Origin of the sequence: Tindallia californiensis (assembly GCF_900107405.1) — a bacterium.
Classification (GTDB): domain Bacteria; phylum Bacillota; class Clostridia; order Peptostreptococcales; family Tindalliaceae; genus Tindallia; species Tindallia californiensis.
Genome location: NZ_FNPV01000005.1, coordinates 173,014 through 230,684 on the forward strand (window position 1 = coordinate 173,014; position 57,671 = coordinate 230,684).

The window sequence follows — 57,671 nt, forward strand, 5'->3', positions numbered from 1 at the left end:
AATTCTGAAGTGCCTAGTAAAGAAAATGTTTTTGCTTCATTTATCCTAACAGGAACTATTGACCCTACACAAGATGGTGGTCCTTCGAAATTAACTAGCTTATGCGTATCTGTTCTCCCAGTAAGCCTGTTAGGATTGTTCTTGCTCACACCTTCTACCAATACAGGTACTACCTTACCCACAAGATGCATATTTTTTTTATAACCAATTTCGTTGATAAGTTTAACTAGTCTGTTAAAGCGTTCCATTTTTATATTATCTGGAATCTGATTTTCCATAGTAGCTGCCGGTGTTCCTGTCCGGATAGAGTAGAGAAAAGTAAAAGCAGAATCATATTCTACTTGCCGAACCAACTCTAAAGTATCATCAAAATCTTTTTCTGTTTCTCCAGGAAACCCAACGATAATGTCAGTACTAATTGCAATGTTGGGAGTTTTTGATTTTAACATGTTTATTTTTTTAAGATAATCTTCTCTTGAATACTTTCTGTTCATTTTACTCAATATTGCATTACTTCCCGCCTGAACTGGTAAATGAATATGTGGCGATACTTTATCTAGTGTAGCGATTGTATCCATTAACTTTTCAGAAAAGTCAGCAGGGTGAGATGTCATAAAGCGTATCCGTTCTATACCTGGAATATCATTGATAACTTTAAGCAAATCTGAAAAATCAATAGGTTTCTGAAGTGTTTTTCCATAGGAATTTACATTTTGTCCAAGCAACGTTATTTCTAAAGTGCCATTTTGGGCAAGTTTCTGTACTTCGTCGTATATTTTATCAGGCTCTCGACTTCTTTCTCTCCCTCGGGTATAAGGTACAATACAATAGGAACAGAAATTATTGCAGCCATACATAATATTGACAAAGGCTTTTGCTGAATATTTTCTTTCTACGGGTAAATTTTCAGGGATGTCATTTTCTTGATCCCAAACTTCTACTAATAGGCCTTCCATTTGATATGAATTATTTAATAGTTCTGGAAAACGATGAAGATTATGTGTTCCAAAGACAATGTCTACAAACGGATATGATTTTTTGATTTTTTCTACAACATGTTTTTGCTGCATCATGCATCCACAAATAGCTAAAATTAAATTAGGGTTCTTCTGTTTCATTCTTTTAAGTTCGCCCAAATTGCCATATACTTTAAGTTCTGCATTTTCTCTAACGCAACAAGTATTGATAATTATTATATCAGACTCCGCTTTCTTTTCGGTTTCTACATAACCTAAGCTTTGAAGCATAGCGGATAGTTTTTCTGAGTCATGAAAATTCATTTGACAGCCAAAGGTTTGTACATTATAGTACATTTGTTTATTAAGATTCTTATTCATTTAAACGCACCTTTCTATAAACAGGATCCTAGCTTCCGATAGAGTTTTAAATCCATCAAAAGGTTAGAATGCATCATCCAGGAACATTCTCCGCTTATAGATGAAGGGAGTAAGCGAGGAAAGTCATTGGATAAATATCATTATTAATTGTACCTTATTTTATGGATTAAGGAAAGGTTTGTGAAAAAGAGATTCAAGCTTGATAAGTTGAAAGCTAAAAAGAAAACAATAAAGAAAGCTAGCATAAAAAACGATATATCAAAAAGGCAAAATGCACTCGATAGTAAGATATCGGTGCACTTTGGTTATTTTTTTTGATAAAAAAACGTTTTTAATGGGCTTAATTTATATTGATTTGGCATAATTATTTGTTCTGTACTTCCAACAAACAGGACACCTTGAGACTTTAATGCATCATGAAATTTGTGATACATCTTACTTTTTGTTTCTTCAGTAAAGTAAATCATAACATTTCTGCAGATAATTAGGTCACATTGATCAGGATACTTATCTTCTAGTAAGTTGTGTTTTTTAAATCGCACTCTTTCTTTTACTTCGTTCTTTATTTGATAAAAATCACCGTTTTGAATAAAGAAATTTTTAACCGTATCAGCAGATAGATTTTTAGTAGCTTTGCTATTATACATACCTATATCTGCTTTTTCTAACGCGCCTGAATCAATATCCGTTGCAATAATTTCCACTTCTTTAAGTGGTAAAAACTTTGTCATTAGCATAACCAACGTGTATGGCTCTTCACCAGTAGAGCAGGCAGCACTCCATATCTTAGGTTTTTTAGTGTTGCTTAGAATTTGAGGAATAATTTCTTTTTCCAATACATCCCACTGTTGCGGATTGCGTCGAAACTCCGAAACATTAATCGTAAGATAATTAATAAATTCATCAAACAACTCTTTACTATTTTTCAATTCAGTAAAGTAAGCTTCATAAGAATCAAATCGATTTCTTGAAATTAATGATTCAATCCTTCTTTTCATTTGTCTTTCCTTATAACTAGAAAGGTCAATGCCGGTAAACTGATATATTTTTAATTTGAAAGATTCATACCCTTCCATAGGCTTCTTCCTTTTCTTTTTATTCAAATACAACCAGACCTATGGAGTGCAACTTTTGCCAAGTTTGTCTGGTTGTAATCTGTTATTAAAATACTATTAAGTATTAATCATTCGGACTATTTATTATATTTTATTCCATACCTTCTTTTGCTTCTTCTATATCTTCCGCATTAGGATCAACATTATTAACAGCTGACATACTCAAGCTCATTCGTTGTTCATCCGTATTAATATCAAGAATTTTAACCATTACTCTTTGGCCCTTTTGTAGAATATCAGAAGGTTTTGCAATGTGTTCTTCGCTAATTTGTGAAATATGAACCAATCCATCCAAACCAGGCTCAATTTCTATAAATGCTCCAAAATCTACAAGTCGAACTACTTCTCCTTCAAGAATTTGTCCAATTTCATATTTTTCACCAGCTATTTTCCAAGGTTCAGGTTGAGTAGATTTTAAACTTAGAGAAATTCTTTCTGTAGATTCTTCAAATTCTAAAACTTCCACTGTGACATCTTCACCTATCTTCAATACATCTGATGGGTGCTTAACTCTACCCCAAGAAAGTTCGGAAATATGAATCAATCCATCTATTCCTCCAATGTCAACAAAAGCACCGAAATTAGTGATTTGCTTTACCTGACCTTTTACTACCTGCCCTTTGCTAAGTGTTTTCAATAGTTCTTTCTTTTTTTGATCTTTTTCATCTTGAAGAACAGCTTTTCTTGATAATATCACTTTGCTTCGACGACGCTCCATTTCTAAAATTTCTGCATTCACCTTTTCACCAACAAATACGCTTAAATCATCAACATATCGATCAGATAGCTGACTTGCCGGTATAAAACATTTTACATTTTTATAATAAGCAATCATTCCGCCACGCACAACTTCTTTCAGTGTGACCGGAACCTTCTGATTATTCTCCATTGCATCGGCTAATTCAACCCATTCATTCATTGCATCTACTTTTCTTTTAGATAATAAAACATTACCTTCTCCATCATCTACTTGCTGCACATAAACTTCTATTTCATCTCCTGCATTAAAATACGCAGGTAAATCTGCAGCTAAATCAGAGGTAAATTCTTCACGAGGGATAATACCATCAGATTTATATCCCAAGTTTACGATGATTTCATTTCGAGTAACATCAATAATTTGACCTTTTACAATGTCTCCGCTATGTAGTCTCACCATTGACTTTTCAATTTCTTCCATCATTTCATTCATCTCATTCGATTGCTCGTTATTGTTGCTCATTTCAAAACCTCCCATGTGAATAATTTCAAAATTGCTTCATTGTTTCATAATATAATATAAATGAATACTTTGCACTACTTACACCTATTTTATTTATTCTACAAAAAAGACAAAACTCCTTCTTTATATTAAAAATAATTACTGTAATGCACTTAATCTATTAGCATTGCATAAAATCACAAATTTTCCTTTATTTTTTCAACAACTTCATTTATTGACATTTCTGTTGTATCGATAAAAATAGCATCTTTAGCTGGGGTTAAAGGATCTAATTCGCGATTCTCATCTTCGTAATCTCGGTGCTCAATAGATTTTTTTATATCCTCTAAAGTAAGGTTAAAAGAAGGGTCTTCTTTTAGTTCTTGGTATCGTCTGTGTGCTCTTTCTTCAACAGAAGCAGTTAAAAAAATTTTCAAGTCAGCTGTCGGAAGGACTCTAGTACCAATGTCTCTACCATCCATAACAATATCATTGTTTGATGCGATTTCTTGTTGTATGTCGAGTAACGTCATCCTAACGTCTTTAATAGCTGATACTTTAGAAACATTATTGGTAACTTCAGGTGATCTTATTTTATGTGTCACCACCTCATTATCAAGTAATATATCACCTTTTTCAAATCTGATATTGGTACTGGTGAGTAATTCTACTAACTCTTTATGTGCTGTAACTTCAATATGATTAATGAGTAATTTATAAGTAATCGCACGATACATTGCACCTGTATCAATATATAAAAAATTTAGATCTTTAGCCAGTTTTTTCGCTATAGTACTTTTTCCAGCGCCAGCTGGACCGTCAATGGCAATTTGAGTTGTTTTTCTATAAGTATGCTCTATTTTTTGCATCACTTCCTGAATAATATAATTAGGAGTTGAAGCACCAGCTGTTACGCCGATTAAGGAATGCTTTGATAAATTGTATTGATTCAAATCTGAAGACTGTTCTATCGCATATGTATCTTCAGGAAGAATGCGTTTACACAACTCAACAAGTTTTTGTGTGTTTGAACTATGCCTTCCTCCAATTACAATCATAGCATCAACTTGTTGAGACAGTTCTAAAGCTGCATCTTGTCGATCTTGAGTAGCTAAGCATATGGTGTTAAAAACCTTCATATTTTCATGGCGTTTTTTTAATGCTGAAACAATTTTTTCAAATAAAGGAATGGGCATTGTAGTTTGAGAAACGACACATAATGGTTTATCTGTTGCGATTTTTTCTATTTCATCTAAGCTTTGTATGACATAACCTTCATGGTCACACCACCCATTTATGCCTACCACTTCTGGGTGTAAAGCGCTTCCTATAATGACAATATTGTAATTATTTTTATGATATTGATCAACAATTTTTTGAATTCTTTTAACAAATGGACAAGTAGTATCTACAAGGTGAAGGGATTTTTTTTTTATATCTTTGTATATTTGCTTCGGTACTCCATGAGATCTTATAATAACAGAGCCGTTTTCTATTTCGTCTATCGTCTCTGAAATAACTAACCCACGACTTTGCAAATCATCTACAACTTGCTTATTGTGAATTAATGGCCCTAAAGCAAAAATATTTGCCTTTAGTTCTTTTGATTTTTCCATTTCTTCAATCGCTTTTTCAATCGCTTTTTGCACACCAAAACAGAAGCCTGAATGCTCCGCTAAAACCAATCTCAATTTTATTCATCTCCTGGTTAAACGTCATTGATTTTTTACTATACAATTATATCGCAACAATCATGAAACTACAAGGTTCAATTAAAAACGCGGTGGTTACACCGCGTTTCATTTCGCTAAAATATCTTTAATAATCACCATCATATATTTTATACTTTTCCCAAATCGTTTCAAGTTTATTAAAGTGTTCCTTAATATCACTTTTTTCTCTCATTCCAATAGCTACTATTAATGCATTTAATAAACTCAAAGGCGCAACTAATGAATCTACAAAGGAAGCCATATTGCTCTTTGCTGTTAAATACTCATCCGCCATATTTGCAATAGGTGAAATCTCACTATCGGTTATAGCGACAATTTTCGCACCTTGTTCCTTTGCATATCTTGTAACTTCAATACTTCTACTAGAATACCTTGGAAAACTAAGGCCAATAAGCAGATCTTTATCTGAAATTCTGAGCATTTGCTCATATATGTCGCTAATTCCATGTCCTACTAAAACGACATTACCTAAAATTAAACCTAGATAAAATCCTAAAAAATCTGCTAAAGATTTGGAACTACGTAATCCAAGCACATAGATACGTTCTGCATTTAATATCATATCAATGACCGTTTCTATTTTTGCTGCATTAATCATCTCAATAGTATGACGCATGTTATCCATATCAGATTTCATAATTCTTTCAACTATTTCCAAGTCTGTGGAATATTCTTTACCCATATCAACACGTTGCACTGTTGTAAGCTTTGTTTTAATAATATCCTGTAAGGCTCGTTGTAATTGGGGATATCCTTCAAAACCAAGATTATTTGCAAACCGAACAACCGTTGACTCACTAACACTTGTTTCCATCCCTAATTTTGAAGCAGTCATAAACGCCGCTTTTTCATAATTTTCAATAATAAACTGTGCAATTCTCTTTTGACCTTTGCTGAGTTTAGGGAATTGTTTTTGTATATTAAGAATTAAATCATTTCTCTCATCCATGAAAAAAACCTCCAACACTAGCTGTCTAATTTACTAAGTTATAACCCGCTAACAAAGCTTTTTTATTTAACTCTCCTGTACCTTTAGGAACTCTTTTTAGGACAGCTGTCTCCAGTGATTCTTTCGAGATAACATGTGTTAATTGTTGTATAACTGCCATCGCAATTATATTGGCTACCATTCCTTTTTTAAGATCATCTAAGGCCGTTTTAAGAATAGGCACTTTCACTATCTTGAAATTTTCATAAGTTGTAGGATTTATTTCGATTTTATCATCCACGATCAACAATCCATTCATTTTAAGTTCAGAGAGATATTTATCACACGCTTTTTGCGTCAGCGCTAGAAATACATCAGCATGCTGAACTTTTGGATAATCTATATGACCATCACTAATAATTACTTCTGCCTTGCTAGCACCTCCTCGTGCCTCCGGGCCATAAGATTGTGCTTGAACAGCATTTTTATTATCTAATATTGCAGCTTCAGCAAGAATAATTCCACCAAGAATTAATCCTTGTCCCCCTGAACCACCTAATCGGATTTCCGTTTGTTTACTCATTCTCGGATCGCTCCTTTTGAACTTTTTCTACCATTTTCATGTATTCAGAAACATATTCGGGTTTTTCTTCATGATGAAATTCACCAACTATAAATTTGCCAATCTTTTTATCTGCTGGCAACTTGTCGGCTGCTTTTATTTCTAACGCATTATCTTTATAGTAATTCATTAAGTCAACGGCTGAGCCTTTCTTATTCTTCCGACCATAATATGTCGGACACCCGCTAATAGCTTCAATCATTGAAAATCCTTTGTTTTCTACACCCTTTTGAATATATTTGATCAGTTGGTTTGCGTGATAGGCCGTTGATCTAGCAACATACGATGATCCAGCACCTACGGCAAGTTTGCAAATATCAAAGTCCGGGTCTACCGTTCCATAAGGTGCTGTGGTTCCCATTTCATGAAGAGGTGTAGCCGGTGAGTATTGACCACCTGTCATGCCATAAATCTTATTATTAAATACAATCGTTGTTATATCAATGTTTCTTCTAGCAGCATGAATGAAATGATTGCCGCCAATAGCCGTACAGTCACCGTCACCAGTAATAACAATTACGGTTAAGTCAGGATTAGCAAGTTTCACGCCTGTTGCAAAAGCTAAGGCTCGTCCATGAGTGGTATGAAGAGTGTTGAAATCCATATACCCCGGCGCTCTGGAAGAACATCCTATGCCTGATACGATGCACACTTTCTTTTTATCAAGGTTAAGATTATCAATCGCAATCGCAACACCTCTCATTATTACTCCATGTCCACACCCCGGACACCATATATGAGGTAATCGATCACTACGAAAATATTCTTTAATGACAGGGCTTCCTAAACTCATAACTAGTAGGCCTCCTTTACTTTCTTAATAATTTCATCTGGTGAAATTGGTTCACCATTAACCTTTCCATAGTGGAATACCTTACAGTCCGGTTCTTTAACACGATGTACAGGGATCACGTATTGTCCTAAATTCATTTCAACAACCAAAACTTTTTTTGATTTTTGAGACAGTTCATTAACTCGTTTTTCTGGGAAAGGCCATAACGTTATTGGTCTAAATAATCCAACCTTCATTCCTTGTTCACGACATTCCTTTACCGCTTTAGCAGCAGCTCGTGCAACTCCACCATAAGCAACTATCAACAATTCAGCATCCTGAGTTTCTACCTCTTCATAAGTTATAATATCATTTACATTATTTTCGATCTTTTGCATTAAATGATTTAATAGATTTTCTGCAACGTCAGTATCCGTTTTAGGAAAACCGTATTCATCATATACGAGCCCTGTGACATGATACGAAAATCCATCACCAAAGGATGCCATTCGAGGAACAATTTCATCATCTTTCACCGCATATGCCTTATAGTTTTTGTCATTCGGATTAGGTTTTAGCCGATTGAAAACCTGATATTCATCAGGCGTTGGTATTTCGATCCGTTCTCTTAAATGACCTATAATTTCATCCATTAAAAGAAAAACAGGCGTTCTATACTTTTCTGATAAATTAAATGCCCTGATGGTTAAATCATATGCTTCCCTTACAGAGTTTGGCGTTAATGAAATAGTAGGATGATCACCATGAGTTCCCCATTTTGCCTGCATAACGTCGCCCTGAGATGGAGCTGTAGGCAAACCTGTACTTGGACCTGCCCTCATAACATCAACTACAACGCATGGAATTTGAGCCATAGCGGCATATCCAATATTTTCTTGTTTTAGAGAAAAACCTGGTCCACTTGTCGCTGTCATAGACTTAAGGCCAGCTAATGAAGCACCAATAATTGCTGCCATTCCAGCTATTTCATCTTCCATTTGAATAAATTTCCCACCTACTAATGGTAATTTTTCTGAGCAAATTTCTGCAATTTCTGTTGATGGCGTTATGGGGTATCCAGCATAAAACTCTAAGCCAGCAGCAAGAGCCCCTTCAACACAAGCTTCATTTCCTTGCATTAATTTTACTTCCTTTTTATTCATTGTGATCCTCCTCCAAATAAATTGCGAAATCAGGACATCGCAATTCACATAATCCACATCGTGTACATTTGTCATAATCAATAACCTTTACTTTTTCGTCTTCAAGCTTAAGGACTTTTACAGGACAAAACGCTACACATATTCCACATCCTTTGCACCATTCATAAATGGTTTTCAAACTTTTTCTTTTCTTTTGATCACTCACCGTTCCAACCCCTTTTTGCTATAAATTTATTAAATTGAAAATTTCTTAATATTAAATATATTACATTCTCATCATAACAAAAGCCGGAAAGAAATGCAATTAAAATTTCATTTCTTTCCGGCTTTTGTTAATATATGAATGATTCGTTTCATTTAGCTATCACCACTACTTGTGTAATCGTTAATTTATAACAACTTTGTAAAATAATACTCTTATGATTGTACAATGAAATACCAATAAATAACACACTATGTTTTTAATACAGGCCGTACTATTAACATTTCTTTTTTTCATATTCTAAGCATTTAACTTTATCTATTAAATCATAAGAAGTTAAATCAAAATGAAGTGGTGTTATTGATACGTAATTATCAGAAACTGCTATAATATCACTTTTTTCATCTTGGATTAAATCTTCCGGTTCGCCATTCATCCAATAATACCAATTTCCTCTTGGGTCTTTTCTTCGAATAAAGTTGTTTCGATATTTCCTCACTCCTAGTCTAGTGATTTTAGTTCCTTTCACTTCTTTTTCATCGCAAACTGGATAATTGATATTAAAAGTTATAGGAGAAATCTTTGAGCAGTCTAAAATCCTACTTGCTATTTTCGAAACAAACAACGCAGCGTAATCGTATGATTTAAACTGGCTTTTCGACATAGATATTGCAATGGATGGAAACCCCATCATGGAGCCTTCTAAAGCACCAGAAACAGTTCCTGAATAAATAACATCCGTTCCAAGATTCGGGCCATTATTTATACCTGAAATAATAATGTCTGGTAAGTTATCTGAAAGCAGTACTTCAATCGCTAATTTTATGCAATCAGCGGGAGTTCCATTAACAGCATAGGCATTTACTTTATCGTCAACGAAATATGAATGCTTAACAGTGATCGGAGAATGAATGGTTATAGCATGTCCAATAGCACTTTTTTCATTATCCGGAGCAACTACAGTCACTTCACCAATTGACTTCATCGACTTTGCTAACGCTTTAATTCCAGGTGAATGAATACCATCGTCATTTGTAATTAATATATGCATTTTTTTCGCTCCTATAATTATTTATAGTGTCGTGTCGCTTAGTTGCTTAATGCATCACAGAGTCATTGTAGGAATAATAAAAGCCGGTATGAGTACCAGCTTTTATTAAATCTTATATTAAACAGGATGTGTTTTATCTTCTTCATTATACAAATCCGATTCGATGCGATACCTTTTTGTCCATCTTTCTTTGAAAAACTTCATTGCAATTTGTGGGAAAAGAGCATAAGAAAGCACGTCTTCTTCTTGTTCTATATATTCCTTCATTTCATTACGAATACTTTCTAATTGTGGTGGAATATCGTCAGCAGGTCTATGAGTAATAACTTTCTCATCCCCTATAATTTTTTTAATAATAGAAGGATCCATTTCTTTTGCAGGCTGACCATAAAGACCTTTCACATAATCTTTCACTTCTTTAGGAACCATTTTATAGCGCTCTCCAGCTAATACATTGAATAACGCTTGAGTTCCAACTATTTGGCTTGTTGGTGTAACAAGTGGCGGATAACCTAAATCTTCACGCACACGAGGTACTTCTTTCATGACATCGTCCATTTTATCCAGTTTGTTTTGTTCTTTTAGCTGAGAAATAAAATTAGACATCATGCCACCGGGAATTTGGTTAATTAATGTTCGAGTATCAATACTAAGGACTTTCTCATTAATCAAACCATCTGCAAAATATTTATCTTTAAGAGGTCTGAAGTACGAAGCTATTTCATCCAGTTCAACTAAGCTCATACCTGTATCATACTCAGTTCCTTGTAAAGCTGAAACAATAGGCTCTGCTGCTGGTTGAGACGTACCTAGTGCCATTGGAGAAATAGCCGTATCAACAACATCCGCTCCTGCTTCTATCGCTTTTAAGTAGGTCATAGAAGCCAGTCCACATGTATAGTGTGTATGCACTTGAACTGGCAAATCGAAGTTTGTTTTTAACGCTTTTACTAAATCGTAGGCTGCATATGGTTCCAAAATTCCAGACATATCTTTTATGCAAAGTGAATCAGCACCAATTTCTTTCATTCTTTTAGCTCGTTCTAGATAGTAATCAGTGTTATGCACAGGGCTTATCGTATACGAAATACAGCATTGAGCATGTCCTTTTTCTCGATTGATAGCTCTTACTGCCGTCTCTAGATTCCGAACGTCGTTGACAGCATCAAACACCCTAATAATATCAATGCCATTACCAATAGCTCTTTTTACAAACTCTTCAACAACATCATCAGCATAATGTTTATAACCGAGGATATTTTGTCCTCTCAAAAGCATTTGAAGCTTCGTTTTTTTTATGTGTTTACGAATAATTCTCAATCTTTCCCAAGGATCTTCGTTAAGATAGCGAAGACAGCTATCAAAAGTAGCACCGCCCCACATCTCTAACGAATGATAACCAGCATTATCCATTTTTTCAGCAATAGGTAACATTACATCTGTGGACATACGTGTAGCCATTAATGATTGATGTGCATCTCGATAAGTAGTGTCTGTAAATTTCACTCCCATTTGCCATGCCTCCTTTTAGTAAATAACGTCGTTGTTATTGCAATTAATCTTGCAATAATTGCAGGGTATTGTTAAAAAAGCAAACAACATCCTCCGTTAGTAGTATAGACTATAATTCTTAAAATTTCAAGCATAATAAATACTGTAAATACTGCCTTTCTTATTTTAAAATATTATGCCTATATAAAAACCGTTTAGTTTGTTAAAAAAAATGCAAAGAAATGAAAGAAAGCATGCATTCATTTCTTGTTATAAGCATTCAATTAGAATTAGAACAGGCGAAGGTTTAACTGTATTCCATTTTCGAGTAACATGTATATTAAATTTCTCGGGTGCTAATGTTTTGATATAGCGAAATATATTACTTTGTTCGTGCTTTCCACCTTCATGTCCACTGTATACAGTAAGGCTAATAATTCCACCTGGCACAATAAGTCCATCCGTTAACATCATCAATGCTTTCTTTAGCTCGTTCCAACTTGTAGTAATTTGATGGTTTTCACCAGGTAAATAGCCTAAATTAAATACAGCTACATGTACCGGTTCTTTTATATATTGTGCTATATTAGCATGGCTATCATGAATTAACTGATAATTCGGCTTATCATTATTAAAAAATGTTTTGATTCTATTTTCAGTATTTTCTAACGCGAGTGCTTGAATATCAAAGGCTGTAAGGTATCCACCAGGATTAATTGAACGTAAGAGAAACAAAGTATCCAGACCGTTACCCGCCGTAGCATCAATGGCGCAAAACCCCGGTCTTAGAAATTGTTTAAGGATTATATGGTTCAGGCCTGTAATACGTAGCGGGCTTTTATTTATATCCTTATGTGCTTGATACAATGTTTGATACCCTCCCTCTGCATCCTGTTGTATATATTATATCGCTATTAATAAAATAATAGGTTTCATTCAGTTTATGTGAAGGGTGTATCGAAAACAAAGAATATAATTCATGATTCCTTTGTATGATTTCGAAATAATCTTTTAGCGGAAACTTGTTTTTAATAAATGACTCGCGGCAAACAATCCATTGGATTCCTCTTTTATAACATGAGTTTATTGCAGCTCTGACTAAACCATCTTTAAAATCATAATCATGATCTGTTACTAAATAATCAAAAGTTGAAAAGGTATGTTCATAATTTGTTGTTGATAAAAAACCTTTGATTCTTTTGTCTTCCAAAAGAATCAAAATAGGACTGTTTTCATCAATAGAAAAATCCTTTGATACATTATTGCAAGTTAAGTAACATAAAAAGGCATCATAGTCAGAAGGTGTCAGTTCTTTTATTGAAATCATTTACAGCCCCACTTCTTTCTTCAGTTGTGACTTCTCTTCCAACGTCAACATTCTATATTCTCCTATCTTTAAATTACCTAGGTTCAAGGAACCAATAGCTATACGTTCCAAATATATTACATGATGTCCAGCAGCCTGACACATTTTTCTAACTTGTCGGTTTCGTCCTTCTCTAATACAAATTTCTAACAACGTTCTATTCTTGCCCGAGTAATACTTAACGATAGTAACTTTAGATTTTCGAGTTTTTTTACCATCGATCACAATGCCATGACGCAATAGGTTTAATTCTTCTTGGGTTACATTGCCTTGTACCAGTACACGATATACTTTTTCAATATCATGCCGAGGGTGAGTTAATCGCTGTGCAAGTTCGCCATCATTTGTCAATACAAGCAATCCCGTAGTATTATAATCCAGTCTCCCAACAGGATAAATTCTTTCTTTAACTTTAACAATATCTAGAACTGATAATCTATTAAATTGATCTTTCGAAGTCGTTACGACGGCTTTTGGTTTATTAAGCATATAATACACTTTTGATTCAGAACACTTGATGACTTCCCCTTTATAACTAACTTGGTCTGTTTCTGGATCTATTTTACAACCTAATTCGTTTACAGGAACTCCATTTACAGAAACATCACCATTCAAAATATAGCGTTCACAAATTCTTCTTGAACCAATTCCACATTGAGCTAAATATTTTTGTAATCTCAAGATATCAGCTCCTTTACTAGGGATAGATACGATTTAATGTTCTAGCAAATGGAATAGTTTGCCTAATATGATCTATTCCGCAAACCCATGCTACCGTTCGTTCTAAACCCATGCCAAATCCTGAATGTGGCACAGAACCATATTTTCGTAATTCTATATACCATTGATAAGGATCTTCCGGTAAATTTTCTTCTTTCATTTTTTTCAGTAATAAATCCAGATCGTGAATTCGCTGCGATCCACCAATTATTTCTCCATAACCCTCGGGGGCTATAAGATCAGCTCCTAAAATAACATTTGGATTTTCTGGGCATGGTTCCATATAGAAGGGTTTCATTTTTGCAGGAAAATGTGTAATAAAAACTGGTTTTTCATACTTTGAGGCAATATGAGATTCATGAGGAGCACCGAAATCATCACCCCATTCAAATTCAAAATCTGCTTTTTGCAACATTTCAACAGCGTCTGTGTATGTGATTCGAGGAAAAGGCGGTTTGATTTTTTCCAGCAAAGCTGTATCTCTCTCTAACTCAGCTAGTTCTTGTCGGCGATTAGAAAGAACCGATTGCACAATATGAGCTATTAAGTTTTCTTGAATTACTAGATTTTCTTCAAAAGTAACATATGCCATTTCAGGTTCTACCATCCAAAATTCATTAAGATGTTTTCTGGTTTTTGATTTTTCTGCTCGAAAGGTTGGACCAAAGCTATAAACTTTTCCAAAAGCCATTGCTGCTGCTTCGGCATATAACTGTCCCGTTTGAGATAAGTATGCATCTTCTCCAAAATAGTCAATGCCAAACAAATCTGTAGTTCCTTCGCAACTTGTTGGGGTTATAACAGGCGGCTCGATTAATACAAAGCCATTGTCATGGAAATAATTGCGGATAGATAGATTAATTTCATCCCGGATACGTAAGATTGCATTTTGTTTCGGGGTTCTCATCCACAGATGTCTATAGTCCATCAGAAAATCAGTCCCATGCTCTTTAAGTGAGATCGGATATCCTTCATCCGCCTGCGAAACCATAGTGACTTCTTTAACTAGTAATTCAAATCCTAGCTTGGAGCGATCATCCTTTTGAACCATACCAGAAACTATAATAGATGATTCTTGGTTTAATTCTTTACAAAGATTAAAAACTTCATTATCAACCTCTTTTTTTATAACAACACCTTGAATGAATCCACTACCATCTCGTACTTGGAGAAATACTATTTTCCCACTTGATCGTTTATTATAAAGCCAGCCGCGAATCAAAACCTCTTCACCTTCGAACCTGCTAATCTTCTCTATCGACACATAATTATTCATAAGATTATCCCTCCGTTAGTATATTATACTTTTAAATTTGAAACTTCATATTCTATATTTGAGTATTTTTTTAGGATTGGATCCACGTATTCATTGATAAATGTTTTCACTTGTTCTGGAGCCCGGCCTATATATTTTTTAGAATCTAAAAGATCTTCTATTTCAGCTTTCGATAAATCAAAAATTGGATCTTCTAAAATCCGGTTGAGCAAATCATTTTCACCACCATCTTCTTTTATTATTCTAGATGCTTCCATAGAATGCTGTCTGATCTTTTCATGCAGTTCTTGGCGATCTCCGCCATTTTGTACAGCACGCATTATTATATTTTCAGTTATCATAAAAGGTAATTCTTTTTGAATATTTCGATCGATTATTTTATCATAAACAACTAGTCCATCAAAAACATTTAATGATATGTCTAATATAGCATCTATCGCTAAAAAGGCTTCAGGGATAGTGAGCCTTTTGTTAGCAGAGTCGTCCAGTGTTCGTTCAAACCATTGTGCAGATTGTGTCATAGCGGTATTCTGATTCAAATTTATCACAAAACGAGCAAGTGACGCTATTCGTTCACTTCGCATTGGATTTCTTTTATAAGCCATGGCAGATGAACCTACTTGATTTTTTTCAAATGGCTCTTCAATTTCTTTTAAGTGCTGTAACAAACGGATATCATTGGATATTTTATGCAGTGACTGAGCAATTCCACTTAGAGAGCTGATCACTTCGTAGTCTATTTTCCGACTATATGTCTGACCAGTCACAGGTATTCTTAAAGAAAAACCCATGCGTTTTGAAACTTTTTTATCTAAAGATTCCACTTTTTCATGATTATTATTAAACAAATCTAAAAAACTAGCTTGCGTACCAGTTGTTCCTTTTACACCTCTAAACTTAATTCTTTCAAGCTGATGTTCGATATTTTCAAAGTCCATCAACAGATCATTCAACCAAAGACTAGATCTCTTGCCAACTGTTGTCAGCTGTGCAGGTTGAAAATGTGTGTAACCTAATGTGGGAATATGGGCATGTTTTAATGAAAAATCGGATAATAGTTTCATCACCATAATTAACTTGTTTCGAGTTAACGTTAAAGCCTCTTTCATTTGAATTAAATCAGTATTGTCACCAACATATGCACTAGTTGCACCAAGATGAATGATTGGTCGAGCTTTAGGACACTGTATACCGTATGCAAACACATGAGCCATAACATCATGACGAATTTCTTGTTCTTTTTTCCTAACTACAGAGTAATCGATATGATCAACATAATCTTTCATCTCATTAATTTGATCAGCTGAAATATTTAGACCTAACTCCTTTTGAGATTCAGCAAGAGCAATCCACAATTTTCGCCATGTAGTATATTTGAAATCACTTGAGAAAATATATAACATTTCTTTGCTTGAATATCTTTCAATAAGTGGATTTTGATAAATTTCTGTATCTTTATTCATATAATCTCCTTTCGAATCAAAGCAACTATTATTTTTTAGTAATCATTTTACTTACTGATGAAATAGACACTGAGCAATGTCCAATCGAGTTGTTTCTTATTCCACTTTCTGGCGGTGCATGAAAATCAGACCCACCGGTTATAAATAACCCATGTTTTTGAGCAATAGATGTGTATTTCTGAATATCCGCTTTAGAATGTGATGGATAATATACCTCTATACCTTCAAAGGGATATTTCATAAGATATGACACTAACTCATCAGATTTAATAAGACCGGGATGTGCTAATACGGGAATACCATTAGCCATACGGATCAAGTTAATGGCTTCATCTGGAGTTAATTTAAATCTTGGATAATATCCGGGTGATCCTCGACTTAAGTATTTCTGAAAGGCTTCATCAATTGTACTAACAACTTTCATTTCCTTAAGAGCTCGTGCTAGATGTAATCTTCCCGGATTTTTTATTTTCTCAAGATTTTCAATAATATCCTTATTGAATTCTATACCTATATTTTGCAGTTTACTAATCATTTGATTTAAACGATTGATCCTAGCATCATTTATGATAGCTATTTTTTTTCTAAACGTCTCATCCTTTAAGTTTATATGATAGCCAAGTATATGAATTTCTATGTTTCTATGTTCTGTGCTTAGTTCTATTCCTGGAACAAAAACAAAGTTATTTATTTTTTTTGCTTCAAACTCAGCTTCAGAAAGTCCTGCTAGCGTGTCGTGATCAGTTAATGCTATGCCTGACAAACCATGTTTTGCAGCATATTGAATTAAAGATCTTGGAGATAAAGTGCCATCAGATGCACTTGAATGAGTATGTAAATCAATTTTAAGATTCAAATCAAGCGCCAAATTAATATGCATCAACCTTCTTTCAAATATCGATATTACTATTATAGTTTAGGCCGTATCTGCAGTCAAATAAAGAAGCAAAATATTACAAAAAAGTCTGCACTTGTTTCAAGGTGCAGACCAGAAAATATGATTTGAATATTCGTTACCGAGGTTCAATAATTAACTTTATCGCAGTTCTTTCTTCTCCTTCTATTTGAATGTCCGCAAAAGCTGGAATGCATATAAGATCAAGCCCACTTGGTGCAACAAATCCTCTGGCAATAGCTACAGCCTTAACAGCTTGATTCAGCGCTCCGGCTCCAATGGCTTGCATTTCTGCCGATCCTTTTTCGCGTAATACCCCCGCTAGTGCACCTGCAACAGAGTTTGGATTTGACTTTGAAGATACTTTTAATACTTCCATTTTTTACGTTGCCCCCTTTAAATAGTTTGCTGGAAATTGTTATTAGAAATATTAAGATAGAATGGTTCTAATACATTATTCGAGGAAAATAAGGTTTTTCCTTCTTTTTGATCTAATTATTTTATATATTAACAACATTATTTTTGACAAAATAAAAACAGCTTTCCTTAATAAGAAGAAAAGCTGCTCTATTTTTAGAATGTTTTATTTAGCATATTCAATCGCCCGAGTTTCTCGTATAACATTAATTTTAATTTGGCCAGGATATTCAAGTTCTGACTCAATACGTTTTGTCAAATCTCTAGCCAGCATTACTATTTCAGTATCTGAGTAGGATTCAGGTTTTACCAATATACGAATTTCTCTACCTGCTTGAATAGCAAATGATTTTTCAACTCCGTCATAGTTATTAGCTAAATCTTCTAATTTTTCAAGTCTTTTAATATAAGATTCCAAAGTCTCTCTTCTAGCTCCAGGTCGAGCAGCTGAAATTGCATCAGCCGCTGTTACTAAAACAGCTTCAATTGACTGAGGTTCATAATCACCATGATGCGTAGACATAGCATGGATAACATCTTTAGATTCTTTGTATTTTCTTAATAATTCCATCCCTATTTCTATATGAGTTCCTTCTATTTCATGATCAACAGCTTTCCCAATATCATGAAATAAACCAGCTCTTCTTGCGACTTTAACATCTGCACCAAGCTCTTCTGCCATAATGCCCGTGAGATGAGAAACTTCTAAAGAATGTTTTAATACGCTCTGGCCATAGCTTGTTCGATACTTTAGTCTTCCAAGGAGTTTAATTAGTTCAGGATGAACATTGTGTACTCCTGCGTCAAAAGTTGCTTGTTCGCCTTCGTCTTTTATCATTGTTTCAATTTCTTTTTTAGCTTTGTCCACCATTTCTTCAATACGTGCAGGATGAATTCTACCATCTACTATAAGCTTTTCAAGTGCGATGCGAGCCGTCTCTCTTCTTATCGGATCAAAACCCGAAAGTATGACAGCCTCCGGTGTATCATCAATAATCAAGTCAATACCCGTCAACGTTTCAAGAGCTCTGATGTTTCTACCTTCACGACCTATGATTCGACCTTTCATTTCATCATTTGGCAGCTGAACTACAGAAACAGTTGTTTCTGCTACATGATCAGCAGCACATTTCTGTATCGTGTAAGAAACAATTTCTTTAGCACGTTTTTCTGCTTCCTCTTTAGCTTTTGATTCCATTTCTTTAATCATCATTGCTGTTTCTACACGTATTTCTTTCTCAACATCTCTTAAAAGCAGTGTCTTTGCTTCTTCACCAGTTAATCCAGATAGTTCTTCAAGTTTTTCCTTTTCTAATTCACGCAAATTTTCGATTTCAACTTCTTTTTCCTCTAAATCTTGTAATTTCCTTGCTAGCTTATCGTCTTTTTTTTCTAGATTATCAGATTTCTTATCTAAAGACTCTTCTTTTTGCATTAATCTTTTTTCGAATTTTTGAAGCTCGCTGCGCCTTTCTCTGCTTTCTCTTTCGAATTCACTGCGAAGTTTATGAACTTCTTCTTTAGCATCTATAAGAAGTTCTTTTTTTGTTGTTTCAACTTCTTTTTCAGCTTCTTCAACAATTTTTTTAGCCAGTTCCTCTGCTGCGTTGATTTTTCCTTCAGCAATGTTTTTTCGAATAAAATAGCCGACAAGGCATCCTGCAACGGCAACAACGATCAATAATAGAATCATAATGCCTATACTAATATGCGGACACCTCCTTTATGATGTTTTAATTACGCAATTCCCTTTCGCATCAGTTATAAGACCTAAGAAACACACGATAACGCATAATAAACTATGACTATTTCATTTTATCTTCTTTTGTGTTAAGTGTCAAGAAAAGGCTTTTGCTTCAAATAATTGAAAAATAAATATTTCATTCATTTACTTTTTGCTTTGAAAAGTGTATAAAAATAATTAAAAAACAAAAATGCTATTAACTTTCAGAAGAAGTGTTTGAAGAATCGCTGGCTACAGGCCTCACTTTCAAAGGGAGATCATAGTGTTCTCGTATTTTATTGTCAATTTCATTAAATAATTCTTGATTTTCCTGTAAGAATTGCTTAGCTGCTTCTCTACCTTGACCCAGACGTGTTTCTCCATAACTATACCAAGCACCCGATTTTTTAACAATATCCAAATTACTCGAAACATCCAACACATCTCCATAAGAAGAAATGCCTTGTCCATACATAATATCAAATTCCGCTATCTTAAATGGAGGAGCAACTTTGTTCTTTACGACTTTTACCCTCGTTCTATTACCCAAAATATCACTGCCTTGTTTTATACTTTCAATTCTTCTAACATCAAGTCTTACAGAAGAATAAAATTTCAATGCTCGTCCACCTGGGGTAGTCTCAGGATTTCCGAACATCACTCCTACTTTTTCTCTAAGTTGATTAATAAAAATAGTTGTTGTTTTGGATTTATTGACCGATCCAGCTAGTTTTCTAAGTGCTTGTGACATCAAACGAGCTTGAAGACCTACATGACTGTCACCCATCTCACCTTCAATTTCTGCACGCGGTACTAACGCAGCAACTGAATCGACAACAATTACATCTACAGCGCCACTTCTAACTAGTGCTTCTGAAATTTCAAGGGCTTGCTCACCAGTATCTGGTTGAGACACTATCAAATTTTCAACATCAACTCCTAATTTCGATGCATACAAGGGGTCTAACGCATGCTCAGCATCAATAAAAGCAGCTGTGCCACCATTTTTTTGAGCTTCTGCAATAATGTGTAACGCCAGGGTTGTTTTACCTGAAGATTCTGGTCCAAAAATCTCCACTACTCTCCCTCTCGGCACACCACCTAAACCTAATGCTACGTCCAGATCAATTGATCCAGTTGATATTGTAGCAATCTTAACTTTTGCTTCTTCCCCTAATTTCATTACCGAACCTTTTCCAAATTGTTTTTCAATTTGATTCATTGCTGATTCTAATGCTTTTTGCTTGTCCACTGTTTTTCCAGCCAAGGCTGGATCACCACCTTTTCTATCATTAGTTTAGTTATTCTTTCGTTAATATATGCATATTTAACTTCAAATAATCTACGCCTGAGATAATCGTAAATACTACCGCTAACAATACCATTATTTGATCAAACGGAAAGCCAATATACGAAAATGGAAAATTATTTATTAAAATAGCAATAATAGCAATAATCTGCGTAATTGTTTTGGCTTTTCCCCACCAACTAGCTTCTATAACAATCCCTTCGGAAGCAGCAACAGCTCTTAAAATACTTATAGTAAATTCTCTGGAGATAATTATAACTACTACCCAAGCTGATAACTCTCCCATTTGAACAAGGGATATGAGTGCTGCTGAAACTAGCAGTTTGTCGGCTAAAGGATCGATAAATTTACCTAGCGTTGTTACTTGATTTCGTTTTCTTGCTATATAGCCGTCCAGTGTATCCGTCAATGCTGCCAATATAAATATGAACGCTGCAATTGGAACACCATATGGTATTTTATTTAATAGAAAAATCATAAAGACAGGTATCATAAAAATTCTTAAGATAGTCAATCTATTCGCTAGATTAAGTTTCATTTAGCGCCTCTCCCATCAGATCGTATTCTAGTGCTCCATTTATTCTCACATCAATAATACTACCAATTTCTATTTCATGGCTACTAGTAACATACACACTACCATCTATTTCAGGAGCATCGTACTCTGATCTACCGATATACTCTAACGATTCATTTTCATCAGTCAGCTTCTCTTCAATAAGAACTTTTATGACACTACCCACTTTCATTTTCAATAATTCTGCAGAAATATCTTGTTGTATCTTCATTATTTCGTTTTTTCGTTCTTCTTTTATATTGTCTGGTATTTGGTTATCCATAGCAGCTGCCGCTGTTCCTTCCTCTTGCGAATAACTAAATACGCCAAGTTTATCAAATTTCATTTCATAAATAAAATTTTTCAATTGCTCAAAATCACTACTTTTTTCGCCTGGAAACCCTACAATAAGAGTCGTTCTTAAAGCGATACCTTTAACTTCGTGACGCAATTTTTGAATAAGGGAATATATTTCACTTTTCCTGACAGATCTATTCATGCATTTCAAAACACTGTCCTCTGAATGTTGAAGTGGAATATCAAGATATTTACACACCTTATCGCTGTTTTTAATAACATCTATCAAGGCACTGGTAATTCTTTCAGGGTAGCAATATAATATGCGTATCCATTGTAAATTTTCGATTTTATTAAGCTTTTCAAGTAGTTCAGGCAACTTAAAGTCGTTATATAAATCTATACCGTATGCCGTTGTATCTTGTGCTATTAAGACGATTTCTTTTACTCCAGAATCAACCAGCTGCTGGACTTCCTTTACTATATCTGCCATCTTTCTACTTCGATACTTTCCACGTATTTTAGGAATGATACAGTAAGTACAATGATTATCACAGCCTTCAGCAATCTTTACATATGCCATGTAATCAGGAGTTGTACGAAAACGACCAATTTTTTCGTTATAAGGATTACTAATATTCCCTGCACGAACCTTTTCCTGCGAGTTCACAGGACCTTTTACCAATTCAACTATTTCTTCATAGCGACCAGTACCTAGTAGCGCATCAATTTCAGGCATTTCTCGAAGTAATTCACTTTGATACCGTTCAGCTAAGCATCCCGTAACAATCAGTTTTGCTAACTTTCCCTCTTTATGCGTAGCTGCCGATAAGATATGTTGAATCGACTCTTCTTTTGCACTTTCGATAAAGCCGCAAGTGTTAATAACGGCAATTTTAGCCTCTTCGATTTGATCAGTTATCGAAAAGTTATGCTGAATCAATAATTCCATCATCACTTCTGCATCAATTAAATTTTTAGAACAACCTAATGATTCAAAATAAATCTTATTATTCATTTTAAAATGTCCTTCTTTCATTCTATAGACTTAATGCAATAGTTCCAACACCTATTCTATTGTATCATATGTACTATCCAATTCATATGCATACTTTTGAGGTGTAGACGTTGTGATTTTATATCATTATTTTAAGATTAGTATGATTAGATCCTCTTAAAATACTACCCTCCATGATCCTGCTCTGGAATTTCATGTGTTCCATGAATCACTTTTCTTGGTTTTGTTCCTTCACTTGGACCTACATAGCCTTTACTTTCCATTTCATCTATTAGCCTCGCAGCTCTGTTATAGCCAATTTTGAATTTGCGTTGCAAATGAGAAATAGAAATTTGCTGTTGTTCATAGGCTAGGGTTAAAGCATCATTAAATAATAAGTCCGTTGAAGCCCCATCTGATTTTGATGGAATAGATTCTATTTTTTCTATTATATCGGTTTCGTATGATGGTTCTTCGCATTGAGATTTCAAATAATTAACAACACTGCGTACTTCTTCTTCAGTAACTAAAGCGCCTTGAATACGTATAGGCTTATTCGACCCTATTGGATGAAATAGCATGTCTCCTTTACCTAGCAGTTTCTCTGCACCGCTTACATCCAAGATTGTTCTTGAGTCTATTTGTGATGCAACAGAAAAAGCTAATCTTGTAGGTATATTCGCTTTAATAATGCCAGTAATGACATCTACGGAAGGTCTTTGAGTAGCAATGATTAAGTGAATCCCTGCTGCTCGAGCCATTTGTGCTAATCTACATATATGGTCTTCTACTTCTTTGGCAGCTACAAGCATTAAATCTGCCAACTCATCAATAATAACTACTATGTGAGGAATCTGTTCCATAAGACTATTTTCATTATAACTCGTTATATCCCTAGTGCCTGTTTCAGCAAATTTTTGATATCTTGTTTCCATTTCCGTTACTACCCATCGTAAAGCTCCAGTTGCTTTTTGAGGGTCTGTGACAACAGGGATCATTAAATGAGGAATTCCATTATAGATGTTTAATTCAACAACCTTAGGATCAATCATTAAAAGTTTGGTTTTTTCAGGACTTTGCTTAAATAGAATGCTCAGTATAAGCGTATTGATACATACAGATTTTCCTGATCCTGTAGCTCCAGCAATCAGCATATGGGGAGCTGTTGCAATATCAAAAATAACAGGATCGCCTGATACGTTTTTACCTATAGCAAAAGGAATAGATGCTTGTGAATTTTTATACTTATCACTATTCAATATTTCTTCAAGAGAAACCAAAGATGTCTCTTCATTGGGTATTTCAATTCCAATTGCAGCTTTTCCTGGTATAGGTGCCTCAATTCTAATAGAGGAGGCAGCAAGATTTAATGCAATGTCATCACTTAAATTTACAATTTTACTCACCTTTACACCTTTGCTTGGTTGTAGTTCATATCGCGTAATAGTGGGCCCTTTATTAACATATGTGACCTTCGCTTCTACGCCAAAGCTCCCCAACACCGTTTCTAGCATCTTTGCCTTCTCAGTAACTTTTTTCCGGTCAGTTTTGTTGCGTTGTACAGGTTTAGTTTTTAAGAGTTCTAAATTTGGTAACATAAATCTTTTGCCGCAAAGTTTCTTTTTACTTTCCTCATCATTACTATTTTCATCATTGCATTGATCTATTGTTGTAAGATCCGCTTTTTTCATTAATTGATTTGAGTCGATCGAATTTTCACTAAACACCTCGACCTGAATCTCATTAATTTTATCATCTGCTTTAATATTGTTGATGTTTTTTTTGCAATTCTTTGGTTCTTTTGTAATGGTTTTTGTAGTCTTTTTTCTTTTTTTACATATGTTTTTTATCCATGTATACAGACATCCCACTAATCGACTTACACTGTTAGGGTAAATCATAATGATGAAAACGAGAGCTATTGTAGTCCAAAGTATAAGCGAACCTGAAATTCCAAGCAAAGGAATTGTCCAATAATGAAAAATAGAAGGAACAAGACCGACAGGTTGTTCTTCTAGGCCAGCATAATATGATGAGGTAATAAACTCAGTAAAATTCAAATTGCTCACAAACGAAAGCACTGTTTGGTCTAAAGTTGCTATTATCATCATCGCATACGAGACAATAACTGCGATGAAAAAAAACTTCTGAAAATATCGCTTATCTAGTTTGCTTCTCAAAAGATGTAAGATCGAATATGAAATGAACAGATATGAAATTATATAAGAAAACCAGCCAAATAACCCCTTAAATATACTGCTAAAAAAATGGCCTAAAACACCGACAGCATCAAAATGAAGAGAAACCGTTAGCAACAGTGATCCTGAAATCATCAGAATACCTTGTAATTCCGAAGAAAGAAGTGCTAGGTTTCGAGTGCTGTTTTTTTTATTAGAGCGTTTGCTCATTATCATGCACCTCCTTGTTTGTGGAAGAGGTCGATCTATGACTATCTAAATCACATATCTTTACCCACAATGACACTTGCCATTTCATTGTAGTTAAAGTATCTTTCTATCGCTTCGTGAATCCCGCAATAACTGATGCTATTTATTTTGTTAAGGACATCCTCTTGTGTCTCAATTTCATTAAGCATTAGTTCCGATTTACCCAGCATAGCCATTCGACTGCTAGTACTTTCCATTCCAATAATACAACTACCTTTTAACTGAGCTTTTGCATCTATAAACTCGTTATGCGTTAATCCTCTTTTTCTTAGTTTATTAATTTCTTTTAAAACGTGAGATTTCACTATGGAAATTTGCTCTGGATTAACACTAAAGTAAATATTTATTAAACCAACATCGGAATAGTTTTGTAAGTATGAGTAAATATCATAAGTTAATCCTTTTTCTTCTCTTATGGATTGAAAAAGTCGCGAGCTCATACTTGCTCCAAAAGTATTATTAACAAGCAAAAGATCATACAGATCATCAGATCCTAATGAAACTCCTCGAACTCCAATACATATATGACTTTGTTCTATTTCTTTATACCGAGTCCAATTACCAAAAGTCAGCGTCTTGAGATCATTGGGTTCTGTAATTGTATCTATTGCAGTGTTCCATCTACCTAAATGATCTTCTATATTCTTTAATACCATTTGATTATCAAAGTTCCCCGCAATGGATATGACCATTCTGCTCGGGTGGTATACTCGACTCATATACGATTTTAGTTTCTGAGAATTCAAAGAATCAACCGACTCGATAGTACCCAGAATCGGAAGCCCTAGTGTATGATTAGATAGCATTGTTTCGACTAAAAGATCATGAGTAAGGTCTTCTGGTGAATCTTCATACATATTAATTTCTTCAAATATAACCATTTTTTCTTTCTCTATTTCAGATTCATCAAACACAGAAAAAAACAACATATCCATTAGTATATCAATGGCTAGCAACACATGTTCATCTAAAATCTTAATATAGTAACATGTATACTCACGGCTGGTATATGCGTTGATTTGTCCACCTACTCGATCAATCTCTTCTGCTATTTGGCGTGCCGATCTATTATGGGTTCCTTTGAAGAGCATGTGTTCAACAAAGTGAGCAATTCCATTTTGATCACGGTTTTCATTTACAACTCCAGATTTTACCCAAACACCAATTGTCACTGATTTTACATGATCCATCTTTTCTGTAACAATTCGAAGACCATTGCCTAATTTGTATTGTTCTATCATTTGGATCTCCTTTAAATTTACAACTGTTCGCTAAAATAAATTTTAACACAACGAAATAAAAACATAAACCTGAAGGCGGTTTATGCTCTTATTGTCGTATATTTTTTATTTCGTTTGCTTATTGTCAAAAGTGCGTGTACTATTATGCTTATCTTTTTTATCATCTTGAACTGGTGGTTTTAGCGTTGCTTTATGCGACAAACTTATTTTTCCTTGACTGTCAATTTCGATTACTTTTACATCTAATTCTTGTCCGACTTTCAGAACATCTTCTACTTTATTTACACGATTATGCGATAGGTTAGAAATATGAATTAAGCCTTCTTTTCCTGGCATGAATTCTACAAAAGCTCCAAAATTAGTTATTTTTACAACTCTCGCACTATATATTTCGCCTACCTCTGGTTCTTTAATAATATCACTGATAATATCCCACGCTTTCTGCCCAGCATCTTGAGACTCAGCAGCGATATAGATAGTACCATCGTTTTCTATATCTATTTTCACACCTGTATCATCGATAATTTTATTGATTACTTTCCCACCAGCCCCTATCACTTCACGAATTTTATCTGGATGTATACTCATTTTCATAATTCGTGGAGCATATGGAGATAATTCAGGCCGAGGTTCACTAATTACTTCTTTCATCTTACTTAAAATATGAAGTCTACCTACGCGAGCTTGTTCGAGTGCATTTTCAAGAATTTCTCTATTAATACCACTAATCTTAATATCCATTTGAATAGCGGTTATTCCATCTTCAGTTCCAGCTACTTTGAAGTCCATATCTCCTAAAAAGTCTTCCATACCTAAAATGTCTGTTAAAATCGCAACTTTTTCATCCTCTTTAATTAGGCCCATTGCAATTCCCGCAACCATTTTTTTAATCGGAACACCCGCATCAAGCATAGAAAGTGTGCTGCCACAAACACTTGCTTGAGACGTAGAACCATTAGAAGCCAAACACTCAGAAACTAACCTTATTGTATAAGGAAATTCCTCCATGCTAGGAATCATCGGCTCTAAAGCTCTTTCGGCCAACGCTCCGTGTCCTATATCCCTTCTGCTTGGACCTCTCATAAATCTAGCTTCCCCTGTACTAAACGGAGGAAAATTATACTGATGCATATATCTTTTAGATTCTTCTTCTCCTAATCCATCAATAATCTGTACATCGCCTAGTGCTCCTAGTGTTGTAACTGTTAAAACTTGAGTTTCTCCCCTAGTGAATAATCCAGAGCCATGAGTTTTAGGTAAAATTCCAACTTCACAATTTATTTGGCGTACTTCATCGGTAGCTCTATTGTCTATTCGTTTCCTTTCTGTTATGACGATTCGACGCATTTCTTCTTTAACAATTTTTTTCAATATATTTTTAACAGCAAGTATTTCTTCTTCGTGCGTTTCTTTAAACGTCTCAACAACCGTTTCTTGTACCAGATCTAAATTTTCAATTCTTTCAAGTTTATCTTTGATCTTCAAAGCTTCTATTAATTTTTCAGTTGAAAATTGACGAACTTCGTTTTCAAGTTTTGTTTCAGGGACTGCTAAGGCAACCTCTTGCTTATTTTTACCTGCCACTTGTTGAATTTCATTAATAAAGCTTATCAATCGCTTAATTTCTGTATGTCCAAATAAAATGGCATCAAGCACTTGCTGCTCTGTTAATTCATTTGCACCAGCTTCTATCATCATAATAGCATCTTCGGTTCCAGATACAGCTAAGCTCAGTGTGCTTTTTTCTCTTTGTTGACTCGTAGGGTTAATGACGAATTCACCATCAACGCAACCAACGTAAACACCTGCTATTGGACCCATAAAAGGTATATCCGAAATCGTAAGAGCAATAGAAGCTCCAATCATAGCTACAATATCTGGCACACAATCATTATCCATAGACAATACTGTGGCAATAATTTGCACATCGTGATGATACCCTTCTGGAAACAATGGTCTAATTGTTCGATCAATAAGTCTGCAGGATAAGATCGCTTTCTCCGAAGGTCTTCCTTCTCGTTTAATAAACCCTCCCGGTATTTTTCCAGCTGCATACAACTTCTCTTCAAAGTCAACCGTTAAGGGGAAAAAGTCTATATTTTCTTTTGGTTTTGATGAGCGATTTGCTGTTACAAGTACAACCGTCTCGCCATAAGTAACCATGCAACTACCACCAGAAAGCAAAGCAACTTTCCCTATTTCTACAGACAAAGTTCTTCCGTTTAATTCGGTTTTAAAGGTATGAATCATAAGATGGTATTCCTCCTTTCAAATGTTTATAAGCAGAATCATTCAACACTCTCTATAGAAGATAAGAGCGGGAAAATCCCGCTCTTATCTTTTGATTATTTTCTCAAACCAAGTTTTTCGATTAATTCACGGTATTTTGCAATATCCTTTTTCTTAAGATAGTTAAGCAAATTACGACGTTTACCTACCATTTTCAGAAGTCCTCTTCTCGAGTGGAAATCTTTTTTATGAATTTTAAGATGCTCATTCAAATGATTGATTCTGTCAGTCATAAGTGCCACTTGAACTTCTGGCGAACCAGTATCGCTTTCATGTAGCTTAAAGTTTTCAATGATAGTTTTTTTCTTGCTGGCTTCCATAATTCTTCACCTCCTCTAATCGTAATCCCCTTATTCTAAGTAAACGTCGGAGAGTCGTTTTACCGAGAATAGGTTCCTATCTAATTTATAGTATCATAGTAGTTTTATTTTGTAAATAGTTCTTTATGTTATAAACATCTTCAAGGATCTGATTTTTAAGAGCATTTATATTGTCGTAGCTAATTTGACTTCTTATTTTCGTGTGAAAATACAATTCTATATTTTTTTCATAAAGCATAAGCCGTGAATCAATAATATACGTTTCAATAGTAACCTCGTGGGCATTAAATGTCGGGTTCTTACCTACAGATGTTGCGCCCATATATACCGTATTATCAACCTTAACTTGCGTTGCATACACGCCTTCTGACGGAATAAGCTGATAGGGTTCTAATACTAAGTTCGCAGTAGGGAATCCCATTTTCTTCCCACGACCAAAACCTTTTTCCACCCGGTTTAACATCATAAATGGACGACCTAACAATTGATTCGCCAGTTCAATATCCCCTTTTTCAATGCTATCTCGAATAAGAGAACTGCTAATTTTAATATCTTTTTCAAGCACAGGTGGAGCAATAATAACATGAAATCCTAGAATTTCGCCTAACCTGCTCAATAAGTCAACGTCTCCTGATGCTTGATATCCAAAGCGAAAATCTTCACCAACTACAATCAGTTTAGCTTTTAATCGATCCACGAGAATTGTCTTAGCAAATTCGGAAGGTGATAAATGCATTAAGTCTTGTGTGAACTTATCTAGAAAAAGCAAATCAACACCAAGCTTATCCATAATTTTCTCTTTAAGGTTTATCGGCGTAATCTTGTATGGATATACGGATCTATTGCAACTTTTTAGAATCGTTCCAGGATGATTTTGAAAAGTATATACAGTAGGAAGGAGATTTCTTTTTGCACATTCGTTTTTCAAAATTTTTAATAGCGATTGATGTCCACGATGAATACCATCAAAATTTCCCAGAGCTACTCCTTTGGGGCTGAAATCGTTTAATACTTGATGATAATCTTCAATTACTCTCATAATCACTTTCTCCCTATTAATATTTCTAGTTCTGCATACAATTGATAAAAAATATGTAACCTCACAAACTATTTAATACTATCTTTAAAATTTAACTTGAATTTTAACAAATCAGCTATGTGATCAAAGTAGCCAATGCCATGGAATTTATTTAGAAAGTATAATCTATAATAATTATTTTCATAAGTGTTAATCATATCACTTGTTCCATGATTGTGGATATAGTTAACCGGAATTGAATTTCCATTTTTCACTCGTTGCTCCTGTGATGCATCTATATTTAATGCCGGAAGATGATCCAGAACCTCTTCCAATGATGTACACATAGTCGACAAATCATTTGCTTGTGTAATCTCTTCCATCGTATGTGCAGAACACAATTTCAACCGACAAGATTCTTTTCTTAGTAAAAATGACATGGAAGCGCCACATCCTAAACGTTGACCAACATCGTGACAAAAAGTTCTAATATAAGTACCTTCGGAACACACAATATCGAATAAAACTTTATTATCATGAAAAGATATCCAATCAATAGAGAATATGTGCTTCTTTTTAACCTTTCTTTCTACAATTTTCCCCTCACGCGCTAGTTCATACAGCTTTTTCCCATTTTGCTTTATAGCTGAATACATAGGCGGTATTTGATCGTATTCACCAAGAAAAGAGTGTATTGCATTTTTAATTTTTTCTTCCGAAGGAATCATCGAATTGGTATTTATTATTTCTCCTGTTAAGTCTTGGGTATCTGTTTCTACTCCTAAACACATCTCGGCACGGTACATTTTTTTTTGATGATCAAGGTATTGAATTAATCTTGTAGATGGTCCAACACATATAGGAAGTACTCCGGCAGCTTCAGGATCCAAGGTGCCGGCATGTCCTACTCTTTTTATTCCAGTTATTTTCCTGATACAGCTAACAACATCATGCGAAGTCATACCAGGTGATTTGAGGATATTAAGAATTCCATTCATTGCGATAGGCTCCTAAAAATAGTTTTTAAGCAAATCAATCACTAATTTTTCAGTACTTTCCATATTCTCATTGCTTAAGGCTCCTGCTGCTTTTTTATGACCACCACCATTAAATTCCTGCGCAAATTTATTGACGTCAAAATACGATTTTGATCTTAAGCTAATTTTAATTTGCTTGTTTTTCGTTTCTTTCAACAAAATGGCAACTTCAACACCTTCAATATCTCTTATAAAAGCAACAAAGTCATCTAAATCTTCATAAGAAACATTAAACTGATCCATCGTATATTTGTCTAAATTTAGAAAAGCAACTTTTCCACCTAATATAATTTGCAGGTTTTGAATCGCATATCCTAACAGACGAATATTCGAAAGTGACTTGCTGTGGAATAAATTAAACTTAACTGTTTTTATATCTGCATTTTTATCTATTAGATCTGCGGAAGCACGGAAAGTTTGGGCACTGGTATTATCGTAAAGAAAATTACCGGTATCGGTCATGATGCCGGTAATCAAGCAAGTAGCTGATTCATTGGTTATTAATTCAGTAAATCGTTTTGCTAAATACCAAATCAATTCACACGTAGAAGAAAATTTTTCTGATACAATATTATCATGCCCAAAAAAAGAGTTGCTAATATGATGATCTATATTGATTATTTTAGTTGCATGTTCAAAAATCCAGTTTCCTCCAGCGACTCTTTTTTTTTCACCACAGTCAAGAACAACGGCCATCGGAAATTGTCTATCAGTATTTGAATCAAATGTAATTAGAGTCTCATATCCCGGTAAAAAAGAAAATTTACCATTGCTATTTTTATCTTCTACATAAGCAAAAACCTCAACTCCATGCTGCTCTAATATGTTTTTCAATCCTAGTAACGAGCCATAAGCATCTCCATCAGGAAAAACATGTGTTACTAAGGCAACCTGAGAACATTTTAACAGATTGCCAAATGTTTGAACCCATTTGCTATTCATCAAAATCTTCCTTATCAAATCCGTCGGCATTTTCATTCTTGAATTTTTCATGATTTAACTGATCAATTTTCTGAGACATATTTACACCGTACTCAATCGATTCATCTAACTTGAAAATTACTTCAGGAGTATGTCTTAATGATATTTTCTTAGCCATTGCTCGACGAACATACCCCGCTGATTTTTCTAACCCTTTGATTGTCTCTTCTTTTTCTGATTTTGTCCCCAAAACACTTACATAAACATATGCATAACTTAAATCTCTAGTAACATCAACCGACACCACACTGGTCATCTTTGAAATTCTAGGGTCTTTTAGCTCTGTACGCAACAAGGAACTAATCGCTTTTTTATACTCTTCGTTTACTCTATTCACACGCGGATAGGACATATGCCTCATCCTTTCTATCATTCATAAAATTTATACTATGTTTGTTTTAATTCTTTCATGTGGTAGGCCTCAATGATATCACTCTCTTTTATGTCATTAAAGTTTTCTATTCCAATTCCACATTCATAGCCTGTAGCTACTTCTTTTACATCGTCCTTAAACCTCTTTAATGATTGAATTGTTCCATCATGTATGACAATTCCGTCACGAACTAATCTAATCTGTGCATTTCTGAGAATCTTCCCTTCTATTACATAGCAACCAGCAACCATGCCACTTCCAGGAACCTTAAAGACCACTCTTACTTCAGCTTTCCCTAATTCTTCTTCTTTATAAACAGGATCTAACATCCCTTTCATCGCTGCTTCAATATCTTCAATAGCATTATAAATAATTCTGTAAGGTCTAATATCCACATCTTCTTTTTTTGCTAAGGCAGTGGCATTTGCTGTTGGCCTGACATTAAATCCAATGATAATGGCATTAGAAGCAGAGGCAAGCATGACATCCGTTTCAGTTATTGCACCAACCCCACCATGAATCGTTTTAATGGCAACTTTCTCATTAGTCAGCTTATTTAATGATTGCTTTACAGCTTCAACTGAACCATGCACATCTGCTTTTAGAATTATGTTCAATTCTTTTAACTGTCCATCTTGCATTTGTTGATAAAGGGCATCTAAGGATATCTTTTGACTTGCTTTCAGCTGTTCTTCTTTAATTTTATTCTTTCGATTCTCTACAATTTCCCGAGCTGTACGATCATTATCAACAGCTATCATTTGGTCTCCAGCATCCGGAACATCAGATAAACCAGTAATTTCAATAGCGGTTGAAGGCTTAGCAACTTTAACATTTTTACCTTTGTCATTTATCATCGCACGAATACGCCCGCACGTATTTCCAATAACTACAGAATCTCCGATTTTCAAGGTTCCATTTTGTACTAAAACAGTAGCAACAGCACCTCTTCCTTTGTCAAGTTTTGCTTCAACGACGATACCTGTAGCTTTTCTATTTGGATTAGCTTTTAGTTCTTCCATTTCCGCTACCAAGAGTATCATTTCTAGTAACCCATCTATATTTTCACCATGAAGGGCAGAAACTGGTACACATATTACATCTCCACCATATTCTTCGATAAGAACACCTTGATCAGCTAACTCCTGCTTTACTCGATCTGGATTAGAACCTGGTTTATCAATCTTGTTAATAGCAACGATAATTGGTACCTGAGCAGCTTTTGCATGATTAATGGCCTCTAATGTTTGAGGCATAACTCCATCATCAGCCGCAACCACTAATATGGCTATATCGGTAACTTTAGCACCTCTAGCTCTCATGGCCGTAAAAGCTTCATGACCTGGGGTATCTAAAAAAACAATTCGCTTTTTATCAATTAAAATTTCAGAAGCTCCAATATGTTGGGTAATTCCACCTGCTTCTCTCTCAGTAACTTTTGTTTTTCTAATAGCATCCAGCAAAGAAGTTTTTCCATGATCTACATGCCCCATGACTGTAACAACAGGTGGTCTTGGTTTTAGATCTTTCACATTATCTGCTTCAATAATGACATCAGCGACATCATCTACAACTTTTTTCTCCTCTATTTTCAGCAGCTCAACTTCATACTCAGAAGCAATATCATGGGCTGAATCAAAATCTATTTCTTGATTAATCGCAGCCATAACGCCCTTTTGAATCAATTTCATAATTATTTCATTTGGATTTTTATTTAATTTCTCTGCAAAATCTTTGACAATTATTTTTTCACCAATTTCGATAGTATCGCTTCCTTTTTTTTGAGAATCTAATCTTTTTTTAGCATCTTCATTAGAAGCCTTGTCATTAGATTCTTTTTTTAGTCTTTCTTTGTCATTCCCAACTACAGAATTTGAATTGGATTCAATAGAATTATTTTTATTTGGATTTGTTTGATTTTCTCTCTCTTCATCAGGAGACTTGTCACTACTTTCATCAGTTAGAAGTTCAATGACTAAAGCAGCATCTTCTTCTTCAATAGTACTCATATGACTACTTACTTTAATATTAAGATCTTGCAATTTACTAATGAGTTCCTTGTTTTCTATTTTCAACTCTTTTGCTAATTGATACACCCTCATTTTTGACAAATCCTTCACCTCCAGATTATTTACTCTGTGGTTCGTATTTAACCATTCTTGTGATGCTGTCAGCCATACCATCGTCATTTATTACTATTGTTGAACGCGCACTTTTTCCAATAGCTCTTCCCAACTCCACCTTGGTTCCAAAGAATATATACGGTATCCCTTGTTGTGCAGATATTCTTTCAAAAAGTACCTTAGTACCATTCGTTGCATCTTCTGCTATAATAAGTAACTTCGCCTTTTTTTTCTCTAGCGCAATGCGACATCCTGTTTCACCCGACACAATATTTCGAGATTTAGAAGCAAAGCCAAGCATCGTTATCATTTTGTGTTCATTCATAAGGTTTCACCATTGCCAAGCTTTGACTTTAAGTAATCGTATACTTGGTTAGGTATTTCTTTACCAAAGGATCGGTTGAAACCCTTTTGTTTTTTTGCTTTATCAAAGCATTCAATTGATGAACAAATATAAGAGCCGCGTCCATGAGCTTTACCAGTTTCATCTAAACTAATAATGCCATCTTTAGTACAAACAATTCTAATTAGTTCATTTTTAGGCTTCATTTCTAAACAGCCTATGCATTTTCTCAAAGGTATTCTCTTGTTTTTCATCTTCACCCCTCCAAACAAGAAATTTTATTCGTCTACATTCAATACTTCACCTTTATCAGGCTCAGGAGAAAAAACAGACTCTACTTTGATTCCACTTGCATCCTCAACTTGACTTTCACTCTTTATATCTATTTTCCAGCCAGTTAACTTCGCCGCCAACCGTGCATTTTGGCCTTCTTTTCCAATAGCAAGAGACAATTGATAATCTGGCACAACAACCTTTGCTGATTTGCTTCCTTCATCCACCTTCGCTTCAGTAACCTTTGCAGGACTTAGGGAACTTGTAATATAGTCCACAGGATTTTCACTGTATCTTATAATATCAATTTTTTCACCCTTAAGCTCATTTACAATAGCTTGGACACGAACTCCTTTTTGTCCAACGCACGCACCCACTGGATCCACATTGGGATCGTTTGTATCAACAGCAATTTTAGTTCGATATCCAGCTTCTCTTGAAATACTCTTAATTTCAACAACTCCATCATGAATTTCTGGTACTTCTAGCTCGAACAATCTTTTGATTAAGCCTGGATGGGTTCTAGAAACGAGAATCTGTGGGCCTTTTGTTGTTTGTTTAACCTCAACAATATAGGTCTTTATCCGATCGCCAGGATTATAAGATTCTACCGGCATTTGTTCACTGCTTGCTAGCATAGCTTCTGCTTTCCCTAAATTAATATAAACTGTGCCTCGTGCTATTCTAGCAACTGATCCAGATATAATATCAGATTCACGATTTGCATATTCATCAAACACAACGCCACGTTCTGCTTCTCTGATTCTTTGGACAACAACTTGTTTTGCCGTTTGTGCTGCAATGCGGCCAAAATCTCTTGGCGTCACTTCTCTTTCCAAAATATCCCCGCTTTGAAATTTGGTATTAATAACTTTTGCCTCTTCAACAGATATTTCGGTGTTTTCATCTTCTACTTCGGCAACAACTTGTTTTTGTCCATATACATGGACTTCACCTGTTTCTCTATGAACTTCAACTCGTACATTATGAGAAGATCCAAAGTTACGCTTGTAACTAGAAATCAAAGCCGCTTCAATAGCTTCTATTAAAACTTCTTTAGAAATTCCTTTGTCTTGTTGAATTTGCTCTAATGCTTCGATAAACTCCGTGTTCATCTTTAATGCCCCCTATATTACAATGGCTAATTTAGCCAGTGCTATTTGATCATGTTTAATAGACAGCTCACTATCATCATCCAAAACTAAAATTAGTCCCTCATCGCAATATTCTTTAAGTATTCCTGTAAGCTGTTTTTGTCCATTTATTGCTTGATAAAACTTAATTTCAATAACGTCACCAATATTTCGCAAATAATCTTCTTTCGTTTTCATTGGTCTATCTAATCCTGGTGATGAAACTTCCAGGTAATAAGAAGCGTCTATGTCTTTATCATAATCATCTAGGTGATCATCTAAAAATTTGCTTATTTTTTCACAGTCATCAATAGTTACGCCTTCTTTTTTATCAATAAAAACGCGTAAATAGTGATTAGGCCCTTCTTTAACAAATTCTACATCTATTAACTTGATTTCATCAGTCACTAGGTATTTTTGTAATAGAAGATTTATTTGGTTTTCAAAATCTTTTCTTTTCAATCCTTAATCCTCCAATCTAAGTATAAAGAGCTCAAATGAAAACGAAAGAGTGGGGGGCACCCACTCTTGGCATCGATCACTTTGAGATTACATATCAGTTCCTTTCGTCCGCTAATCAGTATAGCACACTTATGATGGTAAATCAAGTTGAAAGAGAGAGAGTTGATTTGTTTCTGGCAAGTCACTGCATGCACCGTGATCTTTTAGCGTTTCTATAACCACTTTTGAAGCTCCTGTTCTACTCCTCAGTTCTTCTATTGATAAAAAGTTTCTCTTCTGTGCTTCGTCATAAATTTTTCTCGCAGCATTTTGACCGACGCCGCCTAGTGATGTTAACGGAGGTCTTATTTTTGAATCTTCCAAGGTAAACTTTTCAGAATGGGAGTGATAAAGATTAACAGGAAGCAATTCTATTCCTCTACTTAACATCTCAAGAACCACCTCCATGACTGTTAGTTGATTTTTTTCCTTCGCAGTCAGCTTGACACTGGATTGTTCAAGATTTTTTATATATTGAATAATATAATCTGTTCCTTCCAGAGCAAGAGCCGAATCAAAATCATCCACTTTCATGCTGAAATAAGATGCGTAGAAAGCTTCAGGGAAATGCACTTTGTAATAGGCAATTCTAAATGACATCATTACATAGGCTACAGCATGAGCTTTCGGAAACATGTATTTAATTCTTTTGCATGATTCAATGTACCATTTAGGAATTTGATGAACATTTAGCAACTCTTCCTCTTCTTCGGATAATCCTTTTCCTTTTCGTACATTTTCCATAATTTTAAATGATGTTTTCGATGGAACGCCTTTCAAAATCAAATAATTCATTATATCGTCCCTGGTACATATCACTTCTTTAAGAGATGCTATTTCATCTCTAACTAGATCTTGAGCATTGTTTAGCCAAACATCTGTACCATGAGAAAGACCACTAATCCTAACTAATTCTGCAAACGTCGTAGGCTTTGTATCTAAAAGCATCTGTCTAACAAACTTCGTTCCGAACTCCGGTATTCCTATACTCCCAATCTCTGGTTTCCATTTACCATCATCTATTCCAAGAGCCTCTACACTTTGAAACAGACTCATTGTTTTAGGGTCATCCAAAGGAATATTCAATGCATTAGTACCAGTGAAGTCTTCCAGCATTCTTATGATTGTGGGTACATCATGTCCAAGGATGTCAAGTTTCAATAGTTTTCCACTTAACGCATTGTAATCAAAATGCGTTGTAATGATACCTGAAGTAGCGTCATTAGCAGGATGTTGGATGGGGGTGAATTCGTGAATATCTTTATCTTGGGGTACTATCATAACACCTCCAGGATGTTGTCCTGTTGTGCGTTTAACGCCTGTACAACCATCTATTAAGCGTTTCATTTCTGCATTATTCATTTGTAGCGAAAATGCTTCACAGTATTTTTTAACAAATCCATAGGCTGTTTTACTTGCAATGGTGCCTAATGTGCCTGCACGAAAAACATGATCCTTTCCAAAAAGATGTTCTATATATTGGTGTGCAACACTTTGATATTCACCAGCAAAATTCAAATCAATATCAGGCTCTTTGTCACCTTCAAAACCCAAAAATACTTCGAAAGGTATTTGATGGCCATCCTTTTTATACGGTGTATTGCATTTTGAACAATTAGAGTCAGGTAAATCTATGCCTGATTCATATTCACCCTCTGTATAAAAAACTGAATGTTTACAATTAGGACAAATATAATGTGGGGCTAATGGATTCACCTCAGTAATGTCACTCATTGTAGCTGCAAACGAGGACCCTACAGAGCCACGAGAACCAACAAGGTATCCATCCTTTAACGATTTGGAAACTAGTTGATGAGAAATCATATACATGACAGAATAGCCATTATCAATGATAGAAGTAAGTTCTTTTGTGAGTCGCTCCTCAACAATCGATGGTAATGGATCTCCGTATATTCGATGAGCATTTTCAAAACACAATTTCCTCAACGTTGTCTCCGAACCAGCAATAGACGGTGGAAAAGTTCCTTCAGGAACCGGCACAATCATTTCGATGCTTTCTGAAATTTTATTGGTATTTGCTATGACAACTTCATACGCTTTGTCTTTTCCTAAATGCTTAAATTCTATCAGCATCTCCTCAGTAGTTTTAAAGTGGAGACCTGAGTCTTCTTCAATATCATCAAAACCCATGCCTGCTTGTAAAATTTGTCGGTAACTATGGTCTTTCGATGCTACATAATGGACATCACCTGTTGCAACAACAGGTTTATTGAGTTTTTCTCCTAACGCTACAATAGCATGATGGTGGTTTTTTAGTTCTTCAATATCTTTTACAAAACCTTTATTAATCAAGAAACTATTATTAGAGACAGGCTGAATTTCCAAGTAATCATAAAAAGAAGCAATCTCTTCTAAACGATCTTGTTGTTCATTATTTAGTATTGCTTGATAAACTTCACCGTCTTGACATGCTGTTCCAAGAAGTAATCCCTTTCTGTTCCGACGCAAGTAACTCTTGGGAATCCTTGGCTTTTTATAAAAATAGTCCATATGTGATTTGCTAACAATATTATATAGATTTCGCAACCCTGTATAGTTTTGTGCTAATAAAATAATGTGATTTGTCTTTTGACGAGTTATTTCACTTTCTCCACCAGAGAATTCATTCATTTCACCAAAATTATTTAATCCTAAATCTTGCATTCTTGAAATCAGTTTAATAAATATTTGAGCTGTAGCTCTAGCATCATGTACCGCTCTATGATGGTTTTCAAGTTTAACATCCAGTGCTTTTGCAACAGAATTTAGTTTGTATTTCTTTAACCCTTTTAATAACTTTCTCGATAGTTTGAGTGTGTCCAACACCTGATAGTCAAAGTAATAATCTAATTTCGAAATGTTTTCCCGGAGAAAACCAATATCAAAGTCTGAGTTGTGAGCTACTAAAACACAGTGCTTAATAAACTTAACGAACTTAGGGATTACCTCTTCTATCGTAGGTGATTCCTTTACCATGTCATTCGTAATTCCTGTTAACTGTGTTATTTTTTCCGATATTGGTTTTAATGGATTCACAAGGGTGCTGAACTCATCAACAATAACACCCTTTGATATTTTTATGGCTCCTATTTCAGTAATTCGATCATGTACATTTGACAAGCCAGTTGTTTCCAAATCAAAAACAACAAATTCGTCTGTAAATTCAACATTTTTTGTTCCTTCTAGGATTTTTCGCTCATCATCAACAAGATAACCTTCCATTCCATAGATAGGTTTTACCTTGTTTTTAATCGCAGAAGAGTGCACTTCTGGAAAAGCTTGAACAACGCCATGGTCTGTAATCGCAAGGGCACTATGTCCCCATTTCGAAGCCAATCCAAATAATTCGCCGGGAGTTGAGATGCCATCCATTTGAGATAAACTTGTATGACAATGAAGTTCTATTCTTTTCTCAGAAGATTCATCCATGGTGCTTTTTATGTGGATTTTATTAAGATCTGCTATCATAACAATGTTTTCACGACTGAAATGATCATATTGCAACGTACCTTTTATAACAACGCTTTCTCCTTGCACAATGAGTTCTTCCAAGGGTTTATCGTTTTTCCGAGGTTCAAACAGTTTGGCAGTGATTGAGCCAGTATAATCAGTAATGTCAAAGATATATAGCTTTCTTCCATCTTTGATAATTTTAACATCGACACCTATTATTTCTCCATGAACAACAATATTGGAATCCTCTTCAGTAATACTAGATATGTTTATAGGTCGATCATCAATTAATCGACCTACCCATACCTTTTCATCGTTTTTAGACTTCTTTTTGGAAAGATTAAGATGAGCATTGTTTTGATTCACTTTTGCTTCTTTTTTACTGCCAGAAGCATTTGTCAAACTTGCTTTTTCAACTATTTTTTTTTCAAGATTTTGTCTCTCTATATAGAAATCATCTTTATTAAGTTCTAACTCATCAGATTTTTTTATAAGACAAGGAATATTTAGCCCATAATATCTTTTAAATGAAGATTGTATCCATTGCTCTAATTTTCGTTCCATGGCTTTTTCATAAAAAACTTGATCATTAACTATTAGATATAACTTGTTTTTATCTTCCTCTATTTGAAGTCGATCACCTAGCGATATAGAAATCGGTAATTTTTTTTGAATGATACACAGCAAATTATCAGAAAAAAAATCCGCTTCGATGAGCTTGGTTAAATTATCTATGAAAGCAACAGAATGGATTTGATAGTTTATTGGTCTTTTTACTTGAAAAAAGTTTTCTAAGATGAGTAATTGCTCTTCAAGCTCAAAAATCTTTATTTCTTTATTCAAGAAAAACTCTATATTCATTGTATATGGATTTGTAAAAAGTTGTAGTTTTTCAATAAAGCATTCACTAACCCAGTCAGCTTTACTTTTAATCTCAAACTGATTTAGTAATGTCTTTAAGGAATATTTATTTGAAGTCATTTTGAAATCCCCCCCTACTTAGAAGGCTCTAGTAGATTTATCTCTTTAATCAACTCTGGTATTATTTCATCTTCAGCAAGTTTTCTAATGACTTTTCCTTTTTTAAATAGCAGTGCTGAACCTTTTCCTCCAGCAATGCCTAAGTCAGCCTCCCTTGCTTCGCCTGGTCCATTTACAGCACAGCCCATTACCGCTACCGTGATTGATTTCGGAATCATATAAACTGCTTTTTCGATTTCTTCAGCTAAATAAATTAAGTCGATCTGACATCTTCCACAGGTAGGGCAGGATATAATCTGAATCTTATTATTTAGGAGCCCAAGACTTGCTAGGATCCGTTTGCCAACCTGTATTTCATTAGTAGGCGAACTTGTAAGAGAAACTCTTGCTGTATCTCCAATACCATCGATCAATAGACTCCCTATGCCAATGGCTGACTTTATAGTTCCTGTTTCAACAGTCCCTGCTTCCGTAACACCAATATGCAGAGGATAATCTACTTGTTTACTTATAGACCTGTATGCAGAAATTGTTGTTTGTAAATCACTTGATTTTAGTGAAATTATTATATTAGTAAAATCAATATCTTCCATTTTCCAAATATAATTAAGACAGCTTTCCACCATAGCTTCAGACGTTGGTCCACCATATTTTTTAAGTATTTTTTTTTCAAGAGAACCACCATTAACTCCAATACGTATTGGTACTTCATATTCTTTGCAAACACTAGTAATTTTTTTCACCTTATCAAAATCACCAATATTACCAGGGTTAATCCTCAGTTTATCAGCACCCATCCGCACTGCTTTAATAGCTAATCGATAGTCAAAATGGATATCAGCGACCAATGGAATAGAAATTGATTTTTTGATTTTTTTTAATGCTTCTGCAGCTTCATTATCTGGTACTGCAACTCGTATAAGTTGACATCCAATGCTTTCCAACTCTTTTATTTGTTTTATTGTTTCATCAATATTTCTAGTGTCAGTATTCGTCATTGACTGTAGACTTACCGGAGAATTCCCTCCAATTTTTAAGTCCGAAACATAAATTGATTTTGTATTTTTCCTCGTCATAGCTATCTCCTCTTAATATCTATTACAGAAGCCTTAGAAAAACATTAATATATCTTTGTAAGTAATAATCATCATCAACATCATCAATAAGGTAATTCCTATCATATGAACTAAAGCTTCTTTCTCTGGATTTATCGGCTTCCCACGAATTCCTTCTAAGATCAAAAAGATAATCCTACTTCCGTCTAGTGCCGGAATAGGAAGTAAATTCATAATACCAAGATTGATGCTAATTAATCCAGCTAGACCAACAACATCAATCCAACCAGAACGACTAGCTTCTCCAACCAAACTAATGATACCCACAGGCCCAGCAACGTTAGCTGTATCTGCTTGACCACGTATAAGCTGTTGTAGAAAATTTAGTATTTCAGTAAAAATAAAAATTGTTTGGTGATAGCTATTTACCAACGCTCCAGAAATTGATATTTCACTACCAGGTATGATTCCAATCATTGCTCTTCCTGTATCTTCATCAATTTCAGGGTTAACTTCAAAGTATAATTTTTCATCACCTCTCACTACTTCAAGAACCATCGCTTCACCTTTTGAAGCAGAAATTTTACCCACCAGCTGTTCCCATGATGTGATTTGATTGCCTTGAATTCGTTGAATATGATCATCAGATTGAATACCTGCGTTATATGCGGGTGAATCTTTAATCACTTCACTGATTTGAGTAGACGGTACCCCTATGCTCAAAAAAATAAGAAAAAAGCATAGAAATCCTAGAATAAAATTCATAACAGGACCTGCAAGAATAACACTAATTCGCTCCTTAACTGTCTTTTGACTAAAACTATTTTCAGTGCTAGATTCTTCATCTTCACCTTCCATGCGTACAAACCCACCAATAGGAAGAGCTCTTATTGAATAAAGAGTTTCAGCTTTTGTGATATGTACTACTTTGGGTCCCATCCCTATAGCAAATTCATATACTTTGATACCTACGAATTTGGCCACAGCAAAATGACCTAATTCATGAAAAAAAACTAGCAATCCAAACACAAAAATCGCAACAATTGTAGTTGTCATAGGACCACCTTCCCTAACTTTTCATTAAATATATTCACTAATTTGTCTTTTCACCCAGGTTTCTATTTCCTGAAGTTCTTGTATTGACGTATAATTAAATGCTTGATGCAAACTCATTGTTTTATTAATTATCTCAGTCATTTGATAAAAACTTACAGCTCCTTCAATGTAAAGTGGTACTAGTTTTTCATTCGCTGTATTGAGGACGCATGGCATTGTTCCACCTTTTTCCATAGCATCAAACGCAAGTTGCAGGTTTGGAAATCGATCTGTGTCAACTTTTTCAAAATTCAACTTTGAGATGCTTGCTAAATCAAGTTTATTAGTCGTTAAGCAAATACGCTCTGGATATGTAAGAGCAAATTGTATAGGGACTCTCATATCAGGTAACCCAAGTTGAGCGATAACCGACGTGTCGGAGAATTCTACCATGGAATGAATAATGCTTTCAGGGTGAACTAACACTTTAATTTGCTCAGCCTTAAGACCAAATAGCCATTTTGCTTCAATGACTTCTAACCCCTTATTCATCATCGTTGCAGAATCAACTGTTATTTTCTGTCCCATAGACCAGTTAGGATGTTTTAAAGCTTTGCTAGGGTGAGAAGATTCTATCTCTTTTTTGCTAAGGTTTCGAAAAGGTCCTCCTGAAGCTGTAAGAATGACACTAGTCAAGCTATTTCTATTTTCGCCCCTCAAACATTGAAAAATAGCTGAATGTTCACTATCCACCGGAAGAACATCCACCTCATGTTTTTTCGCTATATTCATAATTAGCTCCCCACCAACAACTAATGACTCTTTATTAGCTAACGCTAAAGTTTTACCAGCTTCAACTACTTTGCAACTAGGCACTAAACCTATACTTCCAACTAGTGCATTTAGAACGACATCCGCAGAAGATAGGGATGCAGCCGCCACCAGACCATCCATCCCACTATATATTTTAGTTCGTGCTTTCGCATGAAGTTTTAGCCAGGCAGCATCCTCAGCATCAGTAGCTACAGCTATTTCAGGCTGAAACTCATCGATTTGCTCTAAAAGCAAATTGCAATTTTTATTGGTGCTTAAAGCTACAACATTAAAAATATCTGAATGCTCACGGACAATTTCTAACGTCTGTTTTCCAATAGATCCTGTTGATCCAAGAATACTGATATTTTTCAAAAAAAGCACTCCTTATATTGATATTACTTAACCGATAACTTGATTCATTACCTGTAAATAGTAGAAAACAAAAGGTGCCGTAAATAAAATGCTATCAAAACGATCTAGCACTCCACCATGTCCAGGAAACATATTACCAAAATCTTTAATAGAAAAGAATCTTTTAATTATCGAAGCAGATAAGTCTCCAAGTTGAGAGAAAAATGCACCTACTAGCCCCATAATCGTATATATATATATATAATCTGGCATTACAAAGTATGAAAAAAGAAAACAACCAGCCATAGAGCCAATAATTCCACCAAGGGCACCTTCAATAGTTTTTTTAGGACTAATCGATGGACACAGCTTATGTTTACCGATAGCTAATCCAGTAAAATAAGCAAATGTATCACAACACCAAGCAATAATAAAAACAAGCCATATCGAGTGCGGAAGTAGTAATCTTTCAATTAGAAAGAGATGACTAATTGTTAAAGGAATATAAATGATACTAAATAGAACAATGCCAATATCTATTATTGAATAAGAAGAATTAGAAACAACTTGAATCGACAACATCGAAATGGTAGTAAGAATAAGTAACGGTAATGCATTCGAAATATCCAGCGTATAGTATAAAGATACGTAAAACAGAAAGCTAAACAAACAACCTATTCTCATTATGAGCTTCAGCTCAGTTTTCTGTGTAGCTGCGTAAAATTCTTTTAAACAAAGCAACGATACTATAAATAAAGCCACTAATAAATATGTATTTCCTAATAAGATTATAGCAAATAAAATTGGTAATCCTATCAACGTCGTAATGATCCGTTTTATCATAAAATCCTCCTTGAATCTATAAGCCACCAAAGCGACGAGATCTCACTTTATAATGTTTTATTGCTTTTTTAAGTTCATCACCGTCAAAGTCAGGCCATAGCGTATCAGTAAAATAAAATTCAGTATATGCAAGTTGCCAAATCATAAAATTACTAACTCTATATTCACCACTAGTACGTATCAACAAGTCTGGATCTGGTAAATCAAAAGTATCTAGTTCGTTATTTATATGCTCTTCAGTGATGGATTCACTATCAATGTTGTGTTTTTTATCATTCAAAATTTTTTTTACTGCTCTCACTATCTCATGTCGTCCGCCATAATTAAGTGCTATGTTTAAAATCAGTCCTTTGTTCTTGTTGGTTAGCATTATAGCATCATTTATTTTCGACTGAAGATCCGAACTCAAAATAGATAAATCGCCCATCATTCTTATTTTCACATCATTTTTATGTAACTCACTCAATTCCTTTTGAATGAATTCACTTAAAAGATTCATCAGAAAACTAACTTCCTCATCTGGCCTCTTCCAGTTTTCTGTTGAAAAAGCAAAAACTGTTAAAATGTCGACAGAAAGACTCGAAGCTTCTTTAACCGTATTGCGTAAAGAATCAGCGCCTTTTTTATGACCTACACTTCTAGGTAGGTTTCTTTTCTGCGCCCATCGCCCATTCCCGTCCATTATAATTGCAATATGTCGTGGCATACCTTCCATATAATTGCACCCTCCAAACTATTAAATAGCCCCCTAAATAGGGGGCTAAAAGTATGCTACTGTTAATTCCAGTACATTATTAGCTGTATATCGTTGCCGAACAATCCGTTTTAAACCATTTCTAGAAAATTTACTAAAATTAGTTTCCTTTAATATAACTTCAATACCAAAAGTATCAAGAATACTAATAGCATAATCCAAATGAAAACCCGTTAAATCTTGAAGCATGTGTTATACCTCCAAAATTTCCTTTTCCTTAGTCACTAACAGATTTTCTATTTTTTGAATGTATGCATCCGTTAATTTTTGAACTTCATCTTGAGCTTGTTTCAAATCATCTTCTGTTAATTCTCCATCTTTTTCCATTTTTTTCAAAGAATCATTTCCCCATCTTCGCTCATTCCGAATTGCAACACGACCCTCTTCCGCTTTTGCTTTAACAATTTTTATCAAGTCTTTTCTTCGTTCTTCAGTTAGCTGCGGTATAATTAAGCGTATAATTTTACCGTCAGTGGATGGGTTAATACCTAAGTCTGATTTTTGAATTGCTTTTTCAATCTCTTTTAGAGACGATACATCAAAAGGTTGAATTGATATCATGCGCGGTTCAGGAGTTGATATAGTAGCTACTTGATTTAGCGGAACAACAGCACCATAATATTCTACAGTAATTCTATCTAACATAGCTGGATTAGCACGACCCGCCCTAATACTCTTAAACTCATCATTTACAACATTTACTGTTTTACTCATTTTTTCTTCAATCGCTTTGTGTATTTCTAGTTGCATTAATAAGTCCCCCTTTTCAACTATGTATATATGTTCCCAAGGATTTGCCTAGTACTGCTTTTTTTATATTGCCAGGATCATCAAGCCCAAAAACTTTTATGGGAATTTTATTATCCATACATAAAGAAGTTGCTGTAGAATCCATCACCTTTAATCCTCTATTCAAAATTTCAATATAACTAACATCATCAAATTTGCAAGCATCATCATTCTGATTAGGATCTTTGTCATATACAGCATCCACTTTTTTTGCAAGTAAAATAACTTCAGCTTCTATCTCAGCAGCCCTTAAGGCAGCAGTAGTGTCTGTAGAAAAATAAGGATTTCCAGTACCTGCTGCAAAAATAACTACCCGGTTTTTTTCAAGATGGCGCACCGCCCGACGCCGTATATAAGGTTCTGCGATTTGTCTCATCTCTATTGCCGTTTGCACCCTAGTAATAACATCTATGTTTTCAAGGGCGTCCTGCAATGCAAGTCCATTAATAACAGTAGCCATCATACCCATGTAGTCAGCTGTTGTCCGGTCCATACTTTCGCCGGATCTTCCGCGCCAAAAGTTTCCTCCACCAACAACAATAGCAACCTGTACATCCATTCTAATAACTTCTTTTATCTGAACAGCAATTTGATTAATTGTCTCTGTATCAAGGCCAAAGCCTTTCGAACCAGCTAAAGCTTCACCACTAAGCTTAAGCAATATTCTTTTGTATAAAGGTTTCCCCATGGAATTTACTCCCTTATCTTGTATTTGATTATAAAACATAGAGAAAGAGAACACAAGAGTGTTCTCGTAGAATAAAATTATTGGATTTGTTTCGCAACTTCTTCAGCAAAGTTTTCTTCTTTCTTATAAATTCCTTCTCCAACTTCAAAGCGAGAAAATCTTCTAATGCTTAAATTTTCTCCTATTTTAGCAATTTTTTCAGTTAATAGATCGCCAACAGTCTTATCGGGATCTTTAACAAAATCCTGCTCTAGCAAGCACACTTCTTTATAATATTTCTCAATTCTTCCTTCAACCATCTTATCAATAATTTTTTCTGGTTTACCTTCATTAAGCGCCTGTTTTCTAAGAATATCTTTTTCGGTTTCAATTTTTTCTTGAGGAACTTCCTCTTTGCTTACATATTGAGGGTTCGAAGCTGCAATTTGCATCGCAACATCTTTCACAAACATTCTAAATTCTTCATTTTTAGCAACAAAGTCTGTTTCCGAATTGACTTCTACCAATACGCCTATTCTCCCGCCATGTATATAGGCTTCCACAATTCCTTCAGCAGCGACACGACCAGCCTTCTTCGCAACAGCCGCCAGACCTTTTTCTCGTAAAAATTCAACTGCTTTTTCCATATCACCATTTGTTTCTGTTAAAGCTTTTTTGCAATCCATCATACCCGCGCTTGTCTTTTCACGCAGCTCTTTTACCATACTCGCTGTTATGCTCATGACTAACCTCCTGATAATAAATTCTTCAAACCGATAATTCTTATATATACTTAAGCTCTTTCCGCCTCTTCAGTTTGAAAGCCCTGACGGCCTTCAAGAACAGCATCTGCCATTGTTGATGCTAATAGCTTTACAGCACGTATTGCATCATCATTTCCAGGTATAACGTAATCAACTTCATCCGGATCACAGTTTGTATCAACAATAGCAATTACAGGAATACCTAATTTTTTCGCTTCAAGAATTGCTATTCTCTCTTTTCGCGGATCAACTACAAAAACAGCTTTCGGCATTTCTTTCATGTCCTTTATCCCACCAAGAAATTTTTCAAGCCGATCCATTTCATGTTTTAATTGAATTACTTCTTTTTTGGGCAAAAGATCAAAAGTCCCGTCTTCTTCCATTTTTTCTAACTCCCGAAGCCTATGAATTCTTTTCTTAATTGTCTGGTAATTTGTTAGCATTCCACCTAACCATCTTTGGTTAACGTAATACATGCCGCATCTTTTAGCTTCTTCTTCTATGGACTCTTGAGCTTGTTTTTTTGTTCCTACAAACAAAATATTTCCGTTTTCTTCAGCAATCTCTTTGATAATACGATAAGCCTCATCCACTTTTTTTACGGTTTTTTGAAGGTCTATGATATAAATACCATTTCTTTCCGTAAATATAAATTTTGACATTTTAGGATTCCATCTTCTTGTTTGATGCCCAAAATGAACTCCTGCTTCTAATAATTGTTTCATTGATACAACACTCATAATATTCCCTCCAATTTGTTTTTCCTCCATCCTCTTCATATAATTCCAACACCTTTTCGGCACAATCGAAACTATCAAAGGATGTGTGTTTTAATACCTATGGTATTTTACCACAAACTTTTTATTCAAGCAAGTAAATACTTGTTAATCATTTTATAAACCGACGTATCATTTCTATTTCACAAATACTTTTGTTTAGTATTTGTGAAATAGCTTCATTGGTGCAACCATCATTGATTAGCTTTACTACTTCATGATTATTTTGGATAAATTGACGATAATTCATCGACTGGCTAAAGGAGATGTTGTTAAACTCATCCCGGCTATTTTGATTTGAAGAAACTTTACGATTTTTGCTTTCCGACAAAACTTTTAATTCAGCTACTTCATTTTCCAGTTGATTAATTCGATCATTTAATTGGCCGTTCATTTCTCTCAATTTTGAAATTTCACTCCTTAAAACATCTGCTTTTTCACTGTAAACAGACCTAGCATCTTTTGAGGAGTTAACCTGTCTTAAAATTAGAATAACAGTTAGACCCAGTATAAAAATGATAGCTAAATAATTTATTGCATATATTTCCCCTAGCATGAGTCACCTCAAATTTTAATATCTAATCTAGTGCCCTTTTTTTCAGATTCAAACGATTCTTCATCCAAGTCGTTTTTTCCCTTCTTCTTTTTCCTTTTTTTCTGTTGTTTTGAATTGTGATTATTTTTTTTACTGTCCTGATTTATTTTTTGTCCTTGTGTTTCATCATATTCTGTGATACGTGTTTTATCTTTTTCTGTTTCAATTTGCTGCTGTCCTTGAATAAATTGATTTGTCGTATGCGCTCTATTGTTCTGGTTTTGTTGATTTTTTGACTCCTGAACAGAATTTAAGACAGTTATTTGTTGGTCTATTGGTTTGATTGTCATAAGGAACACTCCTTACTTTTCATACATACCTACGACTATATCGCCTTCCTTATAATACAGTGTGCACATTGCTATATCATCATAAACATGCTTTGTAGCATTATATATAGCAAACTTAACCCCTGGATGAACTGTTGAAGATACATGAACTTTACCCTTTGTTGCATTCTCCATTTCTTTTGTCATGGCTTTTATATCTTCTTGAAGATCTATCTGCTGATCCTTTAGAACTTCATAAGTTTTAACAGATCGGACAAGCATTTCTTTTTTATCGGAGGGCAATGATGTGTTTTTACTCATTTTATTTAATATGCCTATGGTTTTTTTTAGGTTGTCTAAGTTTTTTAAGGTTTCTTTGAGCTTAGATTGTGACTTATCATATTTTTCTTTTATTTCAGGATCTATCCCAACCTCAATTTTAGTCTGTGTACCCATCGAGCTTCCTATTACCTTAGCTTCAATTTCTTCTGTCGCCTTAACAATACCACCAACAATAAGCCCACGCTTACCTTTAATAACTATTTTTTTCTTGGAAGAAGCTACGCTATGCAAGATACAATCCGCTTCTATGTTACCACCAGCAACAATTTTAGTGTTTTCTATGTATTTGGCTATCAAATCTCCTTTAGAGTAAAGCTCTGCCTGGTTATTACCCTGAACACCTCTATTTAGAATGATGTGTCCATTAGATTTTAAAATAGCACCTTCAACGACGCCATGCACTTCAATATCTCCGTCAGCTTCAATGCTAAAACCTGACTTTACGTTTCCACGTACAATTACTTTCCCTTTAAAACGAATATTACCAGTCGTGTTATCGACATTTGCCGGAACATCATAAACAGGACTTACCGTTATCTTGCCGTCACGAAAAAGAGCTTGTCCATCAATTTCAGCCAAAATCTTCAGTCCATCATCACTCATTACAGTATTTTTACCTGCATGAAAGGATGGTTCTTTTCCAGGTTTCTGATCGATTGTTTCACCTTTTACATTTGTTCCAGGGGTGCCTTCAGTAGCTGGTATTTTTTCTGCAAGAACTTGTCCTGCCTCAACATTTTGAATTAAGTTAAGATTTTTAAAGTCGACAGAGCCGTCTTCTTGAATGGAGATTTTTTTAGATCCTTCTATATTAAATAAAAATTTAACCTTTCCGTCTTTACCATCTTCCGGCAGTTTAGCTTCAGCAATGATCAACGGCTCGTTTACTATTTGACTTTCAACCCAATCCTTTATTGCTTGATGATAAAGCCCGAAAGTGATTCCTGCCTTTTTAATTTCATTATTAACTTCTTCAAAAGCAACTGGCTTACCATCACCTTCCGGAGCCGATAGCACCATTGTCGCTTTTAACTTTTGGGGGTCGATTTCAATTGACACAGCTCCATCTACATTTTCATTTTCATCATTATTAGAATTGTTAATATCGATCATGCCTTCCCTCCTCAATCTTACCATCTAATGATTTATAAAAGTTGGTATTTAATTCTAGAGATTGCCTTTGAATGAAGTTGAGATACTCTTGATTCAGAAACTCCTAATATAGCTCCTATTTCTTTATATGTTAACTCTTCATAATAGTATAAAGTTATTACTTGTTTCTCTTTGTCGGGTAATTCTTTTATGCCTTTAATCAAAAGCTCTTTTACCTCAGCATTGATTAGCCTTTCTTCTGGTAGTTCACTTTTTAGATCTGCTAAGCTATTTTCCTCTGTAGCATCTATTAATTTTTCTTCTAAAGAAACTACATGATAAGCACTGGTTTGTTGCATTACATTTTGAATCTCTCGAACAGTCATACCTGTTTCTTCTGCAATCATATTATCAGTAATACTTTCAATCTTCGATGAATTTTCTAATTTTGATATTGCATCGTCAATTAGCTTCGCCTTTTGCCGAATTGATCGAGGGATCCAGTCCATATTCCTAATCTGATCAATAATAGCGCCCCGAATTCTGATTTGGGCATATGTTTCAAATTTTACATTTTTTTCCGGATCAAATTTATCGATCGCATCAATCAAACCAAAAATACCAAAACTTACTAAATCATCAAAATCTAAGTGATTGCCATAAGTAGCATACAAACGCCCTGCCACAATTTTAACTAACTCTATATATTTTTCAATCAACTGGTTCTTCAGATTTACTTCTTTACTATTAAAATATTGTTGCCATAGGATATTTGAATCCATAGACGATTCCCCCTGGCTAGTTATGTTATAGCTCAGTCTTACCTTTTCCTATTGCTTTCACAAGAAGTATACCAGTATCAGGATATACTTCAATAGTTCTTCCAAAATTACCACCAGTGTCTTCTGCTAATAATGGAATTTTATAGTCACTTAATATCTTTTTAGTGGCTTGTGCATTTCTAGCTCCTATTTTCATCATATCAGATTTATTGTCTAGTGCAAACATCTGTGCGCCACCAGCGATTTTAGCTGTAAGCTTTCTATCATTAGCACCCTGTTTTCTAAGTTCTTCTAACAGAACCTCCATGGCAGTGTCTGCAAATTTTGCTTTATTAGCATTATTTTTAATCTGAGTGCTGTCAGGAAGCATAATATGTGCCAAGCCAGCGATCTGGTTGTTTAGATCGTAAATTGCAATTCCAACACATGAACCTAGACCTAGTGTCGTTAAAATATGAGGCGATTTAACAACCTTTAGATCAGCCATGCCTACTTTTATTATGTCCTGCATTCACCCACTCACTCCTAAGCTCTGTAATAAGACATCAAAAGAATTCTCGTCTGGTATAAGAAAGAAATTTGCTTTCATCTCTTGATGACCATCAAACAGTGTATTTTCAATCATTAAAACATGATCACTTATTGTTCCAAATTGAATAGCTGGAACGCTTAAAATGGCACCCGCCATGTCGACACATAAAGAAGGTGTTGTTAACTCTACCCTTAGATTCGTTAACGAAGCAAGGGATGAGACATAGGAGCCTGATAATATATTCCCAATTTCCTGCAATGCAGACTTTTCCATGTCATTCAATTGCATTAAATCGTCTTCACAAGAGGTTTCAGATAATCCCCCCATCATAAAATTGGTCAGTTTTCTCGCTGATGGCATATCTAGAAGAACCATAATATTCCCTTCAATTTCGCCTGTCATCCCAAAATAAATTCCAGCTACAATATTTTCTTCTCCACCAAGCACCATAGGTACATCCTGAACTTCTAAAATTTTAACGACAGGTACTTGCATGTCAACTTTTTTTTGAATCATTACTGCAAGGGATGTTGCTGCGTTACCTGCACCTATATTACCAATTTCTTTTAGGACATCTAAGTGCATACTATTTAGATCATTAACTGAAAGATTCAATACTATGCCCTCCCTTCTCAATTCTCAGCCTTATCTAGTTCAAGAATTGAATGTATATCTAAAAGAATAATCATGCGGTCGTCAACTTTACCAATTCCTTCAACACTTGTTTCATCAACAATACTCAATACAGTCCCCGTATTCTCGATTTGATTTTTAGGTATGTTTAAGACCTCTGAAGAACTATCTGTCAAAATGCCTACCGTCATATCTTCAACTGATAGTATGATAATTCTTGACTCCTCAGTTATAGTGGAAGGAGACAAGTTAAACCGTTTTCTTAAATCGATTACTGGTACAATTTCTCCACGCAAATTTATGACACCCAGTACAAAATCATTAGAATTTGGTACTCTGGTAATCGCAGTAACTTTTTCGATTATTTCCACATAATGAATGGATACCCCATAAGATTCCTGATCCAGTCTAAAAATAACGAATTGGTCAACATCACTTTGTTTTCCGTTTTCATATTGGCTCATTTTAACCCTCCTAGAATAAAGAGTTTGTATCTACAATTAAAGCAACCGTTCCATTACCAAGAATAGTTGCACCAGCAATGCCTCTTGCAGCACTTAAATATTTTCCGAGCGATTTAATAACAATTTCTTGCTGCCCAATTAGGTTGTCAACAATTAATCCAAATGTTCGATCTCCATGGCTAACAATTACAATTGTGTACTCATTAGTAGTTTCTTTATTTTCGACCGGTGGAACTTCTAATATTTCAGAAAGCCTTATAATTGGCAGTGTTGATTGTCTAAATAAAACTACTTCTTTCCCTTGCACATTTCTTATTTGGCCTTCTTCAATTGTAGATATTTCTCTAATATTGTTTAATGGAATAGCGTATTTTTCACTTTCAACGTCTACTAAAAGTGCTTGTATAATTGCCAACGTTAAAGGTAGTCTGATAGTAAAGCGACTCCCTATGCCTGGTTTTGAATCAATTTCAACTTCACCACCAAGGTTCTCGATTTTAGTTTGAACAACGTCTAAACCAACCCCCCTTCCAGAAAGATCAGAAACTTTATCAGCAGTGCTAAATCCAGGATGAAAAAGCAGCTGTATTAATTCCTTAGATTCCATCAACTGGCTTTGGGATTCTGAGATCAAACCATTAGATATTGCTTTCGACTTAACTTTTTCAATATCTACACCTTTACCGTCATCCTCAACTTCTATCACTACATTATTGCCATCCGGAAAAGCTGTCAGTTTTAATTTGCCAGTTTTATTCTTGTGGTTTTTAATCCGAGTATCCGGTTCTTCAATCCCATGATCCATTGCATTTCTAATAAGATGAATTAAAGGGTCTCCTATTTCATCGATAACCGTCCTATCAACTTCAGTATCTTCACCAGTCATAATCAAATCTATTTCTTTCCCTAGCTCTTTAGATATATCTCGTACCATTCTTGGGAATCTATTGAAAACCCTTTCAATAGGAACCATGCGTACTTTCATTACTGCATCGTGTAGGCTTGTTGTTATTCGTTCCAATTGTTCTGTTGTATCGCTGATAGATTTTTCCTGAGTCATTTGATGTGCATCATCTAAGCGAGTTTTTATAATAATAAGTTCGCTCACTAAATTCATTAAATTATCAAGTCGGTCAATATCTACACGAACCGTTTTTCCTGTACGAGCCTTTTTAGGTTGATCACTTGCTTCTTTCGCTGTATCACTTGGGGAAACTTTTTCCGCATCCTGTGATGAAGCTGAAGCGTCTGAGGTTTCGTCTTCAATTAAATCCAAGGCAAGAACCGAGTCAAAGCTTAGTTGTTCGAGTTGCACTGTGTTTAGTTCAGAAATATTATTAAGATTGTTTATGATGAATTCTTCAGGATGTTTTGTGATTGTAATGAGCTCGAAGCACAAGTCGAATCTTTCATCTTCAATATCTTCAATACTTGGCTCTGAATGAATAATTTCACCATCTTGCTCTAGCGTACTGAAAACGATATAAGCCCTTGCTGACTTTAACATGCATTTTTCATCAAGACAAATTTTCAACTTAAATATATTGTAATTATCTTCTTCAGCCTTTTTAATCATATCCTTAACGTATTCGTCTATCTTTATGCTCGATTGAGAATCATTTTCAACCGTAGATTCGGATTCATTCTTGCTAGCATTCGCTACCTCTGAACTGCCATCAACTTTCATTTTGATTTCTTTAATGAGATCACTGGAAATGTTTTCTCCTTCTACTTGATCAACTTCAATATTCGCTACATACTGATCAAGTTGGTCAAGGCATTCAAATAACAAGTTTACAACAGATTCATCAATCTTGGTTATATTTTTACGAACTTGATCCATTAAGTTTTCCATTTCATGTGTCAGCTGAAGAACATGATTGAAACCCATTGTTCCAGACATACCTTTCAAAGTATGGGCAATTCTAAACAACTCATTTAAATGCTGTGTATCTTCTGGATTTTTTTCCAAAATCAAAAGAATTTCATTCATTTTTTGAAGATGCTCTTTAGATTCATCAATAAACACATCAAAATATTGGCTAGTTTCCATTTCATCGACCTCCTATTCTGTTTACAATCACTTCAGCGATTTTTTCAAGCGTAACAACTTCATCAATAATCCCTTTCATAATAGCACTTTTAGGCATCCCAAATACAACACAGCTTTTTTCATCTTGAGCAATGGCCAACGTTTTTAGTCTCTTCTTCAAGTCTTTCAATCCTTCAGTTCCATCAGATCCCATACCTGTCATTATAACACAAATCGCTTCTTGATAATTACAATTTAACAATGAACGTAGCATAGGATCAGCTGAAGGTCTATGACCATTAACCGCCGTATTTTGATGTAGTTTGATCAAATGACTTTTATTCACAACCTCAACTTCCATATGGTAATCACCGGGTGCAATATATACATTGCCTGGTGTTACAACGTCCCCATTTTCTGCTTCTTTGACACTTACAGCAGAAGTAGTGTTTAGCCTTTCTGCTAAAGATTTCGTAAATCCAGGTGGCATATGTTGTACGATCAAAATTGGATAAGGAAATGTTGCTGGTATCTGAGGGATCACATATTGTAGAGCTTTTGGTCCCCCAGTAGAAATTGCAATAGCAACTATGTTGTTTTGCTTCTTCGTTAATGTTTCAGCATATTTTCCAACCGTGGCCCTTAAGGGCTTATTATTAATTTCTAAAGATGGTTTCACATTTGCCTTAGATGCAATCTTTAACTTACTATGCAAATTCTTTTGAAAAGATTCATTATTCAAGATTGTAGATGTTGATGGCTTTTGAATGAAGTCGACAGCTCCATACTCTAATGCTTTTAATGTTTCATACGCACCTTCTTTCGTTAGGCTGCTAACCATGACTACAGGTATTTTTTCCTGTTGACAAATAATTTTTAATGCTTCAATACCATTCATAATCGGCATCTCTACATCCATTGTTATCACATCAGGTCGTAGCTGCTCAGCTTTTTCTATTGCTTCTTTTCCATTTCTTGCACGGCCAATAACTTCAAAAATTGGATTAGCGCTGATCATATCCGAGAAAAGTTTTCTCATAAAAGAGGAATCGTCTACTATCAGAACCTTGATTGATTTGCTTGAATTTTCCAATTTAAACCAGTCCCTTTTTTCTTAATTCACCCTGCTTTTGAAAAATAAATGCTATAATAGAGTTTCTTGTCTGCTCCCCAATGTCATTAAACTTAATACCCAATTCAAACTGATTATTCTCAGTTCTTTTATAAGAACGAATTACAATAGATGCAACAGAAACCGTTTCTTCTTCCAGAAAAAGAGTAGACTCTACTTTTTCCCCGACAAAAAATGATTTATCCGCAAGTACCTTCATTCCTCCTCCGCTTATATCAAGAGTTAATCCTTTAGAAAAAGTATCTTTTTCTAAACTTTTTATCGTCGATTTTATCATATATCTAAGTCTAAAATATTCTCTTCTTTGTTTTTTTCGCGGCTCCGCAAGTTGATATATTTCAAAAACATCTAATTGGTCCACTTTTTTCCTTGCAACACATTCAGCAAGGAAAGAAAATACTCCTTTTTCATTGTAGAAAATGATATTTATCTTTTGTTTATTTCTCAAGGGATATTCTAACCCCTTCGTCATCGGAACAGCAATAAATATCGTATTATTTCCAAATTCAACCACTTGAGAATATAATACTTTAGACTCATGCGGATTTCTTTTGTTCTCAATTTCAATATCAATTTTATCACCAATTGTAAGTAGTTGACTCATAAAGGTCATCTCCTATTAAAGATACTTAAAAACCGTTCTAAGAAACTATTTTCTTCTTTTTGAATTTGATCCTCGCTATTCTGTATAGCTAATTTTCTAGCAATAAGCTCAACACCCTGAGAGGCAACAGCTTTTGGATACAATATCAGAAACGGTTTTTGTTCTTGTACTGATTTTTTAACTTTTTGATCATCAAT

Annotated in this window: 57 protein-coding genes (2 of these 57 only partly in view); all 57 read right to left on the minus strand. The window is 34.8% G+C overall.

Features of this window, described 5'->3' with window-relative positions; all coding sequences use genetic code 11:
* A protein-coding gene (gene miaB, locus BLV55_RS08400; RefSeq protein WP_093313293.1) for a tRNA (N6-isopentenyl adenosine(37)-C2)-methylthiotransferase MiaB crosses the window boundary here: on the minus strand, positions 1-1,337 show its 5' portion. The gene continues 4 nt to the left of window position 1, outside the view; the window shows 1,337 of its 1,341 coding nt (coding positions 1-1,337); its start codon is at positions 1,335-1,337; its stop codon lies off the left edge, out of view.
* A gap of 305 nt (positions 1,338-1,642) precedes the next feature.
* A complete protein-coding gene (locus tag BLV55_RS08405; RefSeq protein ID WP_093313295.1) occupies positions 1,643-2,413 on the minus strand; it encodes a CheR family methyltransferase in 771 nt (256 codons plus the stop codon).
* Positions 2,414-2,543: 130 nt separating this feature from the next.
* Complete coding sequence (gene rpsA / locus BLV55_RS08410) at positions 2,544-3,674, minus strand: 30S ribosomal protein S1 (RefSeq protein ID WP_176968332.1); 1,131 nt, start codon at positions 3,672-3,674, stop codon at positions 2,544-2,546.
* Between the two features lie 176 nt (positions 3,675-3,850).
* Complete coding sequence (locus BLV55_RS14705; RefSeq protein WP_093313299.1) at positions 3,851-5,344, minus strand: 4-hydroxy-3-methylbut-2-enyl diphosphate reductase; 1,494 nt, start codon at positions 5,342-5,344, stop codon at positions 3,851-3,853.
* 127 nt (positions 5,345-5,471) lie between these two features.
* The gene (locus BLV55_RS08420) at positions 5,472-6,335 is read right to left on the minus strand and encodes a MurR/RpiR family transcriptional regulator (protein WP_093313301.1); all 864 of its coding nucleotides are present in this window, start codon (positions 6,333-6,335) and stop codon (positions 5,472-5,474) included.
* 25 nt (positions 6,336-6,360) lie between these two features.
* Positions 6,361-6,897 carry a 2-oxoacid:acceptor oxidoreductase family protein gene (locus BLV55_RS08425; protein WP_093313303.1) on the minus strand — a complete coding sequence of 179 codons (537 nt, stop codon included), beginning with the start codon at positions 6,895-6,897 and terminating at the stop codon, positions 6,361-6,363.
* Complete coding sequence (locus BLV55_RS08430) at positions 6,890-7,729, minus strand: 2-oxoacid:ferredoxin oxidoreductase subunit beta (protein WP_093313305.1); 840 nt, start codon at positions 7,727-7,729, stop codon at positions 6,890-6,892. Before BLV55_RS08430 ends, BLV55_RS08425 begins: the two co-directional genes overlap by 8 nt.
* A gap of 2 nt (positions 7,730-7,731) precedes the next feature.
* Positions 7,732-8,871, minus strand: coding sequence for a 2-oxoacid:acceptor oxidoreductase subunit alpha (locus BLV55_RS08435; RefSeq protein WP_093313307.1), 1,140 nt, complete (start codon positions 8,869-8,871; stop codon positions 7,732-7,734).
* The gene (locus tag BLV55_RS08440; RefSeq protein WP_242870079.1) at positions 8,864-9,076 is read right to left on the minus strand and encodes a 4Fe-4S dicluster domain-containing protein; all 213 of its coding nucleotides are present in this window, start codon (positions 9,074-9,076) and stop codon (positions 8,864-8,866) included. The genes BLV55_RS08435 and BLV55_RS08440 overlap by 8 nt, the downstream gene beginning before the upstream one ends.
* 274 nt (positions 9,077-9,350) lie before the next feature.
* Positions 9,351-10,124 carry a 5'/3'-nucleotidase SurE gene (gene surE, locus BLV55_RS08445; RefSeq protein WP_093313309.1) on the minus strand — a complete coding sequence of 258 codons (774 nt, stop codon included), beginning with the start codon at positions 10,122-10,124 and terminating at the stop codon, positions 9,351-9,353.
* A 117-nt stretch (positions 10,125-10,241) separates the two neighbouring features.
* Positions 10,242-11,636, minus strand: coding sequence for an oxaloacetate decarboxylase subunit alpha (locus tag BLV55_RS08450; protein WP_093313311.1), 1,395 nt, complete (start codon positions 11,634-11,636; stop codon positions 10,242-10,244).
* A gap of 249 nt (positions 11,637-11,885) precedes the next feature.
* Positions 11,886-12,482 carry a tRNA 5-(aminomethyl)-2-thiouridylate-methyltransferase MnmM gene (locus tag BLV55_RS08455; RefSeq protein ID WP_176968333.1) on the minus strand — a complete coding sequence of 199 codons (597 nt, stop codon included), beginning with the start codon at positions 12,480-12,482 and terminating at the stop codon, positions 11,886-11,888.
* Positions 12,466-12,942, minus strand: a complete 477-nt coding sequence (locus BLV55_RS08460; protein ID WP_093313315.1) for a hypothetical protein — start codon at positions 12,940-12,942, stop codon at positions 12,466-12,468. The genes BLV55_RS08455 and BLV55_RS08460 overlap by 17 nt, the downstream gene beginning before the upstream one ends.
* A complete protein-coding gene (locus BLV55_RS08465) occupies positions 12,943-13,662 on the minus strand; it encodes a pseudouridine synthase (RefSeq protein WP_207646055.1) in 720 nt (239 codons plus the stop codon).
* Between the two features lie 16 nt (positions 13,663-13,678).
* The gene (asnS, locus tag BLV55_RS08470; RefSeq protein ID WP_093313319.1) at positions 13,679-14,977 is read right to left on the minus strand and encodes an asparagine--tRNA ligase; all 1,299 of its coding nucleotides are present in this window, start codon (positions 14,975-14,977) and stop codon (positions 13,679-13,681) included.
* 23 nt (positions 14,978-15,000) lie between these two features.
* Positions 15,001-16,440: an adenylosuccinate lyase gene (gene purB / locus BLV55_RS08475; protein WP_093313321.1), complete on the minus strand. Its 1,440-nt coding sequence runs from the start codon at positions 16,438-16,440 to the stop codon at positions 15,001-15,003.
* 28 nt (positions 16,441-16,468) lie between these two features.
* Positions 16,469-17,320, minus strand: coding sequence for a PHP domain-containing protein (locus BLV55_RS08480; RefSeq protein ID WP_093313323.1), 852 nt, complete (start codon positions 17,318-17,320; stop codon positions 16,469-16,471).
* 133 nt (positions 17,321-17,453) lie between these two features.
* Positions 17,454-17,714: a stage V sporulation protein S gene (locus BLV55_RS08485; RefSeq protein ID WP_093313325.1), complete on the minus strand. Its 261-nt coding sequence runs from the start codon at positions 17,712-17,714 to the stop codon at positions 17,454-17,456.
* Positions 17,715-17,918: 204 nt separating this feature from the next.
* Positions 17,919-19,445: a ribonuclease Y gene (gene rny / locus BLV55_RS08490; protein ID WP_093313327.1), complete on the minus strand. Its 1,527-nt coding sequence runs from the start codon at positions 19,443-19,445 to the stop codon at positions 17,919-17,921.
* 247 nt (positions 19,446-19,692) lie between these two features.
* On the minus strand, positions 19,693-20,742 hold the full coding sequence (gene recA, locus BLV55_RS08495) for a recombinase RecA (protein WP_278280003.1): 1,050 nt from the start codon (positions 20,740-20,742) through the stop codon (positions 19,693-19,695).
* Between the two features lie 34 nt (positions 20,743-20,776).
* Positions 20,777-21,322: a CDP-diacylglycerol--glycerol-3-phosphate 3-phosphatidyltransferase gene (pgsA, locus tag BLV55_RS08500; RefSeq protein WP_093313329.1), complete on the minus strand. Its 546-nt coding sequence runs from the start codon at positions 21,320-21,322 to the stop codon at positions 20,777-20,779.
* Positions 21,312-22,655: a 30S ribosomal protein S12 methylthiotransferase RimO gene (rimO, locus tag BLV55_RS08505; protein ID WP_093313331.1), complete on the minus strand. Its 1,344-nt coding sequence runs from the start codon at positions 22,653-22,655 to the stop codon at positions 21,312-21,314. Before rimO ends, pgsA begins: the two co-directional genes overlap by 11 nt.
* A gap of 164 nt (positions 22,656-22,819) precedes the next feature.
* On the minus strand, positions 22,820-25,042 hold the full coding sequence (locus BLV55_RS08510; RefSeq protein ID WP_093313333.1) for an FtsK/SpoIIIE family DNA translocase: 2,223 nt from the start codon (positions 25,040-25,042) through the stop codon (positions 22,820-22,822).
* A 50-nt stretch (positions 25,043-25,092) separates the two neighbouring features.
* Complete coding sequence (locus BLV55_RS08515; protein WP_093313335.1) at positions 25,093-26,322, minus strand: M16 family metallopeptidase; 1,230 nt, start codon at positions 26,320-26,322, stop codon at positions 25,093-25,095.
* A 105-nt stretch (positions 26,323-26,427) separates the two neighbouring features.
* Positions 26,428-28,572 carry a polyribonucleotide nucleotidyltransferase gene (locus BLV55_RS08520; protein WP_093313337.1) on the minus strand — a complete coding sequence of 715 codons (2,145 nt, stop codon included), beginning with the start codon at positions 28,570-28,572 and terminating at the stop codon, positions 26,428-26,430.
* A 95-nt stretch (positions 28,573-28,667) separates the two neighbouring features.
* A complete protein-coding gene (gene rpsO, locus BLV55_RS08525) occupies positions 28,668-28,931 on the minus strand; it encodes a 30S ribosomal protein S15 (protein WP_093313339.1) in 264 nt (87 codons plus the stop codon).
* Positions 28,932-29,016: 85 nt separating this feature from the next.
* Positions 29,017-29,970, minus strand: coding sequence for a bifunctional riboflavin kinase/FAD synthetase (locus tag BLV55_RS08530; RefSeq protein ID WP_093313341.1), 954 nt, complete (start codon positions 29,968-29,970; stop codon positions 29,017-29,019).
* 68 nt (positions 29,971-30,038) lie between these two features.
* Positions 30,039-30,947, minus strand: coding sequence for a tRNA pseudouridine(55) synthase TruB (truB, locus tag BLV55_RS08535; protein ID WP_093313343.1), 909 nt, complete (start codon positions 30,945-30,947; stop codon positions 30,039-30,041).
* Positions 30,948-30,959: 12 nt separating this feature from the next.
* A complete protein-coding gene (locus BLV55_RS08540; protein ID WP_176968334.1) occupies positions 30,960-31,928 on the minus strand; it encodes a DHH family phosphoesterase in 969 nt (322 codons plus the stop codon).
* Entirely contained in the window at positions 31,921-32,319 is a 399-nt protein-coding gene (rbfA, locus tag BLV55_RS08545; RefSeq protein ID WP_093313347.1) for a 30S ribosome-binding factor RbfA, read from the minus strand. The genes BLV55_RS08540 and rbfA overlap by 8 nt, the downstream gene beginning before the upstream one ends.
* A gap of 35 nt (positions 32,320-32,354) precedes the next feature.
* A complete protein-coding gene (infB, locus tag BLV55_RS08550; protein ID WP_330386601.1) occupies positions 32,355-34,442 on the minus strand; it encodes a translation initiation factor IF-2 in 2,088 nt (695 codons plus the stop codon).
* A gap of 25 nt (positions 34,443-34,467) precedes the next feature.
* A complete protein-coding gene (locus BLV55_RS08555; protein WP_093313349.1) occupies positions 34,468-34,788 on the minus strand; it encodes a L7Ae/L30e/S12e/Gadd45 family ribosomal protein in 321 nt (106 codons plus the stop codon).
* On the minus strand, positions 34,785-35,060 hold the full coding sequence (gene rnpM / locus BLV55_RS08560) for an RNase P modulator RnpM (protein ID WP_093313351.1): 276 nt from the start codon (positions 35,058-35,060) through the stop codon (positions 34,785-34,787). Before rnpM ends, BLV55_RS08555 begins: the two co-directional genes overlap by 4 nt.
* A 24-nt stretch (positions 35,061-35,084) precedes the next feature.
* Positions 35,085-36,194 (minus strand): transcription termination factor NusA, encoded by a 1,110-nt coding sequence (gene nusA / locus BLV55_RS08565; protein ID WP_093313353.1) that lies wholly within the window; start codon positions 36,192-36,194, stop codon positions 35,085-35,087.
* Between the two features lie 12 nt (positions 36,195-36,206).
* Entirely contained in the window at positions 36,207-36,674 is a 468-nt protein-coding gene (locus tag BLV55_RS08570) for a ribosome maturation factor RimP (RefSeq protein WP_093313355.1), read from the minus strand.
* 129 nt (positions 36,675-36,803) lie between these two features.
* On the minus strand, positions 36,804-41,147 hold the full coding sequence (locus BLV55_RS08575; RefSeq protein ID WP_093313357.1) for a PolC-type DNA polymerase III: 4,344 nt from the start codon (positions 41,145-41,147) through the stop codon (positions 36,804-36,806).
* A gap of 14 nt (positions 41,148-41,161) precedes the next feature.
* Positions 41,162-42,229, minus strand: coding sequence for a flavodoxin-dependent (E)-4-hydroxy-3-methylbut-2-enyl-diphosphate synthase (ispG, locus tag BLV55_RS08580; protein WP_093313359.1), 1,068 nt, complete (start codon positions 42,227-42,229; stop codon positions 41,162-41,164).
* A gap of 27 nt (positions 42,230-42,256) precedes the next feature.
* Positions 42,257-43,258: an RIP metalloprotease RseP gene (rseP, locus tag BLV55_RS08585; protein WP_093313361.1), complete on the minus strand. Its 1,002-nt coding sequence runs from the start codon at positions 43,256-43,258 to the stop codon at positions 42,257-42,259.
* 24 nt (positions 43,259-43,282) lie between these two features.
* Entirely contained in the window at positions 43,283-44,434 is a 1,152-nt protein-coding gene (gene dxr, locus BLV55_RS08590) for a 1-deoxy-D-xylulose-5-phosphate reductoisomerase (protein WP_408645579.1), read from the minus strand.
* A gap of 18 nt (positions 44,435-44,452) precedes the next feature.
* On the minus strand, positions 44,453-45,247 hold the full coding sequence (locus BLV55_RS08595) for a phosphatidate cytidylyltransferase (RefSeq protein ID WP_093313364.1): 795 nt from the start codon (positions 45,245-45,247) through the stop codon (positions 44,453-44,455).
* 16 nt (positions 45,248-45,263) lie between these two features.
* Positions 45,264-45,962, minus strand: coding sequence for an isoprenyl transferase (locus BLV55_RS08600; RefSeq protein ID WP_093313365.1), 699 nt, complete (start codon positions 45,960-45,962; stop codon positions 45,264-45,266).
* A gap of 45 nt (positions 45,963-46,007) precedes the next feature.
* Positions 46,008-46,190, minus strand: a complete 183-nt coding sequence (locus BLV55_RS08605) for a hypothetical protein (protein WP_093313366.1) — start codon at positions 46,188-46,190, stop codon at positions 46,008-46,010.
* 3 nt (positions 46,191-46,193) lie between these two features.
* A complete protein-coding gene (frr, locus tag BLV55_RS08610) occupies positions 46,194-46,751 on the minus strand; it encodes a ribosome recycling factor (protein WP_093313367.1) in 558 nt (185 codons plus the stop codon).
* 16 nt (positions 46,752-46,767) lie between these two features.
* A complete protein-coding gene (pyrH, locus tag BLV55_RS08615) occupies positions 46,768-47,478 on the minus strand; it encodes a UMP kinase (protein ID WP_093313368.1) in 711 nt (236 codons plus the stop codon).
* A 77-nt stretch (positions 47,479-47,555) separates the two neighbouring features.
* Positions 47,556-48,200 carry a translation elongation factor Ts gene (gene tsf, locus BLV55_RS08620; protein ID WP_093313369.1) on the minus strand — a complete coding sequence of 215 codons (645 nt, stop codon included), beginning with the start codon at positions 48,198-48,200 and terminating at the stop codon, positions 47,556-47,558.
* A gap of 50 nt (positions 48,201-48,250) precedes the next feature.
* Complete coding sequence (gene rpsB / locus BLV55_RS08625) at positions 48,251-48,961, minus strand: 30S ribosomal protein S2 (RefSeq protein WP_093313625.1); 711 nt, start codon at positions 48,959-48,961, stop codon at positions 48,251-48,253.
* Positions 48,962-49,109: 148 nt separating this feature from the next.
* Complete coding sequence (locus BLV55_RS08630) at positions 49,110-49,400, minus strand: hypothetical protein (protein ID WP_143033184.1); 291 nt, start codon at positions 49,398-49,400, stop codon at positions 49,110-49,112.
* Positions 49,401-49,561: 161 nt separating this feature from the next.
* Positions 49,562-49,882: a hypothetical protein gene (locus BLV55_RS08635; RefSeq protein ID WP_093313371.1), complete on the minus strand. Its 321-nt coding sequence runs from the start codon at positions 49,880-49,882 to the stop codon at positions 49,562-49,564.
* Positions 49,883-49,894: 12 nt separating this feature from the next.
* Positions 49,895-51,316: a DUF342 domain-containing protein gene (locus tag BLV55_RS08640; protein ID WP_176968337.1), complete on the minus strand. Its 1,422-nt coding sequence runs from the start codon at positions 51,314-51,316 to the stop codon at positions 49,895-49,897.
* A gap of 32 nt (positions 51,317-51,348) precedes the next feature.
* Positions 51,349-52,077: a FliA/WhiG family RNA polymerase sigma factor gene (locus tag BLV55_RS08645; protein WP_093313375.1), complete on the minus strand. Its 729-nt coding sequence runs from the start codon at positions 52,075-52,077 to the stop codon at positions 51,349-51,351.
* 25 nt (positions 52,078-52,102) lie between these two features.
* The gene (locus tag BLV55_RS08650) at positions 52,103-52,588 is read right to left on the minus strand and encodes a chemotaxis protein CheD (protein ID WP_093313377.1); all 486 of its coding nucleotides are present in this window, start codon (positions 52,586-52,588) and stop codon (positions 52,103-52,105) included.
* Positions 52,589-53,224 carry a chemotaxis protein CheC gene (locus BLV55_RS08655; protein ID WP_207646057.1) on the minus strand — a complete coding sequence of 212 codons (636 nt, stop codon included), beginning with the start codon at positions 53,222-53,224 and terminating at the stop codon, positions 52,589-52,591. It lies immediately after the preceding gene.
* Positions 53,225-53,241: 17 nt separating this feature from the next.
* Positions 53,242-53,706 carry a chemotaxis protein CheW gene (locus tag BLV55_RS08660; protein WP_093313379.1) on the minus strand — a complete coding sequence of 155 codons (465 nt, stop codon included), beginning with the start codon at positions 53,704-53,706 and terminating at the stop codon, positions 53,242-53,244.
* A gap of 10 nt (positions 53,707-53,716) precedes the next feature.
* Positions 53,717-55,759 (minus strand): chemotaxis protein CheA, encoded by a 2,043-nt coding sequence (locus tag BLV55_RS08665; protein WP_093313381.1) that lies wholly within the window; start codon positions 55,757-55,759, stop codon positions 53,717-53,719.
* A gap of 1 nt (position 55,760) precedes the next feature.
* Positions 55,761-56,831, minus strand: a complete 1,071-nt coding sequence (locus BLV55_RS08670) for a protein-glutamate methylesterase/protein-glutamine glutaminase (protein ID WP_093313383.1) — start codon at positions 56,829-56,831, stop codon at positions 55,761-55,763.
* Between the two features lies 1 nt (position 56,832).
* A complete protein-coding gene (locus BLV55_RS08675; protein ID WP_176968338.1) occupies positions 56,833-57,474 on the minus strand; it encodes a flagellar brake protein in 642 nt (213 codons plus the stop codon).
* A 5-nt stretch (positions 57,475-57,479) separates the two neighbouring features.
* Positions 57,480-57,671, minus strand: the final stretch of a protein-coding gene (locus BLV55_RS08680) for a MinD/ParA family protein (RefSeq protein ID WP_093313387.1). The gene runs 705 nt beyond the window's last position; 192 of the gene's 897 nt are visible here — the last part of the coding sequence; its start codon lies off the right edge, out of view; it ends in the stop codon at positions 57,480-57,482.

What these genes read in the sequence shown, in the direction of transcription:
- BLV55_RS08675 (WP_176968338.1), bottom strand. Translation starts at nt 57,474, where the DNA reads ATGAGTCAACTACTTACAATTGGTGATAAAATTGATATTGAAATTGAG.
- BLV55_RS08645 (WP_093313375.1), bottom strand. Translation starts at nt 52,077, where the DNA reads ATGGATTCAAATATCCTATGGCAACAATATTTTAATAGTAAAGAAGTA.
- rpsA (WP_176968332.1), bottom strand. Translation starts at nt 3,674, where the DNA reads ATGAGCAACAATAACGAGCAATCGAATGAGATGAATGAAATGATGGAA.
- BLV55_RS08600 (WP_093313365.1), bottom strand. Translation starts at nt 45,962, where the DNA reads ATGGAAGGTATGCCACGACATATTGCAATTATAATGGACGGGAATGGG.
- BLV55_RS08425 (WP_093313303.1), bottom strand. Translation starts at nt 6,897, where the DNA reads ATGAGTAAACAAACGGAAATCCGATTAGGTGGTTCAGGGGGACAAGGA.
- BLV55_RS08640 (WP_176968337.1), bottom strand. Translation starts at nt 51,316, where the DNA reads ATGATCGATATTAACAATTCTAATAATGATGAAAATGAAAATGTAGAT.
- BLV55_RS08515 (WP_093313335.1), bottom strand. Translation starts at nt 26,322, where the DNA reads ATGATAGAACAATACAAATTAGGCAATGGTCTTCGAATTGTTACAGAA.
- pyrH (WP_093313368.1), bottom strand. Translation starts at nt 47,478, where the DNA reads ATGGGGAAACCTTTATACAAAAGAATATTGCTTAAGCTTAGTGGTGAA.
- BLV55_RS08420 (WP_093313301.1), bottom strand. Translation starts at nt 6,335, where the DNA reads ATGGATGAGAGAAATGATTTAATTCTTAATATACAAAAACAATTCCCT.
- BLV55_RS08575 (WP_093313357.1), bottom strand. Translation starts at nt 41,147, where the DNA reads ATGACTTCAAATAAATATTCCTTAAAGACATTACTAAATCAGTTTGAG.
- BLV55_RS08595 (WP_093313364.1), bottom strand. Translation starts at nt 45,247, where the DNA reads ATGATAAAACGGATCATTACGACGTTGATAGGATTACCAATTTTATTT.
- truB (WP_093313343.1), bottom strand. Translation starts at nt 30,947, where the DNA reads ATGAATGGAATTCTTAATATCCTCAAATCACCTGGTATGACTTCGCAT.
- purB (WP_093313321.1), bottom strand. Translation starts at nt 16,440, where the DNA reads ATGAATAAAGATACAGAAATTTATCAAAATCCACTTATTGAAAGATAT.
- BLV55_RS08460 (WP_093313315.1), bottom strand. Translation starts at nt 12,942, where the DNA reads ATGATTTCAATAAAAGAACTGACACCTTCTGACTATGATGCCTTTTTA.
- BLV55_RS08480 (WP_093313323.1), bottom strand. Translation starts at nt 17,320, where the DNA reads ATGCATATTAATTTGGCGCTTGATTTGAATCTTAAAATTGATTTACAT.
- BLV55_RS08430 (WP_093313305.1), bottom strand. Translation starts at nt 7,729, where the DNA reads ATGAGTTTAGGAAGCCCTGTCATTAAAGAATATTTTCGTAGTGATCGA.
- tsf (WP_093313369.1), bottom strand. Translation starts at nt 48,200, where the DNA reads ATGAGCATAACAGCGAGTATGGTAAAAGAGCTGCGTGAAAAGACAAGC.
- asnS (WP_093313319.1), bottom strand. Translation starts at nt 14,977, where the DNA reads ATGAATAATTATGTGTCGATAGAGAAGATTAGCAGGTTCGAAGGTGAA.
- rimO (WP_093313331.1), bottom strand. Translation starts at nt 22,655, where the DNA reads ATGAATAATAAGATTTATTTTGAATCATTAGGTTGTTCTAAAAATTTA.
- BLV55_RS08650 (WP_093313377.1), bottom strand. Translation starts at nt 52,588, where the DNA reads ATGCAGGACATAATAAAAGTAGGCATGGCTGATCTAAAGGTTGTTAAA.
- pgsA (WP_093313329.1), bottom strand. Translation starts at nt 21,322, where the DNA reads ATGAAACTTAATCTAGCGAATAGATTGACTATCTTAAGAATTTTTATG.
- surE (WP_093313309.1), bottom strand. Translation starts at nt 10,124, where the DNA reads ATGCATATATTAATTACAAATGACGATGGTATTCATTCACCTGGAATT.
- rpsO (WP_093313339.1), bottom strand. Translation starts at nt 28,931, where the DNA reads ATGGAAGCCAGCAAGAAAAAAACTATCATTGAAAACTTTAAGCTACAT.
- BLV55_RS08485 (WP_093313325.1), bottom strand. Translation starts at nt 17,714, where the DNA reads ATGGAAGTATTAAAAGTATCTTCAAAGTCAAATCCAAACTCTGTTGCA.
- BLV55_RS08665 (WP_093313381.1), bottom strand. Translation starts at nt 55,759, where the DNA reads ATGGAAACTAGCCAATATTTTGATGTGTTTATTGATGAATCTAAAGAG.
- frr (WP_093313367.1), bottom strand. Translation starts at nt 46,751, where the DNA reads ATGCAACTAGAAATACACAAAGCGATTGAAGAAAAAATGAGTAAAACA.
- infB (WP_330386601.1), bottom strand. Translation starts at nt 34,442, where the DNA reads ATGAGGGTGTATCAATTAGCAAAAGAGTTGAAAATAGAAAACAAGGAA.
- BLV55_RS08635 (WP_093313371.1), bottom strand. Translation starts at nt 49,882, where the DNA reads ATGACAATCAAACCAATAGACCAACAAATAACTGTCTTAAATTCTGTT.
- BLV55_RS08605 (WP_093313366.1), bottom strand. Translation starts at nt 46,190, where the DNA reads ATGCTTCAAGATTTAACGGGTTTTCATTTGGATTATGCTATTAGTATT.
- nusA (WP_093313353.1), bottom strand. Translation starts at nt 36,194, where the DNA reads ATGAACACGGAGTTTATCGAAGCATTAGAGCAAATTCAACAAGACAAA.
- BLV55_RS08435 (WP_093313307.1), bottom strand. Translation starts at nt 8,871, where the DNA reads ATGAATAAAAAGGAAGTAAAATTAATGCAAGGAAATGAAGCTTGTGTT.
- BLV55_RS08540 (WP_176968334.1), bottom strand. Translation starts at nt 31,928, where the DNA reads ATGAATAGCAAATGGGTTCAAACATTTGGCAATCTGTTAAAATGTTCT.
- rpsB (WP_093313625.1), bottom strand. Translation starts at nt 48,961, where the DNA reads ATGAGTGTTGTATCAATGAAACAATTATTAGAAGCAGGAGTTCATTTT.
- BLV55_RS08660 (WP_093313379.1), bottom strand. Translation starts at nt 53,706, where the DNA reads ATGAGCCAATATGAAAACGGAAAACAAAGTGATGTTGACCAATTCGTT.
- BLV55_RS08530 (WP_093313341.1), bottom strand. Translation starts at nt 29,970, where the DNA reads ATGAGAGTAATTGAAGATTATCATCAAGTATTAAACGATTTCAGCCCC.
- rnpM (WP_093313351.1), bottom strand. Translation starts at nt 35,060, where the DNA reads ATGAAAAACAAGAGAATACCTTTGAGAAAATGCATAGGCTGTTTAGAA.
- rbfA (WP_093313347.1), bottom strand. Translation starts at nt 32,319, where the DNA reads ATGTCCTATCCGCGTGTGAATAGAGTAAACGAAGAGTATAAAAAAGCG.
- rny (WP_093313327.1), bottom strand. Translation starts at nt 19,445, where the DNA reads ATGATTCTATTATTGATCGTTGTTGCCGTTGCAGGATGCCTTGTCGGC.
- BLV55_RS08450 (WP_093313311.1), bottom strand. Translation starts at nt 11,636, where the DNA reads ATGGGAGTGAAATTTACAGACACTACTTATCGAGATGCACATCAATCA.
- BLV55_RS08510 (WP_093313333.1), bottom strand. Translation starts at nt 25,042, where the DNA reads ATGAGCAAACGCTCTAATAAAAAAAACAGCACTCGAAACCTAGCACTT.
- BLV55_RS08520 (WP_093313337.1), bottom strand. Translation starts at nt 28,572, where the DNA reads ATGATTCATACCTTTAAAACCGAATTAAACGGAAGAACTTTGTCTGTA.
- rseP (WP_093313361.1), bottom strand. Translation starts at nt 43,258, where the DNA reads ATGACAACTACAATTGTTGCGATTTTTGTGTTTGGATTGCTAGTTTTT.
- BLV55_RS08405 (WP_093313295.1), bottom strand. Translation starts at nt 2,413, where the DNA reads ATGGAAGGGTATGAATCTTTCAAATTAAAAATATATCAGTTTACCGGC.
- BLV55_RS08555 (WP_093313349.1), bottom strand. Translation starts at nt 34,788, where the DNA reads ATGAATGAACACAAAATGATAACGATGCTTGGCTTTGCTTCTAAATCT.